We start from the raw sequence: 57,671 nt of genomic DNA, 5'->3' as shown, positions 1-57,671 counted from the left end.
TTTTATGAAGCTATACTACCCTTGCCCGATAATTAAAGCACGTTTCACTCCCGGTATCGCCTTCAGGCTGTCCAGCATATCCCCGAGCTCTTCATTCAAATGCGATATCTCCACAGAGATAACCACATTGGCCCGTCCTTGGAGCGGAATACTCTGATGAATTGTCAGCACATTGGCACCATGAACTGCCACAGACCCCAGCACTTTGGACAGCATACCGGACTCGTGCTCCAGATCAATGGAGATCGTGACAATACGTTCGCGTTCGAGTTGATGGATCAGATGAATACCATCCTTGTATTTATAAAATGCGCTGCGGCTAAGCCCAACCTGTTCTACACCCTCATGTACCGTCTTGGCATCTCCCGCCTCAAGCAGCTGCTTGACCTGCATAGTCTTCAGCACAGCGTCAGGCAATATGTCCTCTCGGACCAAATAATAGCGTTCTTTCACGAACGTCCTCACCTCAAAGACTTTTGTGTTTATATAGTGGACATTATACGGGATGGCTGCTGTAGATTGCAACAACTTTTCACATATAACACCTAGCACCTGTTTCGGCAAGTTCAAAAAAACGCCGGCTCTACCTCCCTTTTTGGGGAAAGCACAGTCGGCGTTTGGTATTTATGCGTCTAGCCGCAGCTTAATAATAGCTGCTGTTCTCAACGAACTCGAATTCAAAATCAGCGATACGGACAATGGTTCCTTCCACAGCGCCCCGTTTGCGGAGTTCTGCATCCACACCCATGTGACGCAATGTACGGGCAAGCTTCAGTATGGCATCATGTGTACTGAGCTGCATCCGTTTCAGCATACGCTCAATCCGGGGGCTGCTGACGACAAAGGCATCATTGTCACGCGTAATGGTAAAGGAGTTATCCTCTTCTGCTTCCAGCTTGTAGACCTTCCGCTCTTTGGTCTCGGCCACTTCTTCCACAACCGGAGCCACAGGAATACTGTCGAGGATATCCGTTGCCCGGTAAAGAAGTTCCTGAACCCCTTGGCGGGTAAGGGAAGAAATCGGCATGATCTCCATATCCGGCCGGAGCTCTGATACCTTCTCGCGGAAAGCGATCAGATTAGCCTCCGATTCAGGCATATCCATCTTATTGGCCGCTACGATCTGCGGACGGTCAATAAGACTGGCATTATACTGTCTCAGCTCATCATTAATCTTCATCCAATCCTCGAAAGGATCGCGTCCTTCGGAACCGGACATATCCACAACATGAATGATGATCCGGGTGCGCTCAACATGACGCAGGAATTCATGTCCCAGACCTACACCTTCACTCGCGCCTTCAATGAGTCCCGGCAGATCGGCCATTACAAAGCTTCGGCCGTCGCCTACATCCACAACTCCCAGATTCGGAGTAATGGTTGTGAAGTGGTACGCTCCGATCTTAGGCTGCGCAGCGGAAACAACTGAAAGCAGAGTGGATTTACCCACACTCGGGAAGCCCACAAGCCCTACATCAGCCATAACCTTGAGTTCCATCACAATATAACGTTCCTGGCCTTCTTCACCATTCTCCGCCAGTTCAGGCGCTGTATTATTAGCTGTGGCAAACCGGGTATTTCCCCGTCCGCCTCGTCCCCCACGGGCAACCACGACCTGCTGCCCATGGCGTGTCATGTCGGCTATCACTTCCTGGGTGTCATCATCAATCAGTACGGTTCCTGGTGGAATGCGAACAATCATGTGCTCAGCGTTCGCTCCGTGCTGGCTTTTGTTACGTCCCTTAACCCCGCGCTCTGCTTTGAAATGGCGCTGATAACGGAAGTCCATCAGTGTACGCAAACCTTCATCCACCCGAAAAATAACGTCTCCCCCACGGCCGCCGTCACCCCCGGCCGGTCCGCCTTCCGGCACATATTTCTCCCGGCGGAAGGCCACAAGACCATCGCCGCCGTCGCCGCCTTTTACATAAATTTTAGCTTTATCTACGAACATTCATGTTCACCTTCCTTACATTTCCAGCGGCAGCCTCAGCTCCACATAGCTTTTGTCCCGTTCAGGCTGTTCCGCTTTGATAATTTTCCCTTGAACTATATTATAAATTTGCCCCTGCAGCAGCTCGGAATTGCCATGATCGCCGTCGCCTTCGAAAGAGATAAGAATGTCTCCTCCATCCTGTGTAAAACCAAGCCGGAGCTTCCTTGTGTCACCATGCAAGGCTAACCCACTGTACTGATAGGCCCTCACCGTTTGCATAATCACCTGCGTAAGCTCTTCTCCCATGTCCGCACTGAGCTTGTCCCCCAGCTGTAGTCCTTCTTCTACCTGAACTTCCAGCTCCAAGCTGCTTCTGAAGGTTCGGAAAGACTGCAGATAGAACACAAGCGAAGGAATACCGAGCTTAGCGATACGGCTGTCCAGTGCGATCCGTTCCTTTATTCTTCCCACACACTCCATGGATTTATCAGGCTTGCCGAGCTGGATATATCCGTAAAGCACCTGCAGATCATTCATCCAGTCATGACGATGATGATTGAGCGTCCGGTTCGCCGCCTGTTGTAGCGTCTTCTCCTGTATACGCAGTTCCTCTTCAAAGTGACGCCGGTAGTATACAGAACTGAAAGCAAGCACTGCGGCTATCCATATACCAAGCAGCAGACAAGTGAAAAGGGAGGTGTGCCAATACAAAAGTCCTAAAGGAAGCATTACGGATAACATGACTGCCCAGATCAACCATTTCCAGGATTTCATTCTTTCTCCCCGTCCCTCAGTTCGCAAAATTCATGCCCATTTAGCCGTTCTCTTCACTTGATAATTACCATTTTTCAGTATAACACAGGGTTTCTCAGCAATCACCAGCAATTCAAACTCAAATTCCAAAAGATACTCCTGAAAAAAAGCCCCCGGCACTCATGCCGGAGGCTTCTACTTGCAATTTGATTCCGAAAGCTTACGCTTCCAGTGCCGCTGCTACCGGAGCGACATCAACCGGGTACACGCTCACTTTTTTGCGATCGCGGCCCCAACGTTCGAACTTCACTACGCCATCAACCAAAGCGAACAGCGTATCATCTTTACCGATGCCTACGTTAGTGCCCGGGTGAATTTTGGTTCCGCGTTGACGAACCAGAATGTTGCCGCCGGTAACTGCTTGACCGTCAGCACGTTTCACGCCAAGACGCTTGGAGTGGGAATCACGTCCGTTTTTTGTGGAACCTACACCTTTTTTCGATGCGAAAAACTGAAGATCCAATTTCAACATGTTGGTCAACCTCCTTCTTTAAATAATAACTTGCTGTATCTTAATATACTTCCCGTATGATTCTGCGATATCACTGAGCATGACTACCATCGACTCCAGCAAGAGTTGTATCTTGGCGGAAGCTTCGGGATCATCCACCGGAACCAGAGTCCCGCTTAGAAATCCGTCGTCCATCGAAGTATCCAGAATAACACCCGTCAGCTTCTCAATCGAATTCACCGTTCCAAATGTAACTGTGGAAACACCGGCGCACACGATATCCCAGCCTTTCCTTGCGTATTCTGCATGCCCTTTAACGGCAAAACCGACAATCGCACCTTGAGCAGAAGCCCGAGTAATCCGTACGTTAATCATTAACGCACCTTCTTACGCCTGAATCTTCTCAATTGTTACTTTAGTGTACGGTTGACGATGACCTTGTTTCTTGTGGTAGTTCTTCTTCGGTTTGTATTTGTAAACTACAACCTTCTGACCCTTACCATGTTTCTCGACTTTAGCTGTTACAGACGCGCCGCTTACCAGCGGAGTTCCTGCAGTCAGACCACCATCGTTAGAAACAGCCAATACACGGTCAAACGTTACGCTTGCGCCGTCTTCAGCTTCCAGCTTCTCAATGAACAACACGTCGCCCTCTTGGACTTTGTATTGTTTACCGCCAGTTTCGATAATTGCATACATTGTACTTGCACCTCCTCATGTCTCAGACTCGCCTAGTCTAGGTGGCAGTTCCCAGGGGAAACGCACTTATGTACCCGATCGGAGCGGTTGCAGCATGTGTAGGATTAGAACAACCAAACACATACTTGAAGATAATAGCATACATAATCCATACAGTCAATGGTTCGAAAACTATAAATTGCTTGGCCCCTGGCAATCCCTGGCTCATTCCAGCCATGAACCAATCTTGCCTGTACCTCCACAGCATTGGCAAACCACCGGGGCAAAACCCGCAGAATCATGTCTCGCCTTCTTACGGGTCATCTCCAGCAGTCCCAAGTGCGTCCAGCCCAGAATATGCGTCTGTGTCCGGTCGCGGCTGATAACCCCCTCCAGCCGTTCCGTAACCATCCGCCGGTGCTCCTCGCGCTGCATATCAATAAAGTCAATAATGATGATGCCTCCCGTATCCCGTAAGCGAATCAGTCGTCCAATTTCTTCTGCCGCCAGGAGATTCGTACGTGTCACAGTCTCCTCGAGCGTAGATCCGCCAGTGTATTGCGCGGTATTGACATCTATTACGGTCAACGCCTCCGTCTCATCCCAGATCAGCGTTGCTCCACCCTCCAGCGTAATCTTCCTTTCGAAACTTTTGTGGAGCTGTTCCTGCACCCCGTAAGCCGTAAAGATGGACTCCTGCCCATGATAAAACCCCACAGGCTTGTACTTTCCAGGTGCCATGTCATTCAGAAAAGCCTCTGCTTCCCGGACGGCCTTGGCCGAATCAATCATCAGCTCATCACGTTGTGGGTTAAAGGCATCCCTAATAAAGCGCTGCACAATGCTGAGATCAGAGTGAAGAAGGGCCGGCGCCACAGTTTCCTGTGACCGGCGGATGATCATTTCCCACTGCGCCCGCAAAAAAGTAAGGTCGCCTTCAACGGCCTCCACCGGCTCATCCTCCGAAACGGTCCGCATGATAATCCCTTCTTCACGCCGGCGGAGCCGTTCACCCATCCCTTTCAGCCTCGAACGTTCCGATTCACGGCTGATTTTTTTGGATACACCAACATATTCTGCATAAGGCATATACACCATCCAGCGTCCCGGAAGTGTATAGTGGGTGGTGACGCGCGCACCTTTGCCGCCCCGCGGCTCTTTTCTCACCTGAACCACAATTTCCTGGCCGGGCTCCAGCAGCGTTTCAATGGAGGGCTTCACCTCCGGCTGCCTCTCCAGATGAGGATGCAGCACATCATCTACATATAAAAAGGCATTCTTCTTCTGTCCGATATCAACAAAAGCAGCCTGCATGCCTGGCAATACATTCATAACCCGGCCCTTGTAGTAGCTCCCGACCAGTCCTTGCTGCTGATCTCGTTCAGCCGCATATTCCACCAGGCTCCCATTATCCAGAAGAGCCATCCGGGTAACATGCTGCGTGCAGTGAACGATCATTTGTTTCATGGCTTCACCTCTGGTTTGAATCAATCTTTCACTGTCCATTACAGCTGGACGTTTCATGTTCACATTTACATTCCAAAATAAGAAGAGATCAATTTCTGCTCCGGCACAACGGCCACTATGGTCTTTTCTTCATTCATTACATAGATAAAATGATAATGGTTACGTTTAAATAGACGCAATATATCATCCAAAGGTTTCGCGGAAAAGGCAACTATCGGACGTACCGCGCTTCCCGACTGCCGGTAACGTTCATAAACCGCCTCCCTGTTCATCAAAAAAGAGACAAACCGGTACGGTAAATTGCGCTGATCCGTAAGGTTTGAATAAAGAAGAAACGCACCGATCATCAGGAGATTCAGGCGGAGTCCTCCGCCCGTACCCAGCGGCAGGATAGAGTACAATACCACCAGCACACTCGCCGCGATACTCACTCTGCCACACCATAGCAATGTGACATAATAGGGAAGCAGCAGACTAAGCGTCGCCTGAAATATTTTTCCGCCATCCAGAGGGAGTACCGGCAGCAGATTAAACAGGCCGATAATGGCATTGGCTTGTATGAAATAAGCCAGGAAGCCGCCGCTACCATATCCAGCCTGCTGGAGTCCATAGGCCATCAATATCAGCAACAGATTCTGCAAAGGTCCGGCAACCGCAATACCGATCTCCCGGGTCGCGTTAAGCCGTCCATGATCCTCCATAACCGCTACCCCTCCAAAAGGAAGCAGCTGTACGGATTTCACGTGTACCCCGCAGAGCAGCGCAGCACACACATGTCCCAATTCGTGGATGAATACAATGGTGAACAACGTCAACAGCTCCAGGAACTGTCCTGTGATCACAGAGAGCAGCATTATCAGCACGAACAGGGGATGCAGCGACAGTTCAATGCCTCTGATCCTAATCAAACGATACCACTTCAGCGGGATCAATATAAGTCTTGTCTTTCATAATTGCAAAAAAAAGCAGGGGTACAGTAGCATTCTCTTGTTCCTGAAGCCAGCCAATGGTATCTCCGCTCTGAACCCAATCATCCGCAGCCAGCTTCGTTCCGCTTAGATGCCCATATTCAGCCGTTACATCTCCGGTATGCCGTACCGTAATCCGGATTCCGCCCTCTGCTTCTTTGGCAACGGACAAAACGCGTCCTGTATCTACACTTTTCACCGTGAGTGAACTGTTAGAATTTACTGCTGGCATAATCTCTACACCCTTTAATGTTGCTGCAAAAGGACGGACAATGCTTCCCTCAAGCGGAGCATTCAGATCATGAGCAGCAGTCACTTTTTCGGCTGGAGGATTCTTATCACCAAAAATCGGAATAAACGCCGGTGCTCCGCTGAAATGCTCTTCATACCAAACCTCAGCGGCGGCAAAGTCCATCTCCCGGGTGAGAGTATCGGCAATAAACACCTGCGCTTTCAGCGCCCAGGGCTGTTGAACGTTAAAGATCCCCCAAATTGCACCAAATACAACGAGGCTCGCAATAGACCTCCGTATAAAGCCCGAAGTAAAACCCGGCTTGTCTCCCCCGCCTTCATCCACCCAGTTGTTACGCTGCTGCTTCCACATGGCCTCAGGATCGGGTTCAGGTATCTTGGAAAAATCATGTGAGGCTCCTTCTCCCCATTCCTTGAAGGTTGTTGTCTGGTCAGGTAATGTGAACAGCGGTGGTACAACTGCACCATGCGAAGTATCTTCTAGCTCCAGCAGGCTACGGATACGCTGCTTGCGGCGGCCTTTAATATCTAATTTCTGTTCCATGTCGATCCCTCCGGCGGGCTTGTTTACTTTCATTTTATGAAAGTCGCAGGCTGCTTTAGAACAAGCCCCGGCCGGACGGATAGAGAAATGGGATGAATGCTAGTTAGCTGGATACTCATGGTCGGCATTCCTGAGGAATGTTAGCCTACACCCTATGAAATTCTTAAGGTTCACAGCAAAAAAATCCCGCCGCAGACTATTCTGCAGACGGGATCTTTGCTGACTCTTGGTACTAATTTGGACTATGACTCTGCTTCAGCCCATACCGAAGAACTTCTTCAGCTTCTTGAAGGCACCCGGCTTCTGATCAAGCTGCATCAGTGGTACCGCATCACCCAGGATACGCCGGGCGATATTGCGGTAAGCGATTGCCGCTGCCGAATCAGGGTTCATTACCGTTGGCTCTCCGCTGTTCGCCGCCTTGATGACCAGTTCATCATCGGGAACAATACCGATCAAATCAATATTCAGCACCTGCAGAATATCCTCAATATCAAGCATATCCCCTGATTTCACAAGTCCCGGCCGAATCCGGTTAACCACCAGTTTCGGGGACTCTACATGGGATTGCTCCAAAAGGCCGATAATCCGGTCCGCATCCCGTACCGCTGCATGCTCCGGAGTAGTTACGACAATGGCCTTGTCTGCTCCGGCAATGGCATTACGGAACCCATGCTCGATTCCAGCAGGACAATCAATCAGGATGTATTCGTATTCCTTCTTGAGTTCAAGAATAATATCCTTCACCTGCTCAGGTGTAACCGAGGTCTTGTCTTTGGTCTGCGCTGCAGGCAGCATGTACAGTTCATCAAAACGCTTGTCCTTAACCAGCGCCTGGTTCAAGCGGCAGCGTCCTTCCGCTACATCCACAAGATCATAAATGATGCGGTTCTCCAGCCCCATAACCACATCCAGATTCCGAAGTCCAATGTCGGTATCGACCAGACATACTTTTTTGCCCTGCAATGCAAGCGCGGTGCCAATATTGGCCGTTGTGGTTGTTTTTCCAACTCCGCCTTTGCCCGAGGTTACGACAATCGCTTCTCCCATGGAGGCTACACCCCTTTAAACACATTTAAACCCTGACGTAATTTGACTATATTATGAATTTTGTCGATCTGCATAGCACCGCTCGATAAATAGGCAAATTCCATGCTGCTCTCACGGGTTCCCCATTCATCCGGCGGGCGGCTAATCACATCGGCAATCCGCAATTGTGTAGGTGACAGCAAAGATGCAGCAATAATTGCCTCCTGGTTGCCATCTACTCCGGCATGAGCCATTCCGCGGAGCGCTCCGAGAATATAAATATCACCCGTACAGGTAATCGACCCGCCGGGATTCACATCACCCAAAAACAGAAGATTTCCTTCATGATGCAGCACTTGGCCCGAGCGAAGCATTCCACTAATCAGAAACAGTGCATCACTGGCCTTCTCACCGGGTTCTTCCAACGCTTCAACAGAACGGATCAGCAGATTGCCCTGGCTCTTCAGAATGTCGAGAATGGCATCTTTATCTTCTTCAGTCACGGGACGGCTGCCCAGCTTAATGTCTACATGCACAATCGGTCCGGTCAATATATTCTGATGGCTGTGCTCCAGCTTATAGCGAAGTTCACTCAAGAGATCTTCAAAGGGACACTTGTCGTCTAGCAGGAATACCAGGCCATCCTTGATGCCCTTGATCCTTACATGCTTGGATTGTACTGTCATATGCCTGTCCCCCCATTCTCATTCATTCGTGCCGGGCCAGGCAAATTCCTTCTTTCCCATGTAAGAAAATGCAGTCCGGCTTCACGCCGCCTCTTCCTTGCGGGTCTCTTTCTTCAGCAGTTCAATCTGCCTCCGGAGAGGAACATACAGGAGCAGGGCGATAGCAAAATGAAATAACATGGTAGGCAGCATGTGATGCAGCAATGCCCAGTTATAAGGAACCTGGCCTAAATTAAATACGCTGTAAATGGCAAAAAGCACACTATCCTCAAGCAGGCTGCCCAGCAGCACCACCGTCATCATCAGCGGCAGCGGGGCGCGCGGAATCTGAAATATCAGGCCAATCAGATAAGCGGATAACCCCATTGCAAAAGAATGGGCACCGAGAATCCGGCCGTAAAAGACCACATCATGCAGCATCCCGAAGGATAAGCCCAGTATAAGCGCCGTATGGCGGTGATGGTATATCGTTACAAACAGGATCACAACAAAAACGAGATTGGGAATAATCCGCATCTCCCAGGCATCCGGAAGCAACCAGGGCATTATTGTGCCTTCAACAATAAATAATAGAAATAATAACAGAATTAATACGGATCTGCGCATCTTCACTATTCGGCACGCTCCTGCGTATAGACAACGAAGAGTTCCTTCCAGTCCTGGAATCCTGCCGCCGGCTTAATGATTGCAGTAGAAGTCAAGCCGTATTCTCCTACCTTAACACTCTCAACGGTTCCGATCGTCATTCCGCGCGGGTATATTCCTCCAATACCCGAAGATATGATGGTGTCCCCTTCGACTACCGGGTTTCCTACAGGAATTTTGTTCATGATCAGCATCCCGGACTGCTGGTCGTAGGATTCAATCATTCCAAAGGTTTTGTCTTCTTTGTTGAAGACCGTTGCGGCAATCGGCGGCTGGGAGTTCGGATCATTCACATCCATCATAGTCATCAGCTTCACCGTTGAAGTGAAATTGCTTACTTTGCTGATAACGCCAACCAGTCCCTCCACTGAGGTGACGGACATATTCGGCTTAATTCCATCCTTAGCACCAAGGTCAATAACCAGTGTGTTGTTGCTCGGCTCTGTCGTCAGGCTGACCACGTTAGCGATATGATATTCATAGTTATAGAGATTACTTTGTGCCTTTGTGAACTGAAGTTCTTTTTTATAATATTCATTCTTAGCCTTGATAAAATTATACTGCGCCTTATCCCTGGCGTATTGAGCAGCCAGAATTTTGAGCCGCTCATTCTCCTCAGCCAGGTCATGCAGATTCCCGATATCTTGGAACAAGCCCGCTACATATCCAGCGGGCTTGTAGAACAAATTCTGCACAAAACCAGTCGTATCTCTCAGAAAATTCTCCGGCCAGGACAAGGATTTTCTCGTCCCCAGACTGAACCCCATAACAACGATAAACATGACCAGTGTAATCAATAATATGAACAGACGTTTATTGTTAAACAGTTTAAACAGTTTCAACACCCTCTAACAAACGTATTTCTCCCATATTAGGGGTTGACGTCCACAAGCAAGTACCATTTAGCGCTTGGAGCGGAGGCTTGAGCTGCTGCGGCTCTTGAAGAGATGAATGTTCTCCAGGGCTTTGCCTGTTCCAATAACTACACAATCCAGCGGATTCTCAGCAACAATGACAGGCATACCGGTCTCGCGGGCCAGTAACTTATCCAGGTTCCGCAGCAGAGCGCCGCCGCCGGTAAGTACAATTCCCCGATCCATAATATCAGCAGCGAGTTCAGGAGGGCATTTCTCCAGTGTTACCTTTACAGCCTCGACAATAGCATTCACAGTATCTGACAACGCTTCGCAGATCTCATCCGAGGTAATGGTCAACGTCTTAGGCAGACCGGTCACGAGATCACGACCGCGGATCTCCATGGTTTCGGTCTTCTCCAGAGGCAGGGCAGAACCCACATCCATCTTGAGCTGCTCAGAGGTACGTTCCCCGATCATGAGATTATATTGGCGTTTGATGTATTGAATAATAGATTCATCCGCCTCGTCGCCGGCAACCCGCACAGACCGGCTGGTCACGATACCGCCAAGCGAGATGACAGCCACTTCAGTAGTTCCTCCGCCAATATCGACAACCATACTGCCTGTAGGCTCCCATACCGGCAGATCTGCACCAATGGCAGCCGCAAAAGGTTCCTCGATAATATAGGCCTCACGCGCACCTGCCTGCTTGGTAGCATCTTCAACAGCACGCTGCTCCACAGCTGTGATGCCGGATGGTACGCACACCATTACGTTCGGATGGCGCTGGAACATCGAGCGCTGTTTCTGCGCCTGGCGGATAAAATATTTGATCATAGTTGCCGTGGTATCAAAATCAGCAATTACTCCATCCTTCATTGGACGAATGGCACGGATATTTCCCGGCGTACGGCCGATCATTTTTTTGGCAGATTCACCAACGGCTTCAATAGTCTTAGTATCTGTATTAATAGCCACAACGGAAGGCTCTCTGACAACAATCCCCTTACCGCGTACATAGACAAGCGTATTCGCTGTCCCCAGGTCAATTCCTAAATCTTTCGTAAAACCACCTAACATGCTTGTATTCTCCTTTTCCTTGTATCTCTGGACAATTGTATTACATAAAGCCTTTTTCCTTCAAACTTACAAAACTGCTGTCTCCAATGATCAGGTGATCCAGCACATCGATCCCGACAATCTCCCCGGCCTGAAGCAATCTTGCGGTTAAGGAGATGTCTTCCGGACTAGGCGTAGGATCACCGCTCGGATGATTATGTGCGCATATGATAGCTGCGCTGCTGCATTTCATAGCTGCCCTGAACACCTCACGGGGATGCACAATAGAGGCGTTGAGGCTGCCCATGGATAATGTCTCCTGCGCAATAACATGATTTTTCGTATTCAGAAAGAGGCAGACAAAATGCTCCTTCTGCAGATAACGCAGCTGCTCGGTCAATATCTCTGCCGCATCCTGTGGAGAGCGGATAATGACCGGCTCGGTCAGCCGGGAATTCGCCATTCTTCTTCCCAGCTCTATGCCAGCTTTGAGTTGCACCGCCTTGGCAGGGCCGATGCCTTTGATATTCGTCAGTTCTTCAATGCTCAGGTCCGCCAGCCCGCGAAGACTGCCTGCCTGTCCCAGAATCCGCTGGGCAATATGAATAGCCGATTCTGCCCGCGTACCTGTACGCAGCAGGATGGCCAGCAGCTCTGCTTGACTTAGTGATTCTGCCCCATAATGCATCATGCGCTCTCGTGGTCGTTCTTCATGGGGGAGGTCCCGCAGCATTAATAATTGCGACTCCATCCCTATCCCTCTTTCCTAATCCGATCCTTGAAGGCCAAGCACGGAGATGCCAAAATCGGACAACATCTCACCAAGCAGGGACAGCGGCAATCCGACCACGTTAAAATAACAGCCTTCAATCCGTTCCACCAGGGTGGAGCCCAGCCCTTGAATCGCATAGGAGCCAGCCTTATCGGCAGGCTCTCCGGTCGCTATGTAAGCGGAGATTTCATCCATGCTCATCGCTCTCATCGTTACAGAGGTTACCCGGTGCCGGACTACAGTCTTCTCTTCAGGCAACCCTATGCAGGCTACTCCGGTATACACCTGGTGGGTCCGGCCCTGCAGCAGCTTAAGCATGGCTCTGCTGTCCTGCGGGTCCAACGGCTTGCCGAGCACTTGGCCGTCCAGTACCACGATTGTGTCACTGCCAACGATAACGGAAGCACGTTCACCCGCACAAGACAGGACTGCCTCCGCTTTGCGGAGCGCGAGACTGCGCACAATATCCTCAGGTACAAGACCTGGAGCCGTGCTCTCATCCGCATCGCTTGAGATCACCTCAAAGGGCAAGCCCAGCAGCGTTAGCAGCTCCCGGCGGCGCGGAGAACCGGAGGCAAGAATAATCAGTCGTGAGTTGTCATGCTCCACTGTAGTAACGTCCCTTCTGAAGTGAGCAGCGAATGCTACAGTCTCCGGTAGAGCCATAGGGCCGTAATAATTCCTGCAAGACTGAGCAGACACAATTTCAAATGAATAGTGATGTCGTAGGTTATGATGTCCAAATCGGCTTGCGGCGACCATTTGAGTACAGTCGAGGCTGTAAGAAAAGACAAAGCTTTTACAGGTTCCAGCAGTTTGGCGATCCACGCCCCGGCCAGCCAGCCCAGAATTAGAAATAACAGCAGTATTCCCACATTTTTCTTCTTCATCTAAGTCTTCCCTCGCCATTTTTTGACACCCTAATTATTATACGGTGAAACGGAGTTCAACACAAACGTAAAATCCGGTACGGAAATGATTACCACTCCCCCATAGGAATTCACAGCTGTATGCCAATCATTGGTACGTTATAGTACAGAGTGTATCAGCCGGGACCTTCGAAATAGACTACAGAGCATCGGCGGATCATTCAGCTCCCCACAATAACAGCAATCCCCCGCCCGGCTGGATGCCGGAATCGGGGGATTGCTGGTTCTAATTCATGAAAAGAAGCATTTAGGTCATGGCAGCCAGCAGGCTCTTCTGACCGGAGAGAAAACTCATCATGGCCTCCTGCACCTCCCACAACAAACCTTGAGCTTGGTTCTTATTATACTCGTTCAGCGCGGATATCCCCTGGCTCATAGATTTCTCCAGCCCGGCACAAAGCTTTTGCGCTTCAGCAGGCAGGCCCGGCTCCAATGCTTTGAACGCTTCGGTCCACTGCATATGAAGCGTACTGACCTCTGTACTGTCCGCAGTCTCTTCCTGCCCGCTTAGTTCGGCCGCGGAAAGCCTGCTGAGCTTACCCAACAGCTTTCCGCTGGCGGCGAAGTAGTTATTCACAGTCACCGCTTGCCCGGTGTAAACGGCTTCTGCCGCTGCAGGGAGTGAAATCTCCTTAACATATAGCTCAATACCCTGGTTCTTTAGCCCGCTGCTGAGGAGCTTAGCTTGCTCACGGTCCGGCGACATTCCGGCATATACCCGGTTACCGTCAGCCGGATCGACGCCGGCGGCAAGTCCTGCAGCCAGCAGTTCCTGACGGGCCTGCTCTGCTCCTGCCGGAGTGCTGAATACACCGTATTGCAGTAGATAATAAGTCTGCGCTGGAACCTGTACAGAAATGGGGGTCACTCCCGCAGTTTTGCTTATATCCTGCGGCAGAACAGCACTTGTATCCTTGCCTCCCTGCACAGCAGAGTCAACTCTTGGCGTGTGGGGACTGCCTGTAAGACTTCCGCCGCCAATAAAAGACAAGGCTGCATATCCAAGTAGAATGCCGATCCCCAAAGCTCCGGCTATGGATAGGGCTAGCTTCCACCAATAGGAGGGACGGCGGGTATGGTAGGAACCGCCAAAGTCACTCCTTAGGGCAGAAAGGTCACTATAGTGCTCCGTCTCCGTCACCCAGTCTGCAGCAGCATAATTGTATTCCCCCTGATTCACCTCAGGCTCCTGGGCCGGAACAAGAGTAAACTGCGGTTCCCGCTCCCATGAATCATGCGTATGCCCGGATGAAAAGAACTGTGTTTGGGGCTCATGGAAAGTCCCCATGCCATCCCGCTGCTCTATATCCGTGTAATCTCTCGCAGTACCCAGCCCGGCTCCTAATCTGCGCTCGTTTGAATCAGGTTTCTTGCTGTTATCCACTTCAAACTTGAACGTCATTCTTCCGTTACTCAAAGCACACACCTCACTATCGTCTATTCTATAAGGAAATATATGATAGACGGGAGATGGATATGCTATGTTGATATAATTACACCAGGCTTAGTACTTTGGCCTTAACATTCTTCATCTCATAGTGATTTAACAGCGTCCTATAAGCACGGTCAGCGATAAGGGAGCCAAGCTCGGGAGTCTGCAGCAGCTTGATTGCATGTTCGGCCATAGCAACAGTGGTACCGGCCAGCAATATATTCCGCCCGTGTTCACAGTGTAGTGCCTCCGCACCTCTAAGGCTGGTTACTACCGGAGTCCGGAGTGCCCAGGCTTCCAGAATCTTTTTCTGACTGTGGCTGCCTTCGCGCAAATACACCAACACTGCCTTGGACCGGCGTATGTATTCAGCAGCTTGCCTGGGTTCTTCAATGACCTTCACGGAAGAATCCGCTCTGGAGAGGGCCAGCACCTCGGGATGTACTCCGCTGCTTACAATATAGCATTGAACATCAGGTACCTCGGCCCGGATCAACGGGTAAATTTTCTTATGAAACAACATGACGGCGTTCTTGCCTTGAACAGTATGCATGTCCCAGTGAAGCATGATGCCGTTCTCTTTGCATACCGGATCGGTATATTGGTACTCCTGCAGATTCACAAATGGAGGTACAACGTGTACCTTGCCTGCATTGGCAAAAGACAGTGCCTTAAATGATAAGGCATCCCACTCGCTGGCGGCCAGCAGCAGACCGGTTTTGCTCATTAGCTTCCGCTCATCATGCCGGACCCGGGCCTCGTTTATTTTGCGGTAATGATGCCTGATCTTACGCTGGACAGTCCCTTCCCTTTCTACAGTCCTGCTTACGGTTCTTTGGGCATCCGTAACAATGACCGCACCGGGAAGCAAGGAAGAGATCAGGTCGATGAAGTTGCTGAGCAGACTGTGGGATATAAATATATGACTGTAGGCATGCTGGCTGCAGAGTTCCTTAATCTCCGTCCGCAGTTCTTTTCCTGCGTCATGGGAGGCTTGGGAACGGAGCCTGTTCAGCGGACGCAGCAGTGTTCTCCGGGGAGCAACGGCCTTCCCTACCCGGTGGAGGGTAAGCGCAGGACTAAAATTAGCAAAGCGCTCCCGGGCACCCGGGCAATACTCCAAAAGGTCGATATCAAATTTTTCCAAAAGGATCACAAGAAAACTTTCTGTCCGAAGCTCCGCTTCCTCACTGCATTGATTGTGGGCTGAAAGGAACAGCATTCTTTCTCTCATGGCTCTGTCTCCTTGATAATCTATGAAATACCTCAGTTGTCATGTGCAGATATTTGCGCAGAAAAAAAGCAAGCGGATGACATCCCGCCGCTTTTCATGAAACTTTAGATGTAGAACAATAGTACCGTATTCCCTTGCGAAATATTGTCGATTTATGGAATAAAAAAATCTTTTTTTGAAAAACGATACCATTTAGACCAAACTCAGCAGCTTCGCCCGTACACTTTCGGCCTCATAATTGGCAAGCATTGTCTGATAAGCCCGGTCCGCCAGCACTATTCCGCGTTCATGATTCTGAAGAAGCTGAACCACACTGTCTGCAAAGGTTATGGGATCATCAGCGATCATAATGTTCCGAGAATGCTCATAGAGCAATCCTTCTGCTCCCTTCGTCGTTGAGACGACGGGGGTCTTCAGCGCCCAGGCCTCCAGGATTTTCAGACGGGTGCCGCTTCCCTCCAGCAAAGGGGCAATAACAACCTGCGCCTTACGCACATAATCTGCAACACTGTCGACATACCCGGTGATCACAATCGAAGGATCATTTTCAGCCAATGCTGCGACCTCCGGGTGCACATCCCTGCCCACGATATACCACTTAATCCCCGGCACCTTCAATTTGATGAGCGGGTAAATCTCACGGTTGAAATACGTTGCTGCGTTAATATTCGGAAAGTAGTTCATATTACCCGGTAAAATAATCCACTGCTCTTTGGGCGTTTTCCCGTTAGCCAGATAGTCGCCCATACGGATAAAGTTGGGGATCACATGGACTTTATGCGAATTTCCGCGAGACAGTGATTTGAACGCCAGTCCATCCTGTTCCGACGTGGTCAGCAGCAGGTTCGTTTTATCCATCAGCTTAAGCTCATCACGCTTCGTCCATACAGCATTAAGAGAATAAAACAGTTTCGCTGCACCTTTCTTCCCGGCTGCCAGCTGTCCGGAGAGTCCACTCTCGAAATTGTGGGCATCCGTGGTGATTACAGCCTCAGGCAGCGCTTCGCGCACGATATCAATGCAGCTTCCAAGCAGGCTATGGGATATAAAAATATGACTATAGCTGTTCTCACGGCACAACTCCATAATCTTGCTGCGCATATCTACATCCACATGACTCATGTAGGAACTGTTGCGCCATTTATATAGGGAACGGAGCATAGCTTTACGATAATTCATTGTTCGTTCTACTTCGTGCATCGTAAGTCCCGGCGTTTCCGCCTTCTCCGCTGAAGACTTTGTGTTGCTGTAAGTAAGCAGATCCACATCATATTTAGCTAGTAAAATATTCAGTATATTTCCAGTTCTCAGCTTGCCGCCGCTGTCCTGGGGAAAAGGATTTTCTGCGGATATGAATAGCAATTTCTCCCTCATTGTTTTCGTCTCCTACTCTCCAATAGTCAAATATCTATCTACTTCGTGAAGTATTTAAGATATATTACCCCAAACTGCACCGTTTTTCTGTCGTTTCATGTATTTTCCAAAAATAATTTTCAAAAAATGGATTTCCGCACCAAAAAGCGCTCCTGCCCCGGCTGAGGGGAAGGAACGCTCAGAATATTGCTGTTATTCAGGTTACGAACTCCCAGGGGTTTCCCGGCTTCGCACCACTCGGTTTCTTCCTTGCTGTTTGGCTTGATACAACGCTGCATCGCTTAGTCTGTACAGTGTATTCAAAGGGACCCGCTCCCCCGAGTGGACCGTGATGATGCCGATGCTCACTGTGTAAGGTATCGGAATGTCATCAATCACCGCATCCAGCACACAGCGGCGCAGCTGTTCAGCGGTTTTTCCACTGGCTTCCTCATCCGAGCTATGCAGCAGTATAGCGAATTCCTCACCGCCGAATCTGCCGAACAGGTCGCTGTCGCCAAGCTGGCCCTGTATTTTGCGGGAAAAGTCCCTTAGCACCTTATCCCCGGTATCATGCCCGTAAGTATCATTCACATTTTTGAAATGATCAATATCAAGCAATAGAAAAGAAAAGGGGATATTCCCTTTGGCTGAATCGGCTATCTTGGAGCGGGCACGCTGAACAAATGATCTGCGGTTAAGAATTCCGGTCAGTTCATCGAAGGTGGCAGCCCTTTCCAGCTCCGCATAGGATTGTTCGCGGGACAGAAGCATGAATCCTGAAGTACCCAGGAACATCAGCAAATACATACCGATATAGTACAAGGTTTGGAGGAATTCAGGAGCAAAGGAGTCCCTAGCCGCTGGTAAATAGAATGTTAAGGCTGCCCGCCCCAGCAAAGTCAGAATCACCATTCCGTAAAGCAGGCCCATCATTTCCTGCAAAGGTGTTTTTTTGCCCTTTATGCCTAAGATGTAAGCTGGATACACTATAAACAACACCCCGGATAGCGTTGCCGAGGCGATGTGCAGCGGCTTCTCAGGATACAGAATATAAATAAGCAGCAGGGAAAGAGCGGACAATCCCGCCAGAGAAAAATAATAGGTTCTGACCCGGCCCGAATAGGCCCCCAGCAGTTTCAGGAGGGAAAAGGCTTCCACCGTACCTGCCGCCAAGCTCAGGAGGACATTAAGCGGAAGAGTATACCGGAGGCCAAGGAAATCCTCTAGCATCAGGAGCAGCACGATGACCAGTTGAAGAAGCTTTGCCGCCACAAACAGTCCGGTAGTTCTATCTTTTGACTGGCGTGAACGGTAAGCGATAACAAGAAGTACTGTAAAAAAATTGCCAAAAAATAGACAAACCAGCAGTGTCTTCAGATCCAGATGGACGCCTATCAAACTCACTCCTTGTTGGTGGAACCCTATGTATGCCGCTGTCCCGGCAATTCTAGCCGGACCGTACTACACAGTTTCGGCCTTGCTGCTTCGCCTGATACAACGCCTGGTCACTAAGCTTGTACAGCATGTTCAGGGAAGTCAGGGGACCCGGAAGAACGGTAACAATACCAATACTGACTGTGTATTCCCCGGGATATGTAAAGCTGGAGGCCCCCTCCTCAACCGCTTGCCTTAGCCGTTCAGCCTTGCGGCTGCTGTCTTCTTCATCAAGTCCGCAGAGTAAAATTGCAAATTCTTCTCCGCCCACTCTGCCGAACAGATCCAAGGTTTTCAGATTGCTCTGGATGGTGAACACGAAATCCTGCAGGACTGCATCGCCAACGTCATGGCCCCTTGAATCATTCACTCTTTTAAAATGATCAAGATCCAGCAGCAGCAGAGAGTACAATTCCTGTTTTTTTACTGCCTGGGCCAGTTTCTGTTCCGCTTCCTGCATAAAAGTCCTGCGTCCCAGGATACCGGTAAGCCCGTCATAGGTGGCCATTCTTTTTAACTTCTCATAAGTGTGTTCATTGGATAAAAGGATAAAAGCTGACGAACCGACGATCAGCAAAAAGAACATGCCCAGAAAATATAAAAACTGCGGCAGGTTTGACGAGAGTGCCTCCATACCGGGTTCCAGAAACAGGGCAGTCATCGACCGGATCAGCATCACCGCAGCAAACAGGTAAAAAATGAAGCCCAGCAGTCCCTGCAGAGGCGAGCCTTTTCGATTCTTCATCAAACGGAAGGCAGGATAAACCATGAACAGTACCGCCCACAGCGACGCGGTGGCTACCCGTATATTCGGTCTGTTATAGAACAGGGCAACCATCCCGTAGCTGATCACACTGCAAACGGAAATTGTCCAATAATACAGCTTAGCTTTGCGTCCTAACAGCCCCGTCATCAAAAGAAGAGCAGCAATCTCCAACCCTCCCCCGACAAGAATTAGAGCGTTGCTAAGAGGTATTGCTAGATAATGAGGCATCACATTCCATAACAGGAACGAGGACCAATAGGCCACTTGGAGCCATTTCGCAGCTATAAACAGGGTGGAGGCCCGGTCTCTGGACGAATGAAGACGGTAAAAGCTTGTAAGCAAGGCCGTAAACAGATTCCCAAAAATAAATAGATATAACAGTGTTCGGATATCAAGCTGTACAGCCATAAGTCACACCACCATGTGCGGGGGAATAGATAAATGCTTGTCCCATTACAAGCAGAAACGGTATAGCCATCCCTTTAGTATAAAGAGCGGTATCCGTTTCTGCGTAAAATGTGCAAATATTAGATTGTAGGCTTCAGGCTCAGTGTTTCTTCAGTTCCTCTGCCAGTGCATACCCAACCTTCCAAATGTCTCCCGCTCCCATTGTAATCACGAGATCCCCTGGAGCAATCCGGCCCTGCAAGTCAGCCAATACAGCCTCCTTGGTCGGCAGATGTCTTGCGTTGGCATTGCTGTTCTGTACAATTAATTCCACCAGTTTGGCAGAACTGACCCCTTCGATCTGCTTCTCTCCGGCCGGTGAGTAAATGTCAGTGAGAATCACTTCATCGGCTTCACTGAAAGCACGGCTGAAGGCATCCAGCAGGAAAAAGGTCCGTGTATATCGCTGCGGCTGGAATACGGCAATAATCCGTTTGCCTGTTGCCTTGGCTGCGCTGATCGTTGCCTGAATTTCCGTAGGATGATGCGCATAATCATCGATGACAAGAATATCATTAATCTCCCCGAGCACTTGAAACCGGCGTTTAGCGCCATGGAATTTCACGATGGACTCTGCGATCGCCTGGAAAGAAATTCCGGCTTTCAGACAGGCAATCACTGCTGCCATGGAGTTGTACAGATTGTATTTTCCGGGAATGGACAGCTCAATGCGTCCCAGTACCGTACTGCCAAAATTCATGGTATAGGCCACCTGCCGGTCACCTAAAACGATATCCGTCGCAATGTAATCTGCGACACTCGAATGAATGCCGTAGGTGATAACACTGCCTTTGACCTCAGGCAACAGCGAGGTAGCTGTTTCATCATCCGCACATACAATTGCCGTACCGTCCTCACGCATCTGATTCATAAATTGAACGTAAGCAGCCTTCAACCGGCCGAAATCGCCCCCGTAATTCTCCAGATGATCCGCTTCAATGTTCGTTACGATTCCCAGCCAAGGATGGTACTGCAGGAAGGAGCCGTCGCTCTCATCCGCTTCGGCCACGACGTACTCCCCTTGTCCGGCCTTGGCATTCGTGCCGACATTCATAATTTCCCCACCGATAATATAAGTAGGGTCCACTCCGCAATCTTCCATAATCAGCGCGATCATGGAAGAGGTTGTGGTTTTGCCATGCGCACCGGCAATGGCTACGCCCTTGCGTTCATTCAGCAGCCGGGCCAGCATTTGCGAGCGGTGCAGGATCGGAATCTTGAGCCGTTCCGCTTCTACCCATTCCACATTATCACTTGAGAGGGCCGTGGAGTATACGACAAGGTCTGCACCTTTTACCTGCTCTGCCGTATGTCCAATATACACTTTGGCGCCTTTAGCTATTAATTTATCGGTCAGTTCCTGAGCCGCCACGTCGGAGCCCGTTACCGTATATCCCATCTCCAGCATTACCCGGGCAATAGCGCTCATACCATAGCCGCCGATCCCTATAAAATGCACACGTTCAGTAGTATCCAACAGTTCGTCACCAGCCTTTTTCAGAATTGGGTTGCCGTAAAAGCGTACTGCGCACATCAGAAATCAAATACAGCGTTCCGGAGACGACTGCAAGGTCTTTCTCCGCTGTGATCGACTGCAGAAGCTGCAGCGCCCTACCCCAATCATGTTCTACTATAATTACCAAATTTTCTTTGGCATATTTCTCCCGCAGACGTTCTGCGATAGCCTGCAGATCTTCCGCGTCCATTTTCTTCCGGAAATCCGGTTCGGTCAGGATGAGCGTATCCACTATAGGCAGTATATGCTTGAAGTATGACTCATGATGCTTATTTGCCAGCATCCCCATGAGCAAATTTAATTGATTGTACTTATAAAACTGCGGCAAGCTTTTGGCCAGACTCTCCGCACCTTCGGGGTTATGCGCCCCATCCAGCACGATCCGCGGCGAAGAATACACTTCCTCCAGTCTTCCTGCCCAAAAGGTGCTGCGGAAGCCTTGCTGCACATCCTCGTCTTCCAGCATAAAAGCCATATATTGACGCAAGACCTCCAGCGCCATCATCGCTCCGGCTGCATTACTGAGCTGGTGCTCGCCCTTCATTGCGATGTCAAGCTCCAGTGAACGGAAAGGACCCTTGAAGGTGAAGGACTGCAAGCCCTCCTTGACTGTAGCGTTGCTGTAGCTGAAATCATCTCCGGCAAGGTAGAGTGTGGACTTGGTCGCGGCAGCTTTTGCCTTGAGCACTGCGATTGCCTCCGGCTGGCTAACACAGCTGACGGCAGGAACACCCGGTTTGATAATCCCGGCTTTTTCACCCGCAATCTCTTCTACAGTCTCTCCCAGAACATCAGTGTGATCGTGGCCGACATTTGTAATGATGGACACAATCGGGGTTACAATATTCGTTACATCCAGCCTTCCCCCAAGACCAGTCTCCCATACGACAACATCGGGATAGCAGACTTCCGCATAATAGAGAATGGCCAGAGCGGTGGCCACTTCGAACATTGTGGGTGAGCCCAGCTCAGTCTGTGCAATCTTTTCGACCAGCGGATGAAGTTTGTTCGCAAGCTCTGCCAGCACCTCTTCAGGAATATCCGTTCCATTGTACTGAAAACGGTTCGTGAATTTGGTGATGTAAGGAGACGTGAAGGTTCCAACGCTGTACCCGCTGTTCATGAGCACACTGGTCAAAAATGCACAGGTCGATCCTTTGCCGTTTGTACCCGCCACATGAATGAATTTCAGCTTGCGCTGGGGTTGGCCCAGCAGCTCCATCAGGCGTTCAATCCGTTCCAGACCCGGACGGATGCCGAAAGGAATCAGGCCGTTAATCCAATCCACTGCTTCTGTATAAGAACTTAAGGGAGCGGTCCCGCCGCTCCCGATCCACTCATCCATAGTCGCTTATCCTCTCAGCTCTGCGATGCGGGCCAGCACTTTTTCACGTTTGGCAGAGTAATCTGCCTGCTTCGCCCGTTCCTCTTCGATGACTTTAGCCGGCGCTTTGGCGACAAAGCCCTGATTGCCGAGCTTTTTCTCCACGCGCTCTACTTCGCTGTTTAGTAGTTGCACTTCTTTTTCCAGACGGGTAATTTCTTGTTCGATGTCAATTAGACCTGCAAGCGGCAACAGCAGCTCTGCTCCAGTAATCACAGCGGACATAACCTTATCCGGTGTTTGCGGATTGAGGCCTGCCTCGAAGGAAGATGTGTTGCAGAAACGCCCAATGTAGTTATCGTTGCGGGCGATAATGCTTAGTGTTTCTTCGCTCGCTGCTTTGATGATCAGCTCTACCTTTTTGCTCATCGGAACGTTGACTTCAGCACGGACATTACGAACCGCGCGGATCACATCCATCAGCAGGTTCATTTCCGCCACAGCCTGCGGCTGCTCCAATGCAGCTTCGTACTTCGGCCATTCGGCCAGCGTAATGGTATCCCCTTCATGCGGCAGATGTTGCCAGATTTCCTCGGTGATGAACGGCATGAACGGATGAATCAGACGCAGCGTACAGTCAAGCACATAGGCAAGCACCGATTGGGTCTTAGCCTTGGCCGCAGCATCCTCACCATACAGCGTAAGCTTGGAGAACTCAATGTACCAGTCGCACAGGTCATCCCAGATGAAGTTGTACAGGAGACGGCCGGTCTCGCCATACTCGTATGCGTCAATTAGACGCGTAATATCACGAGAAGTTTCGTTCAAACGATGTAAAATCCAGCGGTCTGCTGTCGAAAGCTCACCCGTAATGTCAATATCTGCAAAGCTTACACCCTCCAGATTCATAAGCGCAAAGCGCGAGGCATTCCATATTTTATTAGCAAAGTTACGGGCCTGTTCGACCTTCTCAATGCGGAAACGAAGATCCTGGCCAGCCGTGATACCTGTGGAAATCATATAGCGCATGGCATCCGCGCCATATTGTTCAATAACATCCAGCGGATCAATACCGTTACCGAGCGACTTGGACATTTTGCGTCCTTCTGCATCTCGTACCAGACCATGTATCAGCACATCGGAGAACGGCTTCTTCCCTGTAAATTCAAGCGCGCTGAAGATCATCCGGGCTACCCAGAAATAGATAATATCGTAACCGGTAACCAGCACATTGTTCGGAAAATAACGCTGATAGTCGCTGCTGCTCTCATCCGGCCAGCCCATTGTGGCAAACGGCCACAGATTGGAGCTGAACCAGGTGTCAAGAACGTCCTCATCCTGCTTCAAGTCATCAAGTCCGCTGATTTCGCGGGCTTCCTCTTCGGTATCTGCTACAAATACTTCACCTGTAGACTCGGAGTACCATGCCGGAATGCGGTGTCCCCACCACAGCTGGCGTGAAATACACCAGTCACGCACATTTTCAATCCAGTTCAAATAGGTTTTCTCAAAACGCTCCGGAACGAAGTTAACTCCAGACCCATCCTTCTGTGCGGCGATGGCTGCCTCCGCCAGCGGCTTCATCTTTACAAACCACTGGGTGGACAGATAAGGCTCAACTACGGCTCCTGAACGTTCACTGTGTCCAACCTGGTGCACATGGTCTTCAATAGACACCAGAACGCCCTGTTCCTTGAGATCCGCTACGATCGCCTTGCGGCATTCACTACGGTCCAGGCCCTGGTAAGGGCCGGCTTCTTCGTTCATCGTTCCGCTCTCATCCATCACATTGATCTGCGGCAGATTGTGGCGCAGACCCACCTCGTAATCGTTCGGGTCATGAGCCGGGGTGATCTTCACAGCCCCGCTGCCGAATTCCTTATCAACATAATCATCAGCAATAATTGGGATCTCTCGGCCAATGATCGGCAGAATCAGGGTTTTGCCAATAAGATCTTTATAACGTTCATCCTTAGGATGTACCGCTACTGCTGTATCGCCAAGCATGGTCTCCGGACGTGTGGTTGCTACTGTAATGAAGCCTGTGCCGTCTTTAAGCGGGTAACGAAGGTGATACAGATGTCCGTTAACTTCCTTATATTCCACTTCGATATCGGACAAAGCCGTACGTGCAGCCGGGTCCCAGTTAATAATCCGTTTCCCGCGGTAAATCAGGCCTTTGCGGTAGAGCTCGACAAATACCTGGCGTACCCCGCTGGACATCCCTTCATCCAGGGTGAACCGCTCGCGGGAATAGTCGAGAGACAGGCCCATTTTGGCCCATTGTTCATGAATGGTCTCAGCGTACTGGTCCTTCCAGGCCCATACCTGCTCCAGGAATTTCTCACGTCCCAGGTCATGCCGGGAAACGCCCTGCTGGCGCAGCTTCTGCTCCACCTTCGTCTGGGTCGCGATACCTGCATGGTCTGTTCCCGGCAGCCACAGCGTATCGAAGCCCTGCATCCGCTTCGTGCGGATCAGAATATCCTGCAGCGTGAAATCGAGCGCATGTCCGATATGCAGCATTCCCGTCACGTTCGGCGGGGGAATAACAATACTGTAAGCCTCTGCATCCGGACGTTTACCGGCTTCAAAGAAGCCATGCTCCATCCAGTAAGCATACCATTTCTGCTCTGCTGCCTTCGGATCGTATGTGGTCGGCATATCGCTTTGTTTGCTGCTTGGCGCCTGTGGCTGTTCCGCATCCTGCAAATCAGTCAGCTCAGCCGTTCTGTTCTTGTGATCAGCCATAGTTGAACCCTCCATTTGAATAACAAGTTATAAACACAAAAAGACCCTTCGTCTCAAAGGACGAAAGGTCATTCTTTCGCGGTACCACCTTTGTTTCGCACTATACAAAAATAAACCTTCGCCCCCGGTTCCTCACGGTTCCAAAAGCTTAGCGCGACACTCATGCAGATAACGGCTGCGTCCGGCCACATCCTACCCTGTGCATCACATCTGCGCAACAGGCTTAGAAGGGCGACTCCGGGGCGACTTCGGGGGCTGCATCCTGCGGAAATTCACAGCAACTACAAATTCCGCTCTCTGAAGGGCTAACCGCCTACTCTTCCCGTTCCCAGTCTTTTGCTTTTACTTAATCCCATAATACATTCAGTACTATTCCTAGTCAACCAGCATATGCACAAACTGCGGTTCTTATACTATACTCCGTCCCACAAGCAGAAACGGATTCGCCGTCCTTAAAAGGACGGTATCCGTTTCTGCGAGAAAGATAAGGATAATTTATAGCATGAAACATATAAATTCTTATCTTTTGCAAAAATCCCGGCCTTGCCCGGCCGGGATTCTTACTGAAGTAATCTCAGGGGATGTACAAAACCTGACCTTCCTCTACGTTCTGTCCGGAGAGTCGGTTGTACATCACCAGTTCCCTTGTACTTAGCTGATATTTCTCTGCAATGGTGTCCAGTGTTTCTTCCCGCTGGACAATGCACAGCCGGACTTTGCGGAACAAGTCTGCGCTGCCCCGGCCCCCGATGAACCGGCTTTTCCACTCTGTATCATTACCGGTATCCGGTACTGCTGCCGGTCGGGCCGGCTCCTGGATATGCTGCTCCTCCTGTTCCTTCCGGGCCCGGCTGGAGCTAAGAAGAGAAGAGAAGGTAAGCTGCTCCCGTTCTTCTTCTTTCGGTTCTTTTTTGCTGCCAAGACCAATCTTCAGGTCAGGTTTCTCCTCGGATACAGGCCCTACATCAGGCGATGCAAAAGCCTCATTGTTCTCATTCTCCTGCTGCTGTTCTGCTGTAGCTTCAGCTTCATCCGGCAAGCTTGCCGCTTTTTCCACAGCTTCCGCGAGGTGTGAAGGCTCTTCCTGATACACTGAATGGATCTCTAAAGCCGGCTCACCCGTCTTTGCCTCCAGGACATCATAACCAGTATTAGCATCGAGACTGTGGGTCCGGGCTTTAGCCTCCTTGTCCTTTGACTGCGGCTCGGCTACTGCGGCGGGCTGGATGTATCCCGCTTCTGCCGGAAGCTCCGAATTCGGCACAGGAGCCGAAGCCCCGGCATCGGCAGCGTTGCCATGCCCGTTTCCTTGAACATGTGCCGTAATGTCAGTTGCTCCTTCTCCATAGGTCCAGAGCGAATTCTCATAGAGTGCATCATTCTCATGCTCAAACTTGTCAGCAGGAGCTACCTCTAACCGCTCCTCATCTTCAGCAGAATAAGCTACTGTATATTCCTCCTGCTGCCAGGCTGGCTGCGTATCGCCGCTCCCGATTCCGCGCAAGGATAGTACGCCTGTAATATTGACTGTACGCATCGTAAGCAGATCAATATCAAAATTCTCGATCTCCACCCCTATGTCTTCAAGCGAGCTGACCCGTGTCAGCGGAACTGTGATTTCTACGGGAATCGCATGCTCCAAACGCTGGGTCCGGTCATCTTCTCCCCGGTAGAGTCCGGTAAGCAGCAATTGACCATACAGCTCGGCACGGTCCTCCCGCTGAATTACCTGGATGTCCGGGATCAGCTCAACCTCTTCCAGCTCAGCGATTCCCGGAAGTTCTGCAGGCAGATGAATGCGTTCATAAATATCAAACCGCAAGCCGTGGGACTGGTCAAACACGGGAAATGTCCTCCTTCTTGGCATAATCTAACCCTGAGACAAGCCCAGAGCATAAGCCCAAAATGTTACTCCCCTCATGTATATGCTTAAATCCGTAAGGCATGACAACTTTGGACGCAGCATATGCCAGGGAATGCCTCTACTCCTTGAGAACCATTTGGGCATCTGGAATGCAATAATCCTGCGGGAGCCCCTCACGCAAAGCATGAGCCAGCGGACGGTAAGAGATCATATGTTCCAAACTATCCGCAGGATGAAATGCCTGAGGTAATCGATTATGTTCCTCACCTTTATTGATCTTTCCGGGAGCGGGATAACAGCTCTGCCCCTGCAGCATCGACAGCGCTTCATGGTACGCCTTCAGTGTCCCCGCCGCCATACCATCCAGTGTACGGTTATGCTCAGCCCAGTGGCGGGCCTGCTTCCCGGTCCGCAGCCGCAGTTCATCGTCCTGAAGCAACTGCTCAAGCTGTCCCGCCAGTGCCGTGGAATCCTCTGCCGGTACAACAAATCCCGTCACTCCATGCTGCACCATTTCCGGCATCCCCGCCGCTGCGGCTACAACCGGCGCAATTCCGGCAAGCTGCGCCTCCGTCACTGAAAAGGGCTGTGTGTCCTGCAGGCTGGGCTGCACATAAATATCGGCGGCGGTCAGCGCAGCTGGAATATTGTCTATTTTTCCGGTGAAAAATACCCGCCCCTGCATGCCCAGTTCCAGGACTTGCGACTGCAATTCTTCTGTAAGGCTGCCAATTCCGGCAATTGCACATACCCAGTCCTGACGGCTGTGCTGCAGAATTCCCAGAGCCGCAATCAGCACATGTACTCCTTTGATATATTCCAGGCGTCCGGCGTACATAATTACTTTGAGTCCGTCTCCGAACTTAAGCGGGGCCGGGAGCGCCGCCTTCGCGTCGTACTGCTTCACATCCATGCCATACGGCAGTGTATGAATGGGTGCCCCACCCGCATCCTGCTGGTTCACCAGCCTCCCGATCCAGTCCGAAGAAACTAGAATAAGGTCAGAGGACCGGACTCCCATTCCCTCGAGCCGGCGAAAATAACGCCAGATCGCCCGTTTTTCATACTCTTTTCGGGTAAGCGCTGGTTCGAGGCCCTTATATTCAAAATAGGATTCATACGCCAGCGCTCCGTGAAAGCTCGAGACCAGAGGTTTACGCACCTTCATAATCCGCCGGAGAGCATAGGCAGAAATAGGGTCCTGCGCATGGATCACATCATACTTCTCCAGGCCCAGAACCGCTGCCCCGCCTTCAAAGACGTAACGGCCCAGCTCAAAGCTGAAGATACCATGCTCCAGATGCAGATGGGGAAACTGGTCCTTATCGAGCTGTGGGAGCAGCGCGTTATAGAGAGTTTTTTTGTCAAAGGAAATTCCCTGGTCCAGCAGATACAGGGTATGATCTTCCGCACGGCTTCCCATCAGCGTAACCTCATGTCCATATTCATTCAGCTTGTCAGCCAGCTGCTTCATGTATGTCCAAATCCCGCCCATATTCGTAAGCCCCCAATAGGTGACCAGCAGTATCTTCATCCGCTTCTCTCCCCGGTTCCAAAAATAAAACGAACAAAATATTATATGAACTTCCCCCATGCCGGGACATGGACAAATGGCGAATTTTCTAAAATAACTTTTAATCACAACCCGAAATTTTCGGGTATAATCGGAATAACTCCTGAAAGGAAATCAACGTTATGTCCAAAGCAAGGGTATTTGACCTTTTTCTGTTTTTTGCCTCTGTGGCCATAGCTTTCGGCGCGAGGCACGCTATAGTGCTAGACCATACATATCTCAAAGCTCTGATCTTATATTGGGCTTTTTCAAGTATTTATTATCAACTGCGCATTGTGACCCGAAGCGGCAATTCGAATATAGATTACGCGATCAGCTACACCTCCTCTTTCGGGATTTTCGCAGGGCCTCTGGGCACATTTCTGTTCGAGGTACTATACCGGTTCACGGTGTTTTTCTATAAAAAGAAGACCAAAACCGCGGACCCCGGAGAATTTCTGGATACCTTTTACAATATCGGTTCCTTTACGATTGGCGGTTCGGCGGGGTACTACCTGTACACTCTGCTCCATCCTTATGCAGCACATACACCACTGGGCTACTGGCTGCTGTTTCTTCTGGTAGTCTGTGTGACGACATTCGTGTCCTCGGGTTTCCTGACGCTTACCTTTGCGCTCTCAGGTGATATCACCACCCGCAAAGAAGCTATGGACCTGCTGCTGCGGGGCAGAAATCTGCTGGACTTCAGCAAGGTGACTTTGACGAATGCCTTGCTGCTGCGGCTGCTGCAGATGGAGAAATGGGAGATGCTGATTGCGCTCTTCCTGCTGAACTATGTCGTGAGTATCTCCTTCTATTCCAAATCACAAAGCGCCCAGCATAAATTTGAACGGGACAAGTTCGAGCAGATGGCCTACCGGGACTTTTTGACCGGAACGTTCAACCGCGCCCATATGGATAAGATGATGAAGGAGCTGAACCACAGCAGTGAGTGCATCGGTATCGTGGTGGCGGACATCGACCGGTTCAAAAAAATCAACGATACCTATAACCACGCCGTCGGCGACCGGGTGATCATCCACTTTGCCAATACGCTAAAGTCGCACATGCAGGAAGAGGACATTCTGTTCCGCAGCGGCGGCGAGGAATTCACCATGTTCCTGAGACACAAATCCTTTGAGGACTGCCACGCGCAGATTCAGGGGATTCTGGACACGATTGCCGGACACAGCGTTACTGCCGAGTATGAGGACCAGCGGATCAATGTTGTGTATTCTGCTTCTTTTGGCCTGTATTATTACAAGGCGGAAACGGGACAGCGGACCTCAATGGAGAAAGGGTATGTGTATGCCGACCAGCTGTTGCTGGAATCCAAGAAGCTTGGCCGTAACCGGCTATCGTTCAAAAATGAGCTGGAAGCCTGAGCGGGCAGAGGCCCTGTTCTAGCTGCACTGTCTTTTTCAGGGACGGTACCTTATATACGTAAAACGGCTGCGCCGTCCTTCACTGGACAGCGCAGCCGTTTTGAGGTTCGAGGTTTATGAAGTTGTCGCCTCACCTGCTTCCCCTAAAGCTCGGCAGCATTAAAGGTATCTCCGTCCTCAAGGGTCCCTGAACGGAAGCCTTTGTAGAACCAGCGCTTCCGCTGCTCTGAAGTGCCGTGGGTGAAGCTGTCGGGCACCGCATAACCTTGAGCCTGTTTCTGAATCGTATCATCGCCGACCGCACTCGCTGCCGTCAATGCTTCATCCAGATCGCCCTCTTCCAGAAGATTCATCCCTTGGGCATGTTTGGCCCAAACGCCGGCCAGATAATCGGCCTGAAGCTCAAAACGAACCTGGTATTTGTTATATTCCTTCTCACTCATGCTCTGACGGACCGAATCCAGTTTCTCCGTAGTGCCGAGCAGCGTCTGTACGTGGTGTCCCACTTCGTGGGCAATCACATAGGCCATAGCGAAATCCCCCGGCGCCTGGAAGCGCTGCTGAAGCTCGTCATAAAAGCTAAGGTCGATGTACAGCTTGGCATCACCCGGACAATAGAACGGCCCCACCGCCGACGTTGCCGTGCCACAGGCCGAATCTACACTGCCGGTATAAAGTACGAGCGTCGGGTCCTGATAAGTCTTCCCCTCTTCCTGGAAAACCCCGGACCACACTTCCTCCGTATCCGCCAGTACAACGGATACAAAGTCGGCCAATTCCTTTTCCTGAGCCGTCTGTTCGTAAGGTGCCGAAGTATTCGTGCTGCCGGATGTCAGACCTCCAAGAATATCTCCGACATTCCCTCCGCTGAGGAGCGTTACAATCACAACAATAATGATGCCTCCGATTCCGCCGCCGATCATCTTTCCCCCGCCGCCCATTCCCCGGCGGTCCTCCACATTCGAGCTGCCTCTTCTACCCTGCCATTTCATGGTGTAGCCCCCCGTCATATAAACACTGTCTAATCACGCAGCAGAATCTTATTTCTACTAGTGTTATATACCCAAAATCCGTTTGCCTGCTTTACTTCACAGTATCCAGTTTCTTACATGCTATTGACTTTGTCTACCATTCAGGTTGGACACAATTATGGTCCGGTATTTCAGGGTTTCACCAACAAAGACTGGCGGGAATATACTTAAAAAATTAGAAAGGAGGCTGTTTGCATGACAAGTGCTGATCCTGTATATCGAATTTTGAAAGGATTTGAACAAAAGCAAGAGGCGGCATACCCGCATGCCGGTAGTGTGGAGGACCCCAGGGATTTCAGAACGGTGATGAAGCATATCTATGAAGCCGGCTATATCGATGCGGGCAAACTGACTCAAGCGGGTCAAGGCTATATTCAGGCGTATGAGCGCCGGCTTAACATCTGATCGGCGAGACACGCAGCAGGATCCCGGCATAAGCAGCCGCTACTATCGGGAATCCGCTTCAGAATGTCATACGTCAACAGAATGTCATACGTCGAACAAGAGCCCCCCAAGGCTGTGCCGGAGCGCAGCCTTGGGGGGCTCTTGACTTCAGTAAACGGGTTAGCGCGATGAGCAGGCTCACGGGAACAGTATGAGCCCGGACCTTATAAACCACTCATCATCAGGGCATTCAAACCTGCAGATCTGCTCCCAGCTGTTCACGCAAGAGCAGCATATCCTCAGGCCATGGATCGGACACTTCAAGCTGTTCTTTGGTCCATGGATGATTGAACGCAAGTATTTCACCATGCAGTGCCTGTCTTCCGATACCGCTGGAATGAGGAAGCCGATCTGTATTCCAGGCCGGACCGCCGTACAGCACATCTCCGAACAGCGGATGGCCCATGTGACTTAGATGGACACGGATCTGATGCGTCCGCCCGGTTTCAAGCTGCACCTTAAGCACGGTACCGCCCTGCAGAATCTCCCGGCCAATGATCCGCGTCACCGCATCCTGCCCGCCCGGAGAGACCCGACGGCGTGCCGCATGATGACGGTCGCGGCCAATCGGGGCATCAATTACCTTCAGCCCGGGCGGCACAACGCCTTGCACGATCGCGGCATACAGCCGCGAGACGGATTTGGCACGCATATCCTCGTCAAGCACAAGCTGTGCATACTCATTCTTCGCATACAGCACTGGACCTGTTGTGTCCTTGTCCAGACGGTGAATATGGCGTACGGCGACTCCCCCGCCTGAAGCCGCATAATGGGCGGCAACCCCATGATCCAGAGTGATCTCATTCCCGCTGCCATCCGGGTGGACCGCCATGCCCGCAGGCTTATGGACAACGAGGCAGAAGTCATCCTCGAACAGCACTTCAAGTGCCGTCCACGCCGGCTCAATGCCCGCCTCCCGGTAAGGGAACAATCCCAGCCGAAGGCGGTCTCCCTTCCACTGTACGCCACCCTCGCGGCGCAATCTTGAATGGAGCTTAGCGGGCATACCCACGGTTTCCAGCAGCCACTGATCTATGGCCGCTGCCGGATCTGTAGCCGCGGTAATTACCCGTCCAGGCATGGCCTCCAGCCATTCTCCGCGGCGGGTCCAGGCCCCGCCGCCCGTCATGGATAACGGCTCCTTCTCTGCCGTCACAGGGATTTCAAGGCCTGATAATGGGCCTCCAGCGTATCATCAATATCCTGCTCGCTGTGTGCAGCAGAGACGAACATGCCTTCAAATTGTGAAGGCGGAACACTGATGCCCTGATCCAGCATTTTGCCGAAATACGCACGGAACCGGTCCAGATTACTGGCTTTGGCCGTATCATAATTGATGACCGGACCTTCAGTAAAGAATGGGCAGACCATGGAGCCCACACGGTTAATGGTCAGCGGAATGCTTGTATCCACCGCGTTGCGCATAAGTCCTGCCTCCAGACGCGCACCGAGGACTTCCAAACGGTCGTACACCTCCGGTGTCAGTAGTCTAAGTGTTGTCAGACCCGCTGCCATTGCAAGCGGATTGCCGCTGAGCGTTCCCGCCTGGTAGATCGGTCCGGTTGGAGCAATCTGCTCCATGATTTCCCTTTTGCCGCCATAGGCGCCTACCGGAAGGCCTCCGCCAATCACTTTGCCGAAGCAGGTAAGATCCGGCTCCATGCCGAACAGCCCCTGGGCACAGCCCCGGTTCACCCGAAACCCGGTCATGACCTCGTCAAAAATAAGCAGGGCACCATATCCTGTAGTCACCTTACGCAGACCCTCCAGAAATCCCGGAAGCGGGGGCACTACACCCATATTCCCTGCAATCGGCTCCACAATTACAGCAGCAATCTCATTGCCGAAACGTTCGAAGGCGATTTTGACCCCTTCCAGGTCATTGTAAGGCACGGTGATCGTATTCATAGCCACGCCTTCAGGCACACCGGGACTATCCGGCAATCCAAGTGTAGCTACACCCGATCCGGCTTTGATCAGCAGACTGTCTGCATGGCCGTGGTACGAGCCTTCGAACTTGAGGATTTTACTTCGTCCGGTATACCCCCGTGCCAGCCGGATCGCACTCATGGTAGCTTCGGTTCCGGAATTGACCATGCGCACGATATCAACCGAATGAACCCGCCCGACCACGGTTTTGGCCATTTCCGTCTCCAGCAGTGTCGGTGCGCCAAAGCTTGTCCCTTTGACTGCCGTCTCCTGCAGCGCCTTGACCACTTCAGGGTGGGCATGGCCCATAATCAGCGGACCCCAAGAGCAGACGTAGTCGATAAAGCTGTTGCCGTCGATATCATAAATGCGTGAACCCGCGCCATGATCCACATAAACCGGGGTGAGCCCCACGGATTTGAACGCCCGGACCGGACTATTCACTCCACCGGGGATATACTGCTTGGCTTCATCAAAAGCCTTGCGGGAAGCCTCTTCCCGCCGCGCCAAAGGCAATTTGCTCATTGTCACCACTCCTATCCAGTTCATAATGTGCTAAAGAAATGACCCCGCTGCTGCCAGGTCTGTTGCATTCAGCTCTGTTATCCGCGCAGCCAGCGGGCTGCATCCTTGGCAAAATAGGTAATAATGATGTCCGCTCCGGCGCGTTTCATCCCGGTCAGCATCTCTAGTACGACAGCCTGCTCATCAATCCAGCCTTGCAGAGCCGCCGCTTTGACCATGGAATATTCACCGCTCACATTGTAAGCTACCAGCGGCAGATCGAACTGGTCACGAATGGTGCGGATCACATCCAGATACGCCAAAGCCGGTTTCACCATCAGCATGTCCGCACCCTCAAGTACATCTGAATCCGCTTCGCGGATTGCCTCGCGCAGGTTCGCCGGGTCCATCTGGTAGGTTTTGCGGTTTCCGAACTGAGGTGCGGAGTCAGCGGCTTCACGGAACGGCCCGTAGAAGGCCGAAGCATATTTTACCGAATATGACATGATCGGCACATGCTCAAATCCATTCTCATCCAGTCCGGCACGGATCGCATGCACGAACCCGTCCATCATATTCGACGGAGCGATAATATCTGCACCCGCCTGAGCCTGGGACACTGCCGTGCGGGTCAACAGTTCAAGCGAAGCATCGTTAATCACATCGCCATGCACAACGCCGTCCACCGTATGGGTATGAACCATGCCGCAATGTCCATGATCCGTGAATTCACAGAGACAGGTATCGGCAACCACCAGCAGCTCGGGGTACCACTTTTTAATCAGCCGTGTGGCTTCCTGCACAATGCCATCCTCAGCAAACGCAGACGAGCCGACTGCATCCTTAGTTTCGGGAATCCCGAACAGCAGCACAGCCGGAATGCCCAGCGCCGCAATCTCGTCCACTTCCGCCTTTAGCGTATCCAGGGAAAAATGATACACGCCCGGCATCGAGCTGATCTCACTTTTCACACCTGTTCCATAGGTGACAAAAATCGGCTGAATGAAATCGAGCGTATTCAGGATTGTCTCCCGCACCATGCCCCGAATTCCTGCTGTTCCGCGCAAACGGCGGTGTCTTGTAATTGGAAACCCCATAATATTATCCTCCTGTACAGTACATATATAAACCCGAATCGAGTGAAGGCAAAACCCAGTCAATCCCCGATGGTGATGACAATAACGATTCCCATCCGGTCAATACGACAAAATTCCATCTATTTCAACGAGTCATAACCATAACAACAATCCACGTCAGCGAGTCATATCCAGAACCCATCGCTCTCAGCCAGTCAGAACAAAGTCCAATTTACTTCAGCCTTGTGGTCTCGTTCCAGCGGCAGAGCTCCTGCACCAGCGCTTCGATCGTCGCTTCTTCAGGAAGAAGTCCCGGTGTCAGCCCCGCCTCTACGGCGGTTTGTTCAGTCACGGGACCGATACAGGCAATCTTGACGCCTGCCAGCAGCGGAAGCGGATCTTCAAGCCCCATGCGCTGCAGAATGCTGATGAAGTTGCGCACCGTCGATGAGCTGGTAAAAGTCACTGCGTGGATCCGCTTTTCTTCCAGCAGCTTGAGCAGCTCGATATCGTCTTCACCCGTCACCACGGTCTCATAGGTGTCCACTTCCGTCACCTCCAGGCCGAGCTCCCGCAGCTTGTCCGGCAGCCACTCGCGCGCCAGATCGCCGCGCGGAAGAAGCACCTTCTGCCCCGGCTGCAGCCTTGGCCCGAAGGCTTCAAGCAGCCCCTCTGCCTGGAAGCGTGCAGGCAGCTCCTCAGCCACCAGCCCGCGCTGCGCAAGCGCCGCGGCTGTACCCGGACCCACCGCGCCGATCCGAGCGCGGTGCAGCCTGCGGATATCCACCTTCAGCTCTGCCAGGTGGCGCCAAAAAAACTCCACGCCGTTCGCGCTCGTAAAGAATACGTAATCGTATTCTTCCAGCGCCGCCAGCGCGGCGGCAATACCTGCTTTCTGCTCGGCACCTTCGGGCATCCTCGTCTCAATGACCGGGAACTCGTACGGCTCTCCGCCGAGCTCCTCAATCCAATCCACCAGCTCGCTGGCCTGGCTGCGGGCCCGTGTAACCACAATGCGCTTGCCGAACAGCGGCAGCGCCTCTGCCCACATGAGCTGCTCGCGCTGCAGCACAACCTCGCCGACAACGATCACGGCCGGCGACTGGAAATCAGCCGCCTTCACCTTCGCTTCAATGTCAGCGAGCGTCCCCGTAAGCGTCTCCTGATCCGCACGTGTCCCCCAGCGGACAAGCGCCACCGGTGTCTCCGGCGGCCGTCCATGCTTAATCAGCTGGGCGCTGATGTAGCCAATTTTGGCTACGCCCATTAGGAATACCAGTGTACCCGTTGCATTCGTCACTTTATCCCAGTGAATGGAATGGTCCAGCTTATCCGGGCTTTCATGGCCTGTGATAATGGACAGTGAAGAAGCCATATCCCGGTGGGTCACCGGAATGCCGGCATACGCCGGAACACTGATCGCCGAGGTAATCCCCGGCACAATCTCATAATAAATACCGTGTCTGCGCAGCAGCTCCGCCTCTTCACCCACACGTCCAAAAATCGTCGGGTCCCCGCCCTTCAACCGGACTACCGTTTTGCCTTCCAGCGCCAAATCAACGAGCAGCTGATTGATCTCTTCCTGCTTCATCGTGTGGCGGTCTGGGAGTTTTCCTACATATATTTTTTGCCCGCCGGGCTTCATCCATTTCAGCAGTCTGGGACTGGCCAGCCGGTCGTATACCAGCACATCCGCCTTCTTAATACAATCCAGACCTTTGACCGTAATCAGCCTAGCATCCCCAGGTCCCGCACCTACCAGATATACCTTCCCCGTCATTTCTCTCATCCCCTTGCATCCGCCAAAATCTGTTCCGCTCCTCTGGCGATGAGCTTTCTGGCTACCTCTTCACCCAGCTGCACCGGGTCATGCCCGCTGCAGGTTTCCTTCAGGATGACCGAGCCATCCGGTGTTCCCACCATTCCTGTCAATGTAATCAGCCTTTGGGAGGCTGACTTCACAGCTTCATTGTCCAGCACGGCAAAAGCGCCAATCGGCACCTGGCAGCCGCCATTGAGAGCGCCTAGAAAAGTCCGCTCCGCCGCTACCGTAAGCGCCGTCTGCTCATCATTGTATAACGCCAGCAGCTTCCTCAGCTCGGCATCATCCACCCGGCACTCAATCCCGAGTGCGCCTTGCCCTACAGCAGGCAGGCATACCTCCGGCGGCAAATACGCAGTTACCCGGTCCTGCCAGCCCATCCGGGCCAGCCCCGCCGCCGCCAGCAGAATGGCGTCGTATTCGCCATTCGCAAGCTTACCCAGACGTGAGTCGATATTGCCGCGCACCGGCTCAATCTGAAGATCGGGCCGCAGCGCTGCAAGCTGGCTGGAACGGCGGAGGCTGCTTGTGCCTACGCGCGCACCCTGCGGCAGATCTTCAAGCGCAAGACCGCCGCTTGAAATCAGACAATCGCGGGGGTCCACACGTTTCGGAACCGCACCATTCATCAATCCCTCCGGCAGTTCGGAGGGCATATCCTTCATACTATGTACAGCCATATCTATCTCATGGGCCAGCATCGCCTGCTCAATTTCCTTGACGAACAATCCCTTGCCGCCAACTTTGGACAGCGTTACATCGAGAATCCGGTCTCCCTTGGTTACAATCTTATGAACTTCAAAAGTAAACCCAAACCCATGCTCCCCGCTCAGCCGCTCCAAATCGGCAATTACCTGCCCCGTCTGCGTGAGCGCCAGCGCACTTTGTCTGCTGCCTACAATAATCTTCCTCATGCCTCATCCCTCCTGGTACCTGGTAACCTGCCTCTGCCATTAATTCCGTACGGGCTGGCCGTTTGTGGCGCTGATAACGGCAATTCTGCCGTTATTTCGCCCGCTTCCAGCCCCGGCTGCTCATTCAAAGGTATTTCTACCTTTGTTTCGCCCGCTTCCAGCCTCGGCGGCTCATTCAAAGGTATTTCTACCTTTGTTTCACACGCTTCCAGCCTTGGGGCCTCAAACAAAGGTATTTCTACCTTTGTTTCGTCCACTTCCAGCCTTGGCGGCTCATTCAAAGGTATTTCTACCTTTGTTTCGCCCACTTCCAGCCCCGGTGCGTCATTCAAAGGTATTTCTACCTTTGTTTCGCCCACTTCCAGCCCCGGCTGCTCATTCAAAGGTATTTCTACCTTTGTTTCGTCCGCTTCCAGCCTTGGCGGCTCATTCAAAGGTATTTCTACCTTTGATTCGCCCACTTCCCGCGCAGGCACCTGCGTCACATTTGACGAAAATCTCATCTCATAATTCATACTTTTAGAGTCATGAGGCACGTTTTCCTCTAGCCTGACGCCTTCCTGCAGACTGACCTATTCCTCCAGACTGCCAGCAGTCCCTGCTTATTCTTCTAAATTTCGGTTGATCCAGTCGTCGATCTCGTCCGCACCCCACTCTATAAAGGTGCCCTGTCGCATCTCATTCAACACATCAACTTCGCCTAGCCTGCGCAGAAGCCGTCCACGCAGCTCCGGCGGAAGTTGCCTGCGCTTGATCTCGGTCCGCAGGCTGTGTAACCAGTCCAGATAGGGCTCATACTCTTCGCCCAATATTCCAGCCAGCTGCTCCGTGATTTTCGCAGCTGCCGACGGTCCCGCGCCTGAAGTCGACACGGCAACCGTTAGCCGCCCCCGGCGAAGCACGCCGGGGGTAATGAAGCTGCCCGCCTCGGCCCGGCTGGCTACATTCACCGGAAGGCCCAGGCTGCGCGCCTCCCGGGCCACCGCCTCATTCACCGCCGCATCGTTGCTGGCGGCGTAGACCAGGAATGCCCCCCGTATATCCCCGGGGGCATAGGGACGGCTGATCCAACTCAGCCGCCCCGATTCAGCCAGGGCGGCTAACGTCGCGGTCAGCGAAGGGCTGACCAGAACCATCGCTGCCCCGGCTTCTATAAGCGCGGCCACCTTGCGCTCCGCCACCGCGCCGCCGCCAATGACAACCACACGCTGGCCCTGTAGATCCAGCATAATGGGAAAATACTTCACCATCCAGCCACACTCCTACTCCTGCCACCAACACATCCACTGGCCTGTAACGCAAATCCAACCGTGTACTACGCACATTAGATTCCCGTACCAGCTCCAGGAGAATTTATCGTCAATTCAATCTATCGCGTACATCGAGCCCACTAACGCATATATCAAGCCTTCATCGCAACACCCGCAAAAACCAGCAAGACCCCATCCACTTCATCTGAACCAGTATCAAAATTCTCGCACCCGCGTTACCCGAATTTCACCGTCAATCCAATCTCAATTTTACTACTGCCAAGGCCAAATAGAACCCCTTCAGCTATCATTCTTTCTTATACTTACCTCGGGCGGTGACCTGTCAACCTCAGCTTTACTGACAGCATGTGATGGTTAGCGCTCTTATAACCCCTATAAATGAACTTAGATTTCATAAAAGAAGGGCCATTCCTACTTACCGTTCGTTGACACCTTATAGCTAATTGCACGCTTTCGTTCATTGTCACTTAAAATGAAGTGTCACTCCACAAGGTAAGCCGTTACTCTCACCCCAAGAGAACAGCAGGCTCCACATAGCACTCCCCTAACCCCCCCAGCCGTGAAACTCCGACCAGGAATTAAGCAAAAAATTCAGAATAATGAACCCGTAGCCGGCAATGGCCCAACGTGCCATAGAGGTCCCGCTGCGGCGGGCGGAGCGCTTGAGGAAGATATAGGTAATATAGACCGCAAGCCCAAGCAGGGTGGTCAGCACCTTAGAATCCTGAAACAACGGGGTCCGCCCTTCAGCAATAATCGACATTCCGGCCAGCACCAGTGAAGCCAGCAGCAGGGGAACCCCGGCCAGAATCGCAGTATACGAATATTTATCCATGGTCTCAAGGCTCGGCAGGCGGCGGATGCGGTCATCCCATTTCTTGTGCTTCAGCCGTGTATGCAGGAACAGATACATTATGGCAAAGACCGTTCCCAGTGTCAGTGCGGCAAAGCTCAGGTTGGCCAAAATAATATGCATCGCCAGCCACCCGTGCACCGCACTCCAGCTCTGCAGCGTATGATCCTCGGCGGTTAGCCAGACCCTGTTCAGCAGGAAGACACTGAAGCCTGCCATGCTGAGCAGCAGAATCGTAAATTCTCCGCCGCGGGTGTAAGCAATTGCAAGTGAGGTCAGCACAATAATGAAGGAGAACCAGAACAGGAAATCATACGGAGTAAAAATCGGCAAACCGTTCTCCTGTGAGAAGCGGACCGCCAGGCCCGAAGATTGCAAAAGTCCAACCACAACAAGAAGCCCTGTGCCCAGCCGCTTCCCGCCCGGATTCCGCTTAAGGCAATCCGAGAAAACAAACAGCAGGCTCAGGGCATATAGCAGCAGAGCTGTATCATATATTCCATTCAGCAGTTGCATCTGGTTCACCCGCCCAGCAGGCCTGCCGGAGCGAACACCGACTTCGGCAGCGTATACTCGCTGGCGGAATCGCGTTCAGCTTCCTTTCGTTCCGGCTCTGCAGGACTTCCGTCGTCTGTCCCTGGGCCAAGCTGCTCCTGAAGCGCAAAGATTTGTGTAAAATACTCCAGCGCTTCGTTTCCCTGCTTGCCGCCGGACAGCTCCTTAATGACATTGATCGGATCATGCATCATCTGATTGACAATGCTCTTCGTGAGACGGCGGATAACCTTGCGCTGATGCTCGTCCAGTTCCGGCAGTTTATTGAAGAGACTATCCATCGTATCTTCATATATACCATTAGATTTATCCTGCAGCGCACGGATGACCGGCCGGACCCCCATGGTCTTCAGCCACATCTGGAAATCTTCCAGCTCAGCTTCGATCATAACCTCGATCTTGGCGGCTTCTGTACGGCGCATTTCCAGATTGGTCTCTACAATACCTTCCAGATCGTCAATATCGTACAGGAACACATCCGGGACGCTCGCCGCCGCCGGGTCAATATCACGAGGCACAGCTATATCAATCATGAACAGTGGACGCGATGGGCGGCGCTTCATGTTCTCGGCCACTTGAGCGGCTGTCAGAACATAGCCGTCCGCTCCCGTCGAGCTGATCACAATATCCACTTCATCGAGATGCTGTAAGGCTTGCTCAATCGTGCTCGGTTTGCCCGAGAACTTCTCGGCAAGCTCCACAGCACGCGCCAGTGTCCGGTTGGCGACAATCACTTCCGCCGCGCCGCTACTGTACAAATGCTTCACCGTCAGCTCGCTCATTTTGCCGGCGCCAAGAATCAGCACTCTTTTGCCGGAGAACATGCCAAAGATCCGCTTGCCCAGCTCCACAGCCGCATAGCTGACAGATACTGCACTCTCACCAATCGATGTTTCGCTGTGAGCGCGTTTGCCCAGCGTAACCGCCTGCTTGAACAGCCGGTTGAACCAGGTTCCTGTCACCCCTTCGCCCTGGGCAGTCAAAAAGGCACTGCGTACCTGTCCCAGGATCTGCGTCTCACCGATCACCATAGAATCCAGACCGCAGGTTACGCGGAAGAGATGGGCAATCGCCTGCTCGTCTTCATATATATACATATGTTGTGCAAATACATCGCTTTTCACTCCAAACCGCTGCTCCATATAGCTGCGGATGAAATATCCGCACATGTGAAGCCGGTCCACAACCACATAAATTTCCGTCCGGTTGCAGGTAGCAACGACAACCCCTTCCAGCACGCTTTTGGTCTGCATCAGCTGATGCAGCGCCGCAGGCAGATCCCTCTCGGCAAAAGCGAACTGTTCCCTGACCTCTACGGGTGCCGTACGGTAATTCAGGCCAACGACGACAATATGCATCGTTTGTTCACCATCCTAATCTCTATTCATTGGTACAGGCACTGTTGCCGCTTATCCGAAATTCGCTGCTGCCACTTTCACAACTTCTATAAACGCTGTGTTAAGTATATCACATGAAAAAGCACCTTTTGACAAAACCTTTGAACTATTTATGAAATCCAGATAATAATTATTATAAACAAGCTGAACGTCGTTGTCGCCCTTAAAATAGCACGATACCGGTTCAGCCGGGATATATATAAGCCATGGCAGGCCATCGTTAGGATCGGTTATTTTCAGATTTTTAATCAGCTTATGTTAGGGAAAACCGCCTACCCCAAATGCAGTACTACACATGTTTTATCATCAGAAACCTTGAGGCGCGGAATATCCAGCAGCATCCGGTCCTCTTGTTCCTTATCATACAAAGCCCCGGCATACCCATCCGCCCCCAGTCTGTCCAGAGCGTCGGTCAATTCCGTCCATTTAGATTCTCCGGTGTACAGGCCGTCGCTGAACATATAGAGACTCTCCAGATTCGCCCGGTTGAACGTTCCTTTCTCCAAAAACTGCGGGAACCGCGGGTCGCCATTTAATACCCCGTATCCGTCAATCGTGTTGGCCAAGGTGCGGTTGCCCGTGAGGTAAGGTATAAGCGCACTGTGAAGCTCTGCCGGATCGCTTATGCCTTCGGCGCGAAGCTGCGCCATCTTGTCCAGCGTCTTCCGGTCAACATGCGCCAATTGGGGATGGGTCAGCGCTCTGAGCGTTCCATCCTTATACCTGGCAAGCAGCATACAATCCCCAGCCTGCACGTAATCAACGCTGTATTCATGGATCTGCACTACGACCAGGGCCGCCGACCACCGGTTGGCGGCCTCCCCCGTATCCACACCTTCCGCCACCATCTGCTGCCACAGTGCCTGGTTCGCTTCAGCTGCTGTCTGCTCCAGCTTCCCGTGCGGGTCCATTCCCTTGAAATACATCGACGCCAATTGCGCTGCTATATATCCTCCTGTCCGCCCCTCCGGATTACGGTATGACGAAAGCGAAGTCGCCCCATCCACCACGCCATACACACTTGCTTCTTCATGAATGACCAGCGCATCCTCGTTCCACTCCCCATCACCTTTCAGCGAACAAGTATCCATTCTCCATTGCGAAACTTCCTGCATCTCAATCATCCTTTCCAGTCACCACTATTGTCATCAAATCTAACATATAAATCAAAGATTGACACACAATATTGCGAATGATAGCATATAACAAATGATTAAAGTCACTGTTTCTAACATCTAAATAAACAAGAGCTTCCCAACCTCCATCCGATGTCACCTTTCATTCGTAATCCCTCTAATTTCATACCTCTTGTATAAGCTCATTAATTTGGTATGGGCGTTTCTACAGGCAACCGTAAATTGCCCCAGGCTACAAGAGGCACCTCAAGGCTGAAGGATATTCAAGGCGAGAGCCCGCATTTTTGGTGCGCTTCTCCGTGATGCCGTTTGCCCTCCAGGTGCCTCTTGTAGTCCGGGTTTTTTGGTATATGCTAACACAACTATTAAGGAGTGAGGACCATGAGCGCAGCCTATGCAAGACTCAGCGAATCCATCAGCAACGCTAAGAATGTAAGGATTTATAAAAATAAAGATACCGCCTATGATTTCAAGCTTTATCCTTTCGGTGAACGCGGCACTTATATTGACCCCGAGCTGATTAGTGAGATCACGGACAGCCTTGCCGAGAGCATTTCGGCGCAGTTCCCTGCTTTTGATTATATCGTATCTCCCGAGCCAGGTGGACATACCTGGGGGATGCTCGCGGCCTATAAGCTGATGAAGCCGATGAATATTCTGCGTCTCAGCACCGAACTATACGATAATTATGAGGTCAGCATCAAACGCGAGACGGCGTATAATGAGAACTATATCTATTTTGACGGATTCACTGCCGGGGACCGGGTGCTCCTCGTCGATGATGTGATCAGCTCAGGTGCTACCATCCGCTGCATCGCCCAGCAAATGGAACACATGGGCATTCAGCTTGTCGGCGTCCAGGCGATTCTGGCCAAGGGCGGGCATTACAAACAGCTGCAAATGGATATTGGTGTACCGGTACAAGTCCTGTCAAAAGTATAGAATAAAACAAACCAAGAGAGGGAGCGACCACACATGGCTTACTATTATGATCAGCCGTCCAGAACGTTCAGCGAATTCCTGCTGGTACCGAATCTGACGACCAAAGAATGCATTCCGGGAAATGTCGATCTCAGAACTCCGGTGACCAAATTCCGCAAGGGGGAAACGCCCGCCCTGACGATGAACCTCCCTGTGACTTCTGCCGTGATGCAGGCCGTCTCCGACCATAACCTGGCGATTGCCCTGGCCAAAAGCGGCGGAATCTCCTTCATCTATGGCTCGCAGCCGATTGAGCAGCAGGTGGAGATGGTCCGGAGGGTCAAGAAATTCAAGGCCGGCTTCGTGCTCAGCGATTCCAATCTGCGTCCCGAAGACACCCTGAAGGATGTACTGGAGCTGAAAGCCCGCAGCGGCCATTCGACCATTGCGATCACCGATAACGGAGAGCCTACAGGCAAGCTGATGGGCATTGTCACCAGCCGTGATTACCGTGAGAACCGGCTGCCGCCGGACTGCGCGATTACCGGGTTCATGACGCCGCTCGCCTCACTGATCTATGCCAATGAAGGCATCTCCCTCACTGAAGCCAATGACATGATCTGGGATCATAAGCTGAACTGTCTGCCGGTCGTGAGCAGCAGCGGCCATCTGGTGCATTTGGTCTTCCGCAAGGATTATGACAGCCATCAGGAGTACCCGCTCGAGCTGCATGACAGCAACAAGCAGCTAATTGTCGGGGCGGGCATCAACTCCAGAGACTATAAGGAACGTGTTCCGGCGCTTGTGGAAGCAGGTGCGGATGTACTCTGCATTGACTCCTCGGATGGTTACTCCGAATGGCAGGCCGAGACGATCCACTATATTAAGGAGACTTTCGGGGAGAAGGTGAAGGTTGGCGCAGGCAATGTCGTGGATAAGGAAGGCTTCCTCTATCTGGTCGAAGCCGGTGCGGACTTCATCAAGGTCGGCATAGGCGGCGGTTCCATCTGCATCACACGTGAGCAAAAAGGCATCGGGCGCGGCCAGGCCTCCTCCGTCATTGAAGTTGCTGAAGCACGCCAGGAATATTACGAGAAAACAGGCATCTACGTCCCGATCTGCTCCGATGGCGGCATCGTGCATGACTACCATATCGTGCTTGCACTGGCGATGGGGGCCGACTTCGTGATGCTGGGCCGCTATTTCGCCCGCTTCGATGAAAGCCCGGGCCGCAAGCTGCTGGTCGGCGGCAACTTCGTGAAGGAGTATTGGGGCGAAGGCTCCAGCCGGGCCCGCAACTGGCAGCGGTACGACTTCGGCAACGCCGATAAGGAGAGCAAGCTGGAGTTCGAGGAAGGCGTGGATTCCTTCATTCCTTATGCCGGTCGCCTCAAAGACAATCTGGATCTCAGCATCAGCAAAATCAAATCCACCATGTGTAACTGCGGTGCACTAACCATCCCGCAGCTGCAACAACAGGCAAAGATTACCCTTGTCTCTTCGACAACTATCTTTGAAGGCGGAGCACATGATGTTATGCTTAAGGAAAAGGACAGATCATCATCCTGATCCATAAGGAGCGGAGCCCATGAACGCACTCAAGGAAATTCTGGTAAGCAAAAACGAGCTGCAGCAGAAAGTCAAAGAACTGGGTACAATCATCTCGCAGGACTACGAGGGTCAGGAGCTGGTGCTCATCGGCATCCTCAAGGGAGCAGCCGTGTTCATGTCCGACCTGATGCGCGAGATCACCCTCCCGGTCGGTATTGATTATATGGCTGTATCGAGCTACGGCGCCAGCGCCACCTCCTCCGGGGTCATCACGATCAAAAAGGACATCGACACCGACATCCGCGGCAAGCACGTCCTGCTCATCGAGGATCTGATCGATACCGGACAGACTCTGCAGCATCTCCGTGAGCTGTTCCTGATGCGCGAGGCCAGCAGCGTCCGCATCTGTACCATCCTCAGCAAGCCCTCCCGCCGCCTCGTCGACGTCCCGATCGACTACTGCGGCATCGAAATCCCCGACGAATTCGTCGTCGGCTACGGTCTCGACTATGCCGAGCAGTTCCGCAACCTGCCGGAGGTATGGATTGTGGAGACAGGGGAATAGAATAGAGACAGCCGGGTCCTCCTTTCCAGCGTTCCTGCAGGAAAGAATGGGGACCCAGCTTTTTGATTCCTACAATTTTCTCCGGAATAAAAAGGCGAATCCCCGTTAAAAAACAGGAATTCGCCGCTGAATCTCTTTTTAGTACATTGACTAGCCTCACCCCAGCTGCATCGTCGTAACGCAAGTATCATCCTTCTCGAACGTGGAAATCTCAGATTCGGCTTTTTTGCCGTCATGCTCGATCGTTACCTGATAGGTCCGGTCCCGCGGCAGCCACAAATCGATGAATCCGTTGGGCTGGGATTTCACGGTTTGGTTGTCCATGACCTTATTGCCGTCCGCGTCTTTGACCGTAATATTAAACTCTTCCCCGACCATCTCTCCCTGGCAGCCAGTCAGATTATGGGTTGCACACGGATGAGTCTTCTCGACGTAGGGGGCGATGGAGACAAAAAATTCGTCTGCCGGCAATCGATAGGTCGTAGATTTGGTTTCGCTCTCTTTAACAATAAGCTGTGTGGATGAAATAGACGCCGACTCGGCTTGTGCGGTCCGCATGCTATAGCTTTGCACCATTTCCTTAAAGCTCGGGGTGTCCATTTCCACCCCAACCGTATCCGGTTTGCTGTTAACGTTCTTGTCTGTGGTTCCAGCGAACATATATGTTCCTATGGCGATAACAACCACTAGTCCTGCGGCTACGAGAACTTTATTTCTCATCTGGACAATCATCCTCCTGTCTCTTTCCCCTATTATAAGCGGGCCAAGACCGCTATAGACAAGACGAAAACGTGACAAATCTCTGAAACAGAGCCCTTAGAACTCAAATGAAAACTTGGCACTCCAATTCGCCCCTGCATCTTTGGTGAAATACAGTGTTGAGCTATTCAGATCCCGTACCGTCAGCCAGCCCTGATTATCATCTACGAAGGAGATGACACCTTCAAAGCCCAAAACTGTCTTGGAGTTACTCCATGCCTGGCCGTTATTCTGGGTCACGCCGGTCCCTACCATCTGGGCCGCAGGCTGATAGCCCACCATGAAGGCCGTCGTTTTGCCGACCAGCTGGATATTTCCCGGACTGCCCGAACCCGGTCCCTTCTTCACTTTGGCCACTCCACTCCCTGGTGCCGGGCCGCCACCGGCAGTTTCCTGAGCGATAACCCGGGTCCAGCTACTGCCAGCATTGGAGCTGCCATATAGTGAATACGAGGTCTGCGACATTCCTGAACCACCGTAGAGTACCGTATACACCTGCGACGCATTCGCATAGACTCTAGCATACTGCGGGTCAGCATAAGCCGCCTTCATCATTCGTTTCCAGCTGGCTCCGCCATCGGTGGTTCTCATCACCTGGTAGCCGCTGCCCGGAACGATAACTACCGCCCAGCCGCTATTGCGGCTCGTGAAGTCAGCTCCGCGTGTATTAGCCGGTGTAGTGATTTTGCTCCAGCTGGCCCCACCATCGTTCGTATAATAAGTAGAGGCGCGGTTATAGCCGAACCCGGTTGTACTATCCAGGAATTCTATGCGTTCAAAAGTCACCGTGTCAGAACCCAGCCGCTTCCAGGTTGAGCCGCCGTCCGTCGTTCGAATCAAGTACTTGGCTTGTCCATCCTGAACGGTTGCCAGGGCCCACCCATGTACATTATCCGGATAATCGATCTGCTGAAAGCTCCATTGTCCCTGATAGATCTCCTGAAAGTGACAGCCGCCATCCGAAGTCCCGATGAGAAAGCCGTTACCGGCCGCCCGTCCCGTATCCGCGTTCAGAAAATCCACAGCGGCAAAGGTAAGCGGCTCCGAACTCCCATCTGTATGCTTCTTCTGCAGCTTCTGCAGAATTCCGTGATCCCCGCTACTGCAGGACGGTGTTGGTGCTGCTGGCGCCGCCGCTGCTGTCATTGAAGCTGCTGTCCCCCATCCTGCACAAGTGAGCAGGCCCACTGAGAGCAGGATTAATGAAGTTTGCTGGAATCGTTTAGTCCATTTCATAGTTACACCTCCTAGGGTATATTTACCCTGATTGGCCATCACGAAGCGGAGGCTGCAGGTGCCGTCCCGGACTTCCAGCGGGTGCTACTGATCAGCTTATAATTAGGCTTGGTCATGAAGAGCCTCCTGAGTGGCTGGCAGCGGGCGGGAAGATGGGCTTGCAGACATTAAGCTGGAGAGTTTTTTGTAATTGAGCGAGAAGAGAATGCCCAGTACGGCTTCTGCAAGAATGATGAAATCCCTATTGGAGGTCACCAGCGGAACCGCAACAACACCAACGACGATAAGAACCCAAGGGACCGGATGATCCATGTAATGTTCTATGTAGCGGCCCAGCCACAGCAGGATCCTCATCGCCGCATAGGTGCAGACCAGAGCCAAACCCCACATCCATACAATATATAAGCGTCCCAGACCCAACCGGTCAAATGCCAGGATCAGAAACAGATGGGTAAACAGAAATAATAAAGAATGCTTGCCGAAATACAGAATCAGATTTGTGGAAGAGTAGCTTTTTTTACGTCTGAAGAGATAAAAGGTCCCGAATAACACCATCAGCGACAGCAGCAGATATTGCACAGACATATTATATTTAACAAAATCCGCTTCATACACACCTTCGTAACTGACTACGGCAAGCAGCAGCCCGGCACACAGAGCTAGAGTGAGATTCACCCGATTACTGCACCGGTAGGCAAAGATTCCGGCCACAAACGCAAACATCCAGGGGAAATACGTAAATCCGATCGTCTCTGTGAATAAAACAGACTTGAGAGGGAAATCCGGCAAGCGGTAGCCGATGATTCCATGTACCGAATACGCTATCAGCGACAAAAGGAGGTATAAATAGAGTGGAGGTTTGAGGTATTTCTCCAGAAGGTATACACTGAGCACTCCAAGTGCGATGATCTGAGGAACGTCCATAATCTTGAATGCCTGAATATCCGGTCTCCACATGAGATTATAAGAGAAGCCGATGACAGCGAACAGCGCATAAAAGCTAAGCATCGATCTGAAGCTTCGCCTGCGTGCCTGTAGCGTGGTTGTCACCCCGGAGACCGCAAAGAAAAGTACAGGAGCCAAACCGGCAATAATCTGAAATACTCGTTCATTGCCATTAAAATAAAGCGGAATATGCGCCATAATCATCAAAATACAGCTAATTCCCTTGATTGCATCCAATGAATAGTCATATTCCTTCATCCGCTCACTTTCCTTTCATTTCATATGATTACACATCAATTCTAAAAGAACCCGAACTCCCCCTATTTATATAACGATCACGTAAGTATATCAACCAGCTAAGGTAGTATTTGAAATAACTAGTTTGTACCATTGTCCTTACCTTTTATTTCCTATAACCTAATGTATAACTTATATGTAAGGGGGCTGCCGCCAAGCCATGCAAGCACCGGACACATCTTCAGTGACAACTGCAGCGGAATCGACTTCCGCCACCGTAAGGACCCCTCGGCTCAAAGTGATCGACATGGTAAGAGGCATTACGATTCTGCTCGTTGTAGTAGGACATGCCGGCCTAACTCCAGTTGTTCTGAATGATATGTTCAGAGACTTCCGGCTTCCGCTGTTCTTCATCGTCTCCGGGTACCTCTTCAGCGCCTCCAAATATTTTGACAATTTCACATCCCTGCTGCGTACCCGAATCATTACCCTCGTCGTCCCCTATCTCTCTGCCGGACTCCTGAGCTACCTGCTGTGGCTTACACTCCGAACCATCGAGACGAATCACACCCCGGACATTGCCTGGCATGAACCTCTAGTGGCTATCGCCTACGGAACCTATTCCGGCGGCCTGCTCCTGAACATTCCCATCTGGTTCCTGCCCTGTCTGTTCATGACCCAGATTATTTTTTGCCTCAGTATGCGTTATCTGAGTGGACGCCCGCTCTTCCTGCAGCTTGCCGTCATGCTCTCATTAAGCCTGATCGGTTATGCTCTAAGCACTGTAGCCTTCCTGCCCTGGAACATCGATGTCGCACTCGTTGCCCAGCTCTTCGTATTCATCGGCTATCAGCTTAAGCAGCGTCAGCTCCTCAGCAAGATCCGTATCTTCAACCTGGGCACCCTCCTACTAATGGTCATTTTCCTAGCCGCAGCCTACTTCAACAGCTATGTAGATATGAACAATAGGGAATACGGCAATCTGCTTCTTTTCTACACCGCCGGGATCGCCGGCAGCCTGCTCACCATCCAAATGACCCAACTGCTCTCCAAATCCAGATTCTTCACTGCCTTCCTTACTTACATCGGCCAAGAATCTCTTGCCATCCTGATCTTCCACTACGGTATCTTCATCCTGCTGCTGAACTTCATGGAGCACTACGTCTATGACAGCTACCTGAGCTGGTTCCCTACCACAGTGATAGCTGTTGCAGGGTCGCTGGTGCTTAGTATGGTGGTGAAGCGGGTTCCGGGGCTGGGTTTTCTGGTTGGAGGGAAGGCTTGAGCCTTACACACATTTCAGTTCCTCACATAAAAAAATGACGGACAGAGGATAGCTCTGTTCCGCCATTTAATCATCTATAGAATTTGCATAAATAGTAGTAAATTTTACTCTTTACCTGGTGCCGGGGTGTAAACGACAATCTTCTCCACCGTAGTTACTTTTCCGAAGCTATTGGTAACCTTAAACACAAATTTGTTGCTGCCTTCAGCCAAAGTGACCGATTTATAGAAGCTTCCGTAACTGCCCACCAGCTCGTCATTCAGATAGATTTTGGGAGAGCTGTCATTCTGATCAGTGGCATTCCCGCTTAACGTAAGCTGTTTGTTACTAGTCGTTTCGGGAATATAGTCCAGAGCAAGAACAGGTTCGCCTACCGAAAATGTAATAGTCTTCGTAACAGGCTCTGAGCTTTTACCTAAATTGTTAGTTGCTTTGAAAGTGAAGACGTTTGCCCCTTCTTTTAACGTTACAGACTTATTAAAAGAACCGTAACTGCCTACCAGTTCGTCATTCATGTAGATTTTTGGGCTGCTGTCATTGTTATCTGTTGCAGTCCCGCTCAGGGTTACCGTCTTGCTGCTGCTTGACTCCGGGATCAGATCCAGTGTAAGTACAGGTCCCCCTACTTTGAAAGTAATCGTTTTGGTGATGACAGCCGAGCTTTTGCCCAGATTATTGGTTGCTTTAAAGGTAAAAATGTTGTCGCCCTCTTTAAGGGTCACCGACTTATTAAAAGAACCATAGCTGCCCACAAGCTCATTATTCATGTAGATTTTCGGACTACTATCATTCTTGTCAGTAGCTGTACCGCTTAAAGTTATAGTCTTGCTATTGCTTGCTTCAGGAATCAGGTCCAGCGTCAACACAGGTCCACCCACACTGAACGTAATTGTCTTGGTAATCACTGCTGAACTTTTGCCCAGGCTGTTAGTGGCCTTGAAGGTAAAGACATTGTCGCCTTCCTTGAGCGTCACCGTTTTATTGAAAGAACCGTAGCTGCCTACCAATTCGTCATTCATATAAATCTTCGGAGAGCTGTCATTCTTATCTGTGGCTGTTCCACTTAACGTTATAGTCTTACTGTTGCTAGTATCCGGGATCAGATCCAGTGTCAGTACGGGACCACCCAAGGTAACAACAATCTGCTTCTCTACTACTGCCTTCTTCTCATACTTATTGACTGCAGTCACAACAATCTTGTTGATACCTTCCTTCAAGGTCAGCTCTTCACTGAAATCGCCATTATAAGAAACATAGGCCGTTTTGTCATTGATCGTAACCTCTGGATTGGTATCGCCACTGTCCTTAACCTTCCCGGTAATCTTAACCGTAGGTTGATTGGAGGATTCCGGGGCCTGTACCGTGAGTTGAGGTCCTGATGTCTGATAAGTGACCTGTTTGGTGACCGTGTTAGAGCGGCCATTCGGCAGTACGGCCTTGATTACAAATTCGTAGACCTTCTCACCCTCGTCCAGATCATAAGCCTCAGCAAAAGCCCCATCTACATTCTCTACTTCTTCATCATTGATATAGACCTTCGCGTCAGCGTTCACTTTACCGGTTACCTTAACGGTTCTGTCCGAAACCTGCTTCGGAACCTGCACGTCCAGCTTCACATCCTGTGTAGCCGTAGTATAGGAAGACTTCAGCACACGGTACAGCAAAGTGGCTACAGAAGCACGATTAATCGGGCTATTCGGTCTGAACGTGCCATCCGGAAATCCTTGAATCAGCTTCTTATCCACAGCAACTGCTACTTCCTTAGCCAGTTGTGGAGTTACATCCTCATAGTCGTTGAATTTATAGCGGAGCACTTCATCGGCGTCAACACTTTCGGTTTCCAGTCCCATAGCACGAACAAGCGCAACCGCAACATCTTCACGGGTAGCATTCGCCTGGGGATCAAAAAACGGCTTCCCCTTCATAGGGAAATACCCGGTGAGATAATCCTTCGCCGTTTCAACATACTTGTAAGCCCAGGAAGAAGAATTCACATCCGAAAAGGTCTGTGTTCCGTCCGAGACCAGATCAAGCCCAAAGGTCAGCGTAATCAGCTTAGCCAGCTGTTCCCGCGTAATTGCCGCTTCCGGCTTAAAGGAGCCGTCTGGATTACCTGTAATGATGCCTTGGTTCGCCATACTCTGAATAGCTTCATTTGCCCAATACGTCGTCTGTACATCCACAAAAGCATAAGACGATGTCTGCTGTACTATCGTTGCCGCATTAGCAACTCCCCCACACAGCAAACTCAGCAGCATCCCCCACGCTGCCAACACTTTCATTGTTTTGCCCTTCACTCTCATCGCCCCCAACCAGAATAAGCAGTCCTGACTATCAACGTTCTACTCCCAAGAATTAGGGCAGCCACTAGACTTGCAGGAATAATTATACATCAAGTGGGTCTAAGGTAATAGTTTCTAAAAAAAGAAACGGAGGCCGTTAGGCCTCCGTTGTTCCCTTACTCACTAGTTTCGCCACTTCGATCCACTGCTGCTATCTTAGCAATCCGAATCTAGCGAAACCATCGTTTAATCTGCTCCAAGGCATTTTTGGCCTCAGGTCCATTATATCCGAAAACATTCCCAATCATCTTGGTATACTCGCTAAATGTAGTCTCCCGGCTGTACTTGTCACTCCACCAATAATTAGCGTTGTATCCCGAATCTGAACCGATATAAGTCAGTTTAATACCTGATTTTTTGTAAACATGGTCAAACAGTAACTTTACCCGCCGCATATGAAACTCAGAAGAAACAACGATAGCTGAAGTGAAGCCATGCTGCTTCAAGATCGGAAGTGTCAGCTCAGCGTTCTGGTAGGTGCTGAGCGCTGCATTTTCGGACAGTATGGCAGCTTTAGGGATTCCATGGGCAAGGTCGGTTTGGAGTATGTCACCGGATGTACCAGTTGCTTCTTTGGCATTGGAGAGAAGGAGGTAAGAAGCATAGCCCTCCTTGTATAGTTCTGCCCCTTTTTCAATCCTGCCTGAACCTCCGCTAAGTACAATAATAACATCTACTTTATGCGGGTCTTGATTGTAGAGAAGAAAGCGGCCTGCGCCAAAAAACAATAGAAGAATTAACAAAACAGGCAAGTACAGTAATAGAATTCTCTTCTTTCTACGCTTGCCTGCTTTTTTACTGGTTAATTTTTTATTCATAAATATTTCCGATGCTCGCCGCTAAGAATTTGCTCCCACCACTCTGCATGTGCTGTGTACCATTGTATAGTCTGAGCAATTCCTGTCTCAAACGTGTACGTAGGCTTCCAGCCCAATTTCTCCAGCTTTGTAGGATCAATAGCATAACGTTTGTCATGTCCCAAGCGATCTGTAACAAATTCAATCAAGTCATCAGATTTACCCAAAGTATGGATGATAGTCTTGACTACTTCGAGATTTGTACGTTCATTATGGCCGCCTACGTTATATACTTCACCGCTTACTCCTTCGTGCAACACTAAGTCAATGGCAGCACAATGATCCCAGACATGCAGCCAGTCCCGAATGTTTTTGCCATCACCATAGACAGGAACCATCTGCTCATTCAGAACTTTAGATATCGTCAGTGGAATCAGCTTCTCTGGAAAATGGTAGGGGCCGTAATTGTTAGAGCAACGAGTGATATTCATTGGTAAGCCATATGTTTCATTGTAAGCCCGAACCAGCAGATCCGATGCCGCCTTACTGGCACTATATGGGCTATTAGGCTGCAAGGGAGTTTCCTCCGTGAAGAAGACCGTAGGATCAAAATCCAGTTCCCCATACACCTCATCCGTCGAGACATGAACAAATTTGGAGAGCCCTATCTTCCTAGAAGCATCCAGCAACACTTGTGTCCCCATCACATTCGTACGAACGAATACAGCCGGATCAGTAATAGAACGGTCTACGTGACTCTCTGCTGCGAAATGCACGACATAGTCAAACTTTTCTTGCTCAAAAAGCGAAATAACTGTCTCACGGTCGGCAATATCTGCTTGAACAAACCGATAGTTCTCTCTGTCTTCAATCTTTGTGTGCTTCGTCAAATCACCAGCATAAGTTAACAAATCCAGATTTACGATATCGTAACTGGGGTATTTATCAACCATGTATTGTACGAAGTTCCCGCCGATAAAACCAGCACCGCCGGTGATCAGTAATTTCTTCCTGCTCATTAAATGCACCTCAAATTCATCAATTGGATAATATTCTTAGCCTTCATACGTAAAATTCAAATGTGCATTCACTAATAATGGAGCCTGCTCATCTTTGCCGGATAAAATCGGTGCCACGTGAATAGGCCATTCAATACCAATAGCAGGGTCATTCCAAAGAATCCCACCATCACACTCCGGTGCATACAGCTCATCGCATTTATATTGAACCTCGACATCTTCTGTAAGAGTCATGAACCCATGTGCAAACCCCTTCGGAATCAACAACTGCTTCTTGTTCTCTGCACTCAACTCCATACCGAACCAATTACTGTATGTAGGGCTACCTTTTCTAATATCCACAGCAACATCGAATATGACTCCACGTGTGCAACGAACAAGTTTGGTCTGCGCTTTAGGGTTAAGTTGAAAGTGTAAACCGCGAAGTGTTCCTTTGGCAGCGGAATAAGATTGATTATCCTGTACAAAAGTAATATCAATCCCCTGCTGCTTAAACTTGGTATCACTAAAAGTCTCCATGAACCAACCGCGATGGTCGCCGAATACCGCTGGTTCCACGATATATACGCCAGCCAGTCTCGTTTTCGTCAACTTCATTTCTTCCACACCTTTACTGCTTAATATTGGATCTTCCCGGTGGCTACCTTAATCAAATATTGACCGTAGCCGGTCTTGCTCAGCTTCTGTCCGCAGTTCAATAAATGTTCTTTGGTAATCCAGCCATTAATATAGGCTATTTCCTCAAGAGCCGCGATTTTTATCCCTTGGTGATCCTCAATGGTTCTGACAAAATTAGTCGCATCTACAAGGCTCTGATGAGTTCCGGTATCGAGCCAAGTAAACCCGCGGCCCAGTAACTCAACATCCAACTCACCAAGTTTAAGATATGCTTCATTAATGGAAGTGATTTCAAGTTCACCTCTTACTGAAGGCTGCACATTCTTGGCAATTTCTACGACCCGATTATCATAGAAATACAATCCAGTAATGGCGTAATTCGATTTCGGATGAGTCGGCTTCTCTTCAACGCTGAGCACTTTACCTTCTTCGTTGAATTCAACCACACCAAAACGCTCCGGGTCCTGCACATGATAGCCGAACACAGTGGCTCCATACTCTTTTTCCGAAGCACGCTGTAGCATTTTTCGAATACCATTTCCATAGTAAATGTTATCGCCAAGTATCATAGCCACTGAATCATCACCAATAAAAGCTTCCCCCAAAATAAAAGCCTGAGCTAAACCGTCAGGACTTGGTTGAACTATGTATTGTAAAGAGATGCCGAACTGGGACCCATCACCCAATAGGCTTTCGAACCTTGGAGTATCTTCCGGTGTAGAGATAATTAGAATGTCATTAATTCCGGCTAACATCAAGGTGGATAATGGGTAATAGATCATGGGTTTGTCGTAAATGGGCAGCAATTGTTTACTGGTGACCATGGTTAAGGGGTAGAGGCGAGTGCCGCTACCTCCTGCTAGGATAATGCCTTTCATATTGTAACCATCCTCTCTTCTATATAGCATTTTTGAACAAGTACAATACCTAAGCAGAAGAATAAGTTTATGAAAAACAATTAATATTCAAAAATGTCTGCCGTGGATAAATATTCGTATTAACCCTTAAAGCTACAAGCATCTTAAATATTCTTTTCAAATCTCCATGCGTCCCGGCACATCATTCGGAGATCTCTAATGACGTACCAGTTTAGTTCTTCCCTAGCTTTTCTAACATCAGCATAACATTCCGCAATATCCCCTGGTCTACGATCTATCACATCAAAAGGTATCTTAATACCTGTCTCTTCCTCAAAAATTGTTACCAATTCAAGGACAGAAGTTCCCTTACCCGAACCCAGATTATACTTATGTATCCCTTCTTTTAAATGAATAAGTGCGGCGATATGTCCTTCAGCTAAATCCATTACGTGAATATAATCTCTAACTCCTGTGCCATCAAAAGTTGGATAATCGGCTCCGAAAATGCGCAACTTCTCAATCTTCCCTTTAGCCACCTGAGTAATATATGGCATTAGATTATTCGGAGCACCATTCGGCTCCTCTCCAATAAGACCGCTTTCATGTGCCCCTATTGGATTAAAATATCGAAGTAAGGCTACCGAAAAAGCAGGGTTTGCCTCGGAAACATCTATCAAAATCCGCTCACTTATGGTCTTAGATTCACCGTATGGATTAGTTGTCGGCTTAAGTATCATTGATTCTTTAAATGGCACTTCATTCTCACCATATACCGTAGCTGATGAACTAAACACAAATCTCTGAACTTTATACTTCTGGCAAGCTCTAACAAGAACAATAGTGCTAATTATGTTATTGTAGTAATACTTTAATGGTTCTTTAACTGATTCACCAACTGCTTTATAGCCAGCAAAGTGAATAACCCCATCAATGTGATGCTCGGAAAATATCCGATCTACAGAATGCTCATTAGTTACATCAATTTCATAAAAAATAATGTTTTTTTTTGTGATTTCCATAACTTTATTTAATATTTCCACTCTACTATTACATAAGTTATCCGCTACAATCACTTTAAAACCTGCCTCTAATAGTGCGATACAGGTATGCGACCCTATGAACCCCGCACCTCCAGTCACTAATACAATCATAACCATCCTCCTCTAGAAACAAATAAAACAATTAACTAAATAAGTTTTTAAAATATATTAATACTAAAGTTATCATCCGAATTCCCCACAGAATCTAAATATACTTTTTATTTTTCACCCCTAGCTTTTTTTAAGATTTTTGCTTTCAGATAATCAAACTCCATTGTTTTATTGAACGCTAATAGTACAATTAAATTTGGGGTAAATATGCAAATAATTATTTTAAAGAAAAAATCAATAAATGCATTCTCCCACGTAAGAAGAGTTCCCAGTTTATAAGTAATGCCTATTATTATTACACTTGAG

53 protein-coding genes, 1 pseudogene, 1 riboswitch and 1 other annotated feature are annotated in these 57,671 nt (G+C 50.6%); of the genes and pseudogenes, 6 read left to right on the top strand and 48 right to left on the bottom strand.

Annotated elements, in window-relative coordinates; translation table 11 throughout:
• Positions 1–15 precede the first annotated feature (15 nt).
• The 27 genes from A3849_RS22230 to A3849_RS22100 all read right to left on the bottom strand — a co-directional run bounded on the left by A3849_RS22230 (position 16) and on the right by A3849_RS22100 (position 28,744).
• Positions 16–453, bottom strand: a complete 438-nt coding sequence (locus tag A3849_RS22230; protein ID WP_020429271.1) for an ACT domain-containing protein — start codon at positions 451–453, stop codon at positions 16–18.
• A 190-nt stretch (positions 454–643) separates the two neighbouring features.
• Positions 644–1,954 carry a GTPase ObgE gene (obgE, locus tag A3849_RS22225; RefSeq protein WP_074113361.1) on the bottom strand — a complete coding sequence of 437 codons (1,311 nt, stop codon included), beginning with the start codon at positions 1,952–1,954 and terminating at the stop codon, positions 644–646.
• A 15-nt stretch (positions 1,955–1,969) separates the two neighbouring features.
• The gene (locus tag A3849_RS22220) at positions 1,970–2,710 is read right to left on the bottom strand and encodes a Spo0B domain-containing protein (RefSeq protein WP_074113360.1); all 741 of its coding nucleotides are present in this window, start codon (positions 2,708–2,710) and stop codon (positions 1,970–1,972) included.
• Between the two features lie 199 nt (positions 2,711–2,909).
• Positions 2,910–3,221, bottom strand: a complete 312-nt coding sequence (rpmA, locus tag A3849_RS22215; protein ID WP_019908993.1) for a 50S ribosomal protein L27 — start codon at positions 3,219–3,221, stop codon at positions 2,910–2,912.
• A gap of 18 nt (positions 3,222–3,239) precedes the next feature.
• Positions 3,240–3,575, bottom strand: a complete 336-nt coding sequence (locus tag A3849_RS22210) for a ribosomal-processing cysteine protease Prp (RefSeq protein ID WP_074113359.1) — start codon at positions 3,573–3,575, stop codon at positions 3,240–3,242.
• A 12-nt stretch (positions 3,576–3,587) separates the two neighbouring features.
• Positions 3,588–3,899: a 50S ribosomal protein L21 gene (gene rplU / locus A3849_RS22205; protein ID WP_074086590.1), complete on the bottom strand. Its 312-nt coding sequence runs from the start codon at positions 3,897–3,899 to the stop codon at positions 3,588–3,590.
• A gap of 14 nt (positions 3,900–3,913) precedes the next feature.
• Positions 3,914–3,998: a sequence feature (ribosomal protein L21 leader region), on the bottom strand.
• Between the two features lie 105 nt (positions 3,999–4,103).
• On the bottom strand, positions 4,104–5,345 hold the full coding sequence (locus A3849_RS22200; protein ID WP_074113367.1) for an Rne/Rng family ribonuclease: 1,242 nt from the start codon (positions 5,343–5,345) through the stop codon (positions 4,104–4,106).
• A gap of 65 nt (positions 5,346–5,410) precedes the next feature.
• A complete protein-coding gene (locus A3849_RS22195; protein ID WP_074113358.1) occupies positions 5,411–6,253 on the bottom strand; it encodes a M50 family metallopeptidase in 843 nt (280 codons plus the stop codon).
• Positions 6,246–7,109 carry a M23 family metallopeptidase gene (locus A3849_RS22190; RefSeq protein ID WP_074113357.1) on the bottom strand — a complete coding sequence of 288 codons (864 nt, stop codon included), beginning with the start codon at positions 7,107–7,109 and terminating at the stop codon, positions 6,246–6,248. Before A3849_RS22190 ends, A3849_RS22195 begins: the two co-directional genes overlap by 8 nt.
• Before the next feature lie 255 nt (positions 7,110–7,364).
• A complete protein-coding gene (minD, locus tag A3849_RS22185; RefSeq protein ID WP_074113356.1) occupies positions 7,365–8,159 on the bottom strand; it encodes a septum site-determining protein MinD in 795 nt (264 codons plus the stop codon).
• Between the two features lie 5 nt (positions 8,160–8,164).
• Entirely contained in the window at positions 8,165–8,824 is a 660-nt protein-coding gene (minC, locus tag A3849_RS22180; protein WP_074113355.1) for a septum site-determining protein MinC, read from the bottom strand.
• An 81-nt stretch (positions 8,825–8,905) separates the two neighbouring features.
• Entirely contained in the window at positions 8,906–9,436 is a 531-nt protein-coding gene (mreD, locus tag A3849_RS22175) for a rod shape-determining protein MreD (protein ID WP_074113354.1), read from the bottom strand.
• Entirely contained in the window at positions 9,436–10,314 is an 879-nt protein-coding gene (gene mreC, locus A3849_RS22170) for a rod shape-determining protein MreC (RefSeq protein ID WP_074113353.1), read from the bottom strand. Before mreC ends, mreD begins: the two co-directional genes overlap by 1 nt.
• Before the next feature lie 57 nt (positions 10,315–10,371).
• Positions 10,372–11,406 (bottom strand): rod shape-determining protein, encoded by a 1,035-nt coding sequence (locus A3849_RS22165; protein WP_074113352.1) that lies wholly within the window; start codon positions 11,404–11,406, stop codon positions 10,372–10,374.
• A gap of 40 nt (positions 11,407–11,446) precedes the next feature.
• Entirely contained in the window at positions 11,447–12,136 is a 690-nt protein-coding gene (gene radC / locus A3849_RS22160; protein WP_074113351.1) for a RadC family protein, read from the bottom strand.
• Between the two features lie 15 nt (positions 12,137–12,151).
• Entirely contained in the window at positions 12,152–12,766 is a 615-nt protein-coding gene (locus A3849_RS22155; protein ID WP_074113350.1) for a Maf family protein, read from the bottom strand.
• A 35-nt stretch (positions 12,767–12,801) separates the two neighbouring features.
• The gene (locus A3849_RS22150) at positions 12,802–13,047 is read right to left on the bottom strand and encodes a DUF4321 domain-containing protein (protein ID WP_074086580.1); all 246 of its coding nucleotides are present in this window, start codon (positions 13,045–13,047) and stop codon (positions 12,802–12,804) included.
• A 286-nt stretch (positions 13,048–13,333) separates the two neighbouring features.
• A complete protein-coding gene (locus A3849_RS22145) occupies positions 13,334–14,503 on the bottom strand; it encodes an SPOR domain-containing protein (RefSeq protein ID WP_074113349.1) in 1,170 nt (389 codons plus the stop codon).
• Between the two features lie 76 nt (positions 14,504–14,579).
• Positions 14,580–15,752: a glycosyltransferase gene (locus A3849_RS22140; protein WP_074113348.1), complete on the bottom strand. Its 1,173-nt coding sequence runs from the start codon at positions 15,750–15,752 to the stop codon at positions 14,580–14,582.
• A gap of 192 nt (positions 15,753–15,944) precedes the next feature.
• The gene (locus tag A3849_RS22135; protein ID WP_074113347.1) at positions 15,945–17,126 is read right to left on the bottom strand and encodes a glycosyltransferase family 4 protein; all 1,182 of its coding nucleotides are present in this window, start codon (positions 17,124–17,126) and stop codon (positions 15,945–15,947) included.
• A gap of 201 nt (positions 17,127–17,327) precedes the next feature.
• Positions 17,328–18,506, bottom strand: coding sequence for a GGDEF domain-containing protein (locus A3849_RS22130; protein WP_074113346.1), 1,179 nt, complete (start codon positions 18,504–18,506; stop codon positions 17,328–17,330).
• Positions 18,507–18,555: 49 nt separating this feature from the next.
• Positions 18,556–19,716 carry a diguanylate cyclase gene (locus A3849_RS22125; RefSeq protein ID WP_074113345.1) on the bottom strand — a complete coding sequence of 387 codons (1,161 nt, stop codon included), beginning with the start codon at positions 19,714–19,716 and terminating at the stop codon, positions 18,556–18,558.
• Positions 19,717–19,855: 139 nt separating this feature from the next.
• A complete protein-coding gene (gene murC / locus A3849_RS22120) occupies positions 19,856–21,232 on the bottom strand; it encodes a UDP-N-acetylmuramate--L-alanine ligase (protein ID WP_074113344.1) in 1,377 nt (458 codons plus the stop codon).
• Between the two features lie 7 nt (positions 21,233–21,239).
• A complete protein-coding gene (locus tag A3849_RS22115) occupies positions 21,240–22,616 on the bottom strand; it encodes a bifunctional folylpolyglutamate synthase/dihydrofolate synthase (protein WP_074113343.1) in 1,377 nt (458 codons plus the stop codon).
• Between the two features lie 6 nt (positions 22,617–22,622).
• Positions 22,623–25,259, bottom strand: coding sequence for a valine--tRNA ligase (locus A3849_RS22110; RefSeq protein ID WP_074113366.1), 2,637 nt, complete (start codon positions 25,257–25,259; stop codon positions 22,623–22,625).
• A gap of 661 nt (positions 25,260–25,920) precedes the next feature.
• Entirely contained in the window at positions 25,921–27,189 is a 1,269-nt protein-coding gene (locus tag A3849_RS22105) for a LysM peptidoglycan-binding domain-containing protein (RefSeq protein WP_074113342.1), read from the bottom strand.
• A 139-nt stretch (positions 27,190–27,328) separates the two neighbouring features.
• On the bottom strand, positions 27,329–28,744 hold the full coding sequence (locus A3849_RS22100; protein ID WP_074113341.1) for a glycosyltransferase family 4 protein: 1,416 nt from the start codon (positions 28,742–28,744) through the stop codon (positions 27,329–27,331).
• Between the two features lie 161 nt (positions 28,745–28,905).
• On the opposite strand from A3849_RS22100, the gene A3849_RS22095 reads away from it, so the two are divergent.
• The gene (locus tag A3849_RS22095) at positions 28,906–30,147 is read left to right on the top strand and encodes a GGDEF domain-containing protein (RefSeq protein WP_074113340.1); all 1,242 of its coding nucleotides are present in this window, start codon (positions 28,906–28,908) and stop codon (positions 30,145–30,147) included.
• Between the two features lie 143 nt (positions 30,148–30,290).
• Here A3849_RS22095 and ypfJ read toward each other — a convergent pair whose 3' ends face one another.
• Entirely contained in the window at positions 30,291–31,139 is an 849-nt protein-coding gene (gene ypfJ / locus A3849_RS22090; protein WP_074113339.1) for a KPN_02809 family neutral zinc metallopeptidase, read from the bottom strand.
• A gap of 234 nt (positions 31,140–31,373) precedes the next feature.
• Here ypfJ and A3849_RS22085 point away from each other — a divergent pair, with 234 nt between their 5' ends.
• Positions 31,374–31,583: a hypothetical protein gene (locus tag A3849_RS22085; protein WP_074113338.1), complete on the top strand. Its 210-nt coding sequence runs from the start codon at positions 31,374–31,376 to the stop codon at positions 31,581–31,583.
• A gap of 229 nt (positions 31,584–31,812) precedes the next feature.
• Here A3849_RS22085 and A3849_RS22080 read toward each other — a convergent pair whose 3' ends face one another.
• From A3849_RS22080 to A3849_RS22035, 10 genes are all read right to left on the bottom strand, one after another.
• Complete coding sequence (locus A3849_RS22080) at positions 31,813–32,751, bottom strand: RluA family pseudouridine synthase (protein ID WP_074113337.1); 939 nt, start codon at positions 32,749–32,751, stop codon at positions 31,813–31,815.
• Between the two features lie 23 nt (positions 32,752–32,774).
• Positions 32,775–34,076 carry a glutamate-1-semialdehyde 2,1-aminomutase gene (gene hemL / locus A3849_RS22075; RefSeq protein ID WP_074102313.1) on the bottom strand — a complete coding sequence of 434 codons (1,302 nt, stop codon included), beginning with the start codon at positions 34,074–34,076 and terminating at the stop codon, positions 32,775–32,777.
• A 77-nt stretch (positions 34,077–34,153) separates the two neighbouring features.
• On the bottom strand, positions 34,154–35,152 hold the full coding sequence (gene hemB / locus A3849_RS22070; RefSeq protein WP_074113336.1) for a porphobilinogen synthase: 999 nt from the start codon (positions 35,150–35,152) through the stop codon (positions 34,154–34,156).
• Between the two features lie 211 nt (positions 35,153–35,363).
• A complete protein-coding gene (cobA, locus tag A3849_RS22065; protein WP_074113335.1) occupies positions 35,364–36,911 on the bottom strand; it encodes a uroporphyrinogen-III C-methyltransferase in 1,548 nt (515 codons plus the stop codon).
• Between the two features lie 5 nt (positions 36,912–36,916).
• Positions 36,917–37,867: a hydroxymethylbilane synthase gene (hemC, locus tag A3849_RS22060; RefSeq protein WP_074113334.1), complete on the bottom strand. Its 951-nt coding sequence runs from the start codon at positions 37,865–37,867 to the stop codon at positions 36,917–36,919.
• The gene (locus A3849_RS22055; protein WP_218619256.1) at positions 37,864–38,328 is read right to left on the bottom strand and encodes a hypothetical protein; all 465 of its coding nucleotides are present in this window, start codon (positions 38,326–38,328) and stop codon (positions 37,864–37,866) included. The genes hemC and A3849_RS22055 overlap by 4 nt, the downstream gene beginning before the upstream one ends.
• Positions 38,329–38,469: 141 nt before the next feature.
• Entirely contained in the window at positions 38,470–39,117 is a 648-nt protein-coding gene (locus tag A3849_RS22050) for a precorrin-2 dehydrogenase/sirohydrochlorin ferrochelatase family protein (RefSeq protein ID WP_074113332.1), read from the bottom strand.
• Between the two features lie 565 nt (positions 39,118–39,682).
• Entirely contained in the window at positions 39,683–40,507 is an 825-nt protein-coding gene (gene ccsA, locus A3849_RS22045; protein WP_074113331.1) for a cytochrome c biogenesis protein CcsA, read from the bottom strand.
• Between the two features lie 5 nt (positions 40,508–40,512).
• Entirely contained in the window at positions 40,513–41,904 is a 1,392-nt protein-coding gene (gene hemA, locus A3849_RS22040; protein WP_074113330.1) for a glutamyl-tRNA reductase, read from the bottom strand.
• Between the two features lie 311 nt (positions 41,905–42,215).
• On the bottom strand, positions 42,216–43,058 hold the full coding sequence (locus A3849_RS22035; RefSeq protein WP_218619255.1) for a protein phosphatase 2C domain-containing protein: 843 nt from the start codon (positions 43,056–43,058) through the stop codon (positions 42,216–42,218).
• Positions 43,059–43,231: 173 nt separating this feature from the next.
• A riboswitch (purine riboswitch) is annotated at positions 43,232–43,334 on the top strand.
• Between the two features lie 126 nt (positions 43,335–43,460).
• Between A3849_RS22035 and A3849_RS22030 the strand changes: the two genes are divergently transcribed.
• From A3849_RS22030 to hpt, 3 genes are read left to right on the top strand one after another with little or no spacing between them, the layout of a single operon-like run.
• Entirely contained in the window at positions 43,461–44,021 is a 561-nt protein-coding gene (locus A3849_RS22030) for a phosphoribosyltransferase (RefSeq protein ID WP_074113328.1), read from the top strand.
• 33 nt (positions 44,022–44,054) lie between these two features.
• On the top strand, positions 44,055–45,569 hold the full coding sequence (locus A3849_RS22025) for an IMP dehydrogenase (RefSeq protein WP_074113327.1): 1,515 nt from the start codon (positions 44,055–44,057) through the stop codon (positions 45,567–45,569).
• A 19-nt stretch (positions 45,570–45,588) separates the two neighbouring features.
• Complete coding sequence (gene hpt / locus A3849_RS22020; protein WP_074113326.1) at positions 45,589–46,116, top strand: hypoxanthine phosphoribosyltransferase; 528 nt, start codon at positions 45,589–45,591, stop codon at positions 46,114–46,116.
• A 156-nt stretch (positions 46,117–46,272) separates the two neighbouring features.
• Here the strand turns inward: hpt and A3849_RS22015 are convergent, their stop codons facing one another.
• The 3 genes from A3849_RS22015 to A3849_RS22005 all read right to left on the bottom strand — a co-directional run bounded on the left by A3849_RS22015 (position 46,273) and on the right by A3849_RS22005 (position 49,314).
• The gene (locus A3849_RS22015) at positions 46,273–46,836 is read right to left on the bottom strand and encodes a CueP family metal-binding protein (RefSeq protein ID WP_074113325.1); all 564 of its coding nucleotides are present in this window, start codon (positions 46,834–46,836) and stop codon (positions 46,273–46,275) included.
• Between the two features lie 96 nt (positions 46,837–46,932).
• Complete coding sequence (locus A3849_RS22010) at positions 46,933–48,111, bottom strand: WD40/YVTN/BNR-like repeat-containing protein (RefSeq protein WP_074113324.1); 1,179 nt, start codon at positions 48,109–48,111, stop codon at positions 46,933–46,935.
• Between the two features lie 102 nt (positions 48,112–48,213).
• Positions 48,214–49,314, bottom strand: coding sequence for a hypothetical protein (locus A3849_RS22005; RefSeq protein ID WP_074113323.1), 1,101 nt, complete (start codon positions 49,312–49,314; stop codon positions 48,214–48,216).
• A 199-nt stretch (positions 49,315–49,513) separates the two neighbouring features.
• Between A3849_RS22005 and A3849_RS22000 the strand changes: the two genes are divergently transcribed.
• A complete protein-coding gene (locus A3849_RS22000; protein WP_074113322.1) occupies positions 49,514–50,578 on the top strand; it encodes an acyltransferase family protein in 1,065 nt (354 codons plus the stop codon).
• Positions 50,579–50,682: 104 nt separating this feature from the next.
• Here the strand turns inward: A3849_RS22000 and A3849_RS21995 are convergent, their stop codons facing one another.
• The 7 genes and pseudogenes from A3849_RS21995 to A3849_RS33370 all read right to left on the bottom strand — a co-directional run.
• Positions 50,683–52,875 carry an S-layer homology domain-containing protein gene (locus A3849_RS21995; RefSeq protein WP_074113321.1) on the bottom strand — a complete coding sequence of 731 codons (2,193 nt, stop codon included), beginning with the start codon at positions 52,873–52,875 and terminating at the stop codon, positions 50,683–50,685.
• A gap of 215 nt (positions 52,876–53,090) precedes the next feature.
• Positions 53,091–53,738 (bottom strand): YdcF family protein, encoded by a 648-nt coding sequence (locus tag A3849_RS21990; protein ID WP_074113320.1) that lies wholly within the window; start codon positions 53,736–53,738, stop codon positions 53,091–53,093.
• A complete protein-coding gene (gene rfbB / locus A3849_RS21985; RefSeq protein WP_074113319.1) occupies positions 53,735–54,736 on the bottom strand; it encodes a dTDP-glucose 4,6-dehydratase in 1,002 nt (333 codons plus the stop codon). The genes A3849_RS21990 and rfbB overlap by 4 nt, the downstream gene beginning before the upstream one ends.
• Positions 54,737–54,772: 36 nt before the next feature.
• The gene (gene rfbC / locus A3849_RS21980) at positions 54,773–55,333 is read right to left on the bottom strand and encodes a dTDP-4-dehydrorhamnose 3,5-epimerase (RefSeq protein ID WP_074113318.1); all 561 of its coding nucleotides are present in this window, start codon (positions 55,331–55,333) and stop codon (positions 54,773–54,775) included.
• 20 nt (positions 55,334–55,353) lie between these two features.
• Positions 55,354–56,232: a glucose-1-phosphate thymidylyltransferase RfbA gene (gene rfbA / locus A3849_RS21975; RefSeq protein WP_074113317.1), complete on the bottom strand. Its 879-nt coding sequence runs from the start codon at positions 56,230–56,232 to the stop codon at positions 55,354–55,356.
• A 143-nt stretch (positions 56,233–56,375) separates the two neighbouring features.
• On the bottom strand, positions 56,376–57,365 hold the full coding sequence (gene galE, locus A3849_RS21970) for a UDP-glucose 4-epimerase GalE (protein ID WP_074113316.1): 990 nt from the start codon (positions 57,363–57,365) through the stop codon (positions 56,376–56,378).
• A 107-nt stretch (positions 57,366–57,472) separates the two neighbouring features.
• Positions 57,473–57,671: pseudogene (locus A3849_RS33370) on the bottom strand (hypothetical protein); the annotation flags it as partial.

It is taken from the genome of Paenibacillus sp. P46E, from assembly GCF_001909095.1.
GTDB lineage: Bacteria > Bacillota > Bacilli > Paenibacillales > Paenibacillaceae > Paenibacillus_AQ > Paenibacillus_AQ helianthi.
The sequence above is the reverse complement of the archived record's forward strand: the minus strand, read 5'-3'. Positions and strand labels throughout refer to the sequence as shown.

Bases quoted from the DNA above. Each gene is read 5' to 3' on its own strand.
- A3849_RS22200 (WP_074113367.1), bottom strand. From the start codon at position 5,345: ATGAAACAAATGATCGTTCACTGCACGCAGCATGTTACCCGGATGGCT.
- rpmA (WP_019908993.1), bottom strand. From the start codon at position 3,221: ATGTTGAAATTGGATCTTCAGTTTTTCGCATCGAAAAAAGGTGTAGGT.
- A3849_RS22030 (WP_074113328.1), top strand. From the start codon at position 43,461: ATGAGCGCAGCCTATGCAAGACTCAGCGAATCCATCAGCAACGCTAAG.
- ypfJ (WP_074113339.1), bottom strand. From the start codon at position 31,139: ATGAAATGGCAGGGTAGAAGAGGCAGCTCGAATGTGGAGGACCGCCGG.
- A3849_RS22110 (WP_074113366.1), bottom strand. From the start codon at position 25,259: ATGCCGACCACATACGATCCGAAGGCAGCAGAGCAGAAATGGTATGCT.
- A3849_RS22190 (WP_074113357.1), bottom strand. From the start codon at position 7,109: ATGGAACAGAAATTAGATATTAAAGGCCGCCGCAAGCAGCGTATCCGT.
- A3849_RS22165 (WP_074113352.1), bottom strand. From the start codon at position 11,406: ATGTTAGGTGGTTTTACGAAAGATTTAGGAATTGACCTGGGGACAGCG.
- A3849_RS22000 (WP_074113322.1), top strand. From the start codon at position 49,514: ATGCAAGCACCGGACACATCTTCAGTGACAACTGCAGCGGAATCGACT.
- A3849_RS22015 (WP_074113325.1), bottom strand. From the start codon at position 46,836: ATGAGAAATAAAGTTCTCGTAGCCGCAGGACTAGTGGTTGTTATCGCC.
- hemC (WP_074113334.1), bottom strand. From the start codon at position 37,867: ATGAGGAAGATTATTGTAGGCAGCAGACAAAGTGCGCTGGCGCTCACG.
- A3849_RS22210 (WP_074113359.1), bottom strand. From the start codon at position 3,575: ATGATTAACGTACGGATTACTCGGGCTTCTGCTCAAGGTGCGATTGTC.
- minC (WP_074113355.1), bottom strand. From the start codon at position 8,824: ATGACAGTACAATCCAAGCATGTAAGGATCAAGGGCATCAAGGATGGC.
- A3849_RS22050 (WP_074113332.1), bottom strand. From the start codon at position 39,117: ATGGTGAAGTATTTTCCCATTATGCTGGATCTACAGGGCCAGCGTGTG.
- A3849_RS22085 (WP_074113338.1), top strand. From the start codon at position 31,374: ATGACAAGTGCTGATCCTGTATATCGAATTTTGAAAGGATTTGAACAA.
- rfbB (WP_074113319.1), bottom strand. From the start codon at position 54,736: ATGAGCAGGAAGAAATTACTGATCACCGGCGGTGCTGGTTTTATCGGC.
- A3849_RS22035 (WP_218619255.1), bottom strand. From the start codon at position 43,058: ATGCAGGAAGTTTCGCAATGGAGAATGGATACTTGTTCGCTGAAAGGT.
- A3849_RS22010 (WP_074113324.1), bottom strand. From the start codon at position 48,111: ATGAAATGGACTAAACGATTCCAGCAAACTTCATTAATCCTGCTCTCA.
- A3849_RS22080 (WP_074113337.1), bottom strand. From the start codon at position 32,751: ATGACGGGCGGCGGGGCCTGGACCCGCCGCGGAGAATGGCTGGAGGCC.
- hemL (WP_074102313.1), bottom strand. From the start codon at position 34,076: ATGAGCAAATTGCCTTTGGCGCGGCGGGAAGAGGCTTCCCGCAAGGCT.
- A3849_RS22140 (WP_074113348.1), bottom strand. From the start codon at position 15,752: ATGAGAGAAAGAATGCTGTTCCTTTCAGCCCACAATCAATGCAGTGAG.
- hemA (WP_074113330.1), bottom strand. From the start codon at position 41,904: ATGCATATTGTCGTCGTTGGCCTGAATTACCGTACGGCACCCGTAGAG.
- hpt (WP_074113326.1), top strand. From the start codon at position 45,589: ATGAACGCACTCAAGGAAATTCTGGTAAGCAAAAACGAGCTGCAGCAG.
- rplU (WP_074086590.1), bottom strand. From the start codon at position 3,899: ATGTATGCAATTATCGAAACTGGCGGTAAACAATACAAAGTCCAAGAG.
- A3849_RS22125 (WP_074113345.1), bottom strand. From the start codon at position 19,716: ATGGCTGTACAGCTTGATATCCGAACACTGTTATATCTATTTATTTTT.
- minD (WP_074113356.1), bottom strand. From the start codon at position 8,159: ATGGGAGAAGCGATTGTCGTAACCTCGGGCAAAGGCGGAGTTGGAAAA.
- A3849_RS22135 (WP_074113347.1), bottom strand. From the start codon at position 17,126: ATGAGGGAGAAATTGCTATTCATATCCGCAGAAAATCCTTTTCCCCAG.
- A3849_RS22220 (WP_074113360.1), bottom strand. From the start codon at position 2,710: ATGAAATCCTGGAAATGGTTGATCTGGGCAGTCATGTTATCCGTAATG.
- A3849_RS22100 (WP_074113341.1), bottom strand. From the start codon at position 28,744: ATGAAGATACTGCTGGTCACCTATTGGGGGCTTACGAATATGGGCGGG.
- obgE (WP_074113361.1), bottom strand. From the start codon at position 1,954: ATGTTCGTAGATAAAGCTAAAATTTATGTAAAAGGCGGCGACGGCGGC.
- hemB (WP_074113336.1), bottom strand. From the start codon at position 35,152: ATGGGGTTTCCAATTACAAGACACCGCCGTTTGCGCGGAACAGCAGGA.
- ccsA (WP_074113331.1), bottom strand. From the start codon at position 40,507: ATGCAACTGCTGAATGGAATATATGATACAGCTCTGCTGCTATATGCC.
- rfbA (WP_074113317.1), bottom strand. From the start codon at position 56,232: ATGAAAGGCATTATCCTAGCAGGAGGTAGCGGCACTCGCCTCTACCCC.
- A3849_RS22025 (WP_074113327.1), top strand. From the start codon at position 44,055: ATGGCTTACTATTATGATCAGCCGTCCAGAACGTTCAGCGAATTCCTG.
- cobA (WP_074113335.1), bottom strand. From the start codon at position 36,911: ATGACGGGGAAGGTATATCTGGTAGGTGCGGGACCTGGGGATGCTAGG.
- A3849_RS22005 (WP_074113323.1), bottom strand. From the start codon at position 49,314: ATGAAGGAATATGACTATTCATTGGATGCAATCAAGGGAATTAGCTGT.
- galE (WP_074113316.1), bottom strand. From the start codon at position 57,365: ATGATTGTATTAGTGACTGGAGGTGCGGGGTTCATAGGGTCGCATACC.
- A3849_RS22150 (WP_074086580.1), bottom strand. From the start codon at position 13,047: ATGAAGAAGAAAAATGTGGGAATACTGCTGTTATTTCTAATTCTGGGC.
- A3849_RS21990 (WP_074113320.1), bottom strand. From the start codon at position 53,738: ATGAATAAAAAATTAACCAGTAAAAAAGCAGGCAAGCGTAGAAAGAAG.
- rfbC (WP_074113318.1), bottom strand. From the start codon at position 55,333: ATGAAGTTGACGAAAACGAGACTGGCTGGCGTATATATCGTGGAACCA.
- A3849_RS22115 (WP_074113343.1), bottom strand. From the start codon at position 22,616: ATGGATGAGTGGATCGGGAGCGGCGGGACCGCTCCCTTAAGTTCTTAT.
- radC (WP_074113351.1), bottom strand. From the start codon at position 12,136: ATGGAGTCGCAATTATTAATGCTGCGGGACCTCCCCCATGAAGAACGA.
- A3849_RS22095 (WP_074113340.1), top strand. From the start codon at position 28,906: ATGTCCAAAGCAAGGGTATTTGACCTTTTTCTGTTTTTTGCCTCTGTG.